Annotated in this window: 54 protein-coding genes (2 of these 54 only partly in view); 18 read left to right on the forward strand and 36 right to left on the reverse strand. The window is 55.6% G+C overall.

The window, feature by feature from the left end; all coding sequences use genetic code 11:
* Window positions 1-2,047, forward strand: the 3' portion of a protein-coding gene (locus tag ACXUPB_RS15095; RefSeq protein WP_472953192.1) for a circularly permuted type 2 ATP-grasp protein. It extends 359 nt beyond the left edge of the window; 2,047 of the gene's 2,406 nt are visible here — the last part of the coding sequence; the start codon falls outside the window, past its left edge; it ends in the stop codon at window positions 2,045-2,047.
* Window positions 2,044-2,910: a transglutaminase family protein gene (locus ACXUPB_RS15100; RefSeq protein WP_472953193.1), complete on the forward strand. Its 867-nt coding sequence runs from the start codon at window positions 2,044-2,046 to the stop codon at window positions 2,908-2,910. Before ACXUPB_RS15095 ends, ACXUPB_RS15100 begins: the two co-directional genes overlap by 4 nt.
* Before the next feature lie 31 nt (window positions 2,911-2,941).
* Here the strand turns inward: ACXUPB_RS15100 and ACXUPB_RS15105 are convergent, their stop codons facing one another.
* Complete coding sequence (locus ACXUPB_RS15105) at window positions 2,942-3,649, reverse strand: DUF3581 family protein (protein WP_472953195.1); 708 nt, start codon at window positions 3,647-3,649, stop codon at window positions 2,942-2,944.
* A 109-nt stretch (window positions 3,650-3,758) separates the two neighbouring features.
* On the opposite strand from ACXUPB_RS15105, the gene ACXUPB_RS15110 reads away from it, so the two are divergent.
* A complete protein-coding gene (locus tag ACXUPB_RS15110) occupies window positions 3,759-6,746 on the forward strand; it encodes a translocation/assembly module TamB domain-containing protein (RefSeq protein WP_472953197.1) in 2,988 nt (995 codons plus the stop codon).
* A gap of 16 nt (window positions 6,747-6,762) precedes the next feature.
* Here the strand turns inward: ACXUPB_RS15110 and ACXUPB_RS15115 are convergent, their stop codons facing one another.
* A complete protein-coding gene (locus tag ACXUPB_RS15115) occupies window positions 6,763-7,479 on the reverse strand; it encodes a trimeric intracellular cation channel family protein (RefSeq protein ID WP_472953198.1) in 717 nt (238 codons plus the stop codon).
* Between the two features lie 150 nt (window positions 7,480-7,629).
* On the opposite strand from ACXUPB_RS15115, the gene ACXUPB_RS15120 reads away from it, so the two are divergent.
* Entirely contained in the window at window positions 7,630-8,124 is a 495-nt protein-coding gene (locus ACXUPB_RS15120) for an NfeD family protein (RefSeq protein ID WP_179916192.1), read from the forward strand.
* Window positions 8,125-8,126: 2 nt separating this feature from the next.
* Window positions 8,127-9,179, forward strand: a complete 1,053-nt coding sequence (locus tag ACXUPB_RS15125; protein ID WP_472953201.1) for an SPFH domain-containing protein — start codon at window positions 8,127-8,129, stop codon at window positions 9,177-9,179.
* Between the two features lie 194 nt (window positions 9,180-9,373).
* Here the strand turns inward: ACXUPB_RS15125 and ACXUPB_RS15130 are convergent, their stop codons facing one another.
* The 5 genes from ACXUPB_RS15130 to ACXUPB_RS15150 all read right to left on the reverse strand — a co-directional run bounded on the left by ACXUPB_RS15130 (window position 9,374) and on the right by ACXUPB_RS15150 (window position 14,265).
* Window positions 9,374-10,696 (reverse strand): DUF2252 domain-containing protein, encoded by a 1,323-nt coding sequence (locus ACXUPB_RS15130; RefSeq protein WP_472953203.1) that lies wholly within the window; start codon window positions 10,694-10,696, stop codon window positions 9,374-9,376.
* A 123-nt stretch (window positions 10,697-10,819) separates the two neighbouring features.
* Window positions 10,820-12,310, reverse strand: a complete 1,491-nt coding sequence (locus ACXUPB_RS15135) for a sodium:solute symporter family protein (RefSeq protein WP_335596465.1) — start codon at window positions 12,308-12,310, stop codon at window positions 10,820-10,822.
* Window positions 12,303-12,530 (reverse strand): hypothetical protein, encoded by a 228-nt coding sequence (locus ACXUPB_RS15140; protein WP_335596464.1) that lies wholly within the window; start codon window positions 12,528-12,530, stop codon window positions 12,303-12,305. The genes ACXUPB_RS15135 and ACXUPB_RS15140 overlap by 8 nt, the downstream gene beginning before the upstream one ends.
* Window positions 12,531-12,772: 242 nt before the next feature.
* Window positions 12,773-13,450 carry a 5,6-dimethylbenzimidazole synthase gene (bluB, locus tag ACXUPB_RS15145; RefSeq protein WP_335596463.1) on the reverse strand — a complete coding sequence of 226 codons (678 nt, stop codon included), beginning with the start codon at window positions 13,448-13,450 and terminating at the stop codon, window positions 12,773-12,775.
* A 59-nt stretch (window positions 13,451-13,509) separates the two neighbouring features.
* Window positions 13,510-14,265: an NAD(P)H-dependent oxidoreductase gene (locus ACXUPB_RS15150; protein ID WP_472953207.1), complete on the reverse strand. Its 756-nt coding sequence runs from the start codon at window positions 14,263-14,265 to the stop codon at window positions 13,510-13,512.
* 87 nt (window positions 14,266-14,352) lie between these two features.
* Between ACXUPB_RS15150 and ACXUPB_RS15155 the strand changes: the two genes are divergently transcribed.
* A complete protein-coding gene (locus ACXUPB_RS15155) occupies window positions 14,353-15,225 on the forward strand; it encodes a LysR family transcriptional regulator (RefSeq protein WP_472953209.1) in 873 nt (290 codons plus the stop codon).
* Between the two features lie 61 nt (window positions 15,226-15,286).
* On the opposite strand, the gene ACXUPB_RS15160 is transcribed toward ACXUPB_RS15155, so the two are convergent.
* Window positions 15,287-15,775, reverse strand: coding sequence for a MarR family winged helix-turn-helix transcriptional regulator (locus ACXUPB_RS15160; RefSeq protein ID WP_472953211.1), 489 nt, complete (start codon window positions 15,773-15,775; stop codon window positions 15,287-15,289).
* An 84-nt stretch (window positions 15,776-15,859) separates the two neighbouring features.
* Between ACXUPB_RS15160 and ACXUPB_RS15165 the strand changes: the two genes are divergently transcribed.
* The 5 genes from ACXUPB_RS15165 (at window position 15,860) to arcC (ending at window position 21,959) form a co-directional block, all read left to right on the forward strand.
* A complete protein-coding gene (locus ACXUPB_RS15165) occupies window positions 15,860-16,798 on the forward strand; it encodes an EamA family transporter (RefSeq protein WP_472953214.1) in 939 nt (312 codons plus the stop codon).
* A 522-nt stretch (window positions 16,799-17,320) separates the two neighbouring features.
* Window positions 17,321-18,766 (forward strand): YfcC family protein, encoded by a 1,446-nt coding sequence (locus ACXUPB_RS15170; protein WP_472953216.1) that lies wholly within the window; start codon window positions 17,321-17,323, stop codon window positions 18,764-18,766.
* 22 nt (window positions 18,767-18,788) lie between these two features.
* On the forward strand, window positions 18,789-20,018 hold the full coding sequence (locus ACXUPB_RS15175) for an arginine deiminase (RefSeq protein ID WP_035559937.1): 1,230 nt from the start codon (window positions 18,789-18,791) through the stop codon (window positions 20,016-20,018).
* A gap of 18 nt (window positions 20,019-20,036) precedes the next feature.
* The gene (gene argF / locus ACXUPB_RS15180) at window positions 20,037-21,038 is read left to right on the forward strand and encodes an ornithine carbamoyltransferase (RefSeq protein WP_472953217.1); all 1,002 of its coding nucleotides are present in this window, start codon (window positions 20,037-20,039) and stop codon (window positions 21,036-21,038) included.
* Window positions 21,039-21,053: 15 nt separating this feature from the next.
* Window positions 21,054-21,959 carry a carbamate kinase gene (arcC, locus tag ACXUPB_RS15185; protein ID WP_472953218.1) on the forward strand — a complete coding sequence of 302 codons (906 nt, stop codon included), beginning with the start codon at window positions 21,054-21,056 and terminating at the stop codon, window positions 21,957-21,959.
* A gap of 157 nt (window positions 21,960-22,116) precedes the next feature.
* Here arcC and astB read toward each other — a convergent pair whose 3' ends face one another.
* Genes astB through ACXUPB_RS15210 form a run of 5 tightly spaced genes read right to left on the reverse strand, consistent with a single transcriptional unit; the run spans window position 22,117 to window position 28,367 of the window.
* Window positions 22,117-23,484, reverse strand: coding sequence for an N-succinylarginine dihydrolase (astB, locus tag ACXUPB_RS15190; RefSeq protein ID WP_472953220.1), 1,368 nt, complete (start codon window positions 23,482-23,484; stop codon window positions 22,117-22,119).
* Window positions 23,481-24,953: a succinylglutamate-semialdehyde dehydrogenase gene (gene astD, locus ACXUPB_RS15195; protein ID WP_472953223.1), complete on the reverse strand. Its 1,473-nt coding sequence runs from the start codon at window positions 24,951-24,953 to the stop codon at window positions 23,481-23,483. The genes astB and astD overlap by 4 nt, the downstream gene beginning before the upstream one ends.
* Window positions 24,954-25,006: 53 nt before the next feature.
* The gene (gene astA, locus ACXUPB_RS15200; protein ID WP_472953225.1) at window positions 25,007-26,038 is read right to left on the reverse strand and encodes an arginine N-succinyltransferase; all 1,032 of its coding nucleotides are present in this window, start codon (window positions 26,036-26,038) and stop codon (window positions 25,007-25,009) included.
* Window positions 26,038-27,102, reverse strand: a complete 1,065-nt coding sequence (locus ACXUPB_RS15205) for an arginine N-succinyltransferase (RefSeq protein ID WP_472953228.1) — start codon at window positions 27,100-27,102, stop codon at window positions 26,038-26,040. Before ACXUPB_RS15205 ends, astA begins: the two co-directional genes overlap by 1 nt.
* Before the next feature lie 50 nt (window positions 27,103-27,152).
* Window positions 27,153-28,367 carry an aspartate aminotransferase family protein gene (locus ACXUPB_RS15210; RefSeq protein ID WP_472953230.1) on the reverse strand — a complete coding sequence of 405 codons (1,215 nt, stop codon included), beginning with the start codon at window positions 28,365-28,367 and terminating at the stop codon, window positions 27,153-27,155.
* A gap of 229 nt (window positions 28,368-28,596) precedes the next feature.
* Here ACXUPB_RS15210 and ACXUPB_RS15215 point away from each other — a divergent pair, with 229 nt between their 5' ends.
* Entirely contained in the window at window positions 28,597-29,310 is a 714-nt protein-coding gene (locus ACXUPB_RS15215) for an SDR family NAD(P)-dependent oxidoreductase (RefSeq protein WP_472953231.1), read from the forward strand.
* A 119-nt stretch (window positions 29,311-29,429) separates the two neighbouring features.
* Here ACXUPB_RS15215 and ACXUPB_RS15220 read toward each other — a convergent pair whose 3' ends face one another.
* The 5 genes from ACXUPB_RS15220 to fabV form a co-directional block, all read right to left on the reverse strand.
* Window positions 29,430-30,407 carry a GlxA family transcriptional regulator gene (locus ACXUPB_RS15220; RefSeq protein WP_472953233.1) on the reverse strand — a complete coding sequence of 326 codons (978 nt, stop codon included), beginning with the start codon at window positions 30,405-30,407 and terminating at the stop codon, window positions 29,430-29,432.
* 197 nt (window positions 30,408-30,604) lie between these two features.
* A complete protein-coding gene (locus tag ACXUPB_RS15225) occupies window positions 30,605-31,426 on the reverse strand; it encodes a PRC-barrel domain-containing protein (protein ID WP_472953236.1) in 822 nt (273 codons plus the stop codon).
* A gap of 186 nt (window positions 31,427-31,612) precedes the next feature.
* A complete protein-coding gene (locus ACXUPB_RS15230) occupies window positions 31,613-31,867 on the reverse strand; it encodes a hypothetical protein (RefSeq protein ID WP_335596448.1) in 255 nt (84 codons plus the stop codon).
* A gap of 192 nt (window positions 31,868-32,059) precedes the next feature.
* Window positions 32,060-32,275 carry a hypothetical protein gene (locus ACXUPB_RS15235; protein ID WP_176301885.1) on the reverse strand — a complete coding sequence of 72 codons (216 nt, stop codon included), beginning with the start codon at window positions 32,273-32,275 and terminating at the stop codon, window positions 32,060-32,062.
* 55 nt (window positions 32,276-32,330) lie between these two features.
* Window positions 32,331-33,542, reverse strand: a complete 1,212-nt coding sequence (gene fabV / locus ACXUPB_RS15240) for an enoyl-ACP reductase FabV (RefSeq protein WP_335596447.1) — start codon at window positions 33,540-33,542, stop codon at window positions 32,331-32,333.
* Window positions 33,543-33,713: 171 nt separating this feature from the next.
* Between fabV and ACXUPB_RS15245 the strand changes: the two genes are divergently transcribed.
* On the forward strand, window positions 33,714-34,100 hold the full coding sequence (locus ACXUPB_RS15245) for a DUF7079 family protein (protein WP_035559915.1): 387 nt from the start codon (window positions 33,714-33,716) through the stop codon (window positions 34,098-34,100).
* 44 nt (window positions 34,101-34,144) lie between these two features.
* Here ACXUPB_RS15245 and ACXUPB_RS15250 read toward each other — a convergent pair whose 3' ends face one another.
* Together ACXUPB_RS15250 and ACXUPB_RS15255 are read right to left on the reverse strand one after the other, a co-directional pair.
* Window positions 34,145-34,636, reverse strand: coding sequence for a glutathione peroxidase (locus ACXUPB_RS15250; RefSeq protein ID WP_472956757.1), 492 nt, complete (start codon window positions 34,634-34,636; stop codon window positions 34,145-34,147).
* Window positions 34,637-34,694: 58 nt separating this feature from the next.
* Window positions 34,695-35,312 carry a LysE family translocator gene (locus ACXUPB_RS15255; RefSeq protein WP_472953238.1) on the reverse strand — a complete coding sequence of 206 codons (618 nt, stop codon included), beginning with the start codon at window positions 35,310-35,312 and terminating at the stop codon, window positions 34,695-34,697.
* 246 nt (window positions 35,313-35,558) lie between these two features.
* Here ACXUPB_RS15255 and ACXUPB_RS15260 point away from each other — a divergent pair, with 246 nt between their 5' ends.
* A complete protein-coding gene (locus tag ACXUPB_RS15260; RefSeq protein WP_035559913.1) occupies window positions 35,559-36,293 on the forward strand; it encodes a YebC/PmpR family DNA-binding transcriptional regulator in 735 nt (244 codons plus the stop codon).
* On the opposite strand, the gene ACXUPB_RS15265 is transcribed toward ACXUPB_RS15260, so the two are convergent.
* Window positions 36,290-37,141, reverse strand: coding sequence for a mechanosensitive ion channel family protein (locus ACXUPB_RS15265; protein WP_035559911.1), 852 nt, complete (start codon window positions 37,139-37,141; stop codon window positions 36,290-36,292). The genes ACXUPB_RS15260 and ACXUPB_RS15265 overlap by 4 nt on opposite strands.
* A gap of 35 nt (window positions 37,142-37,176) precedes the next feature.
* The gene (locus tag ACXUPB_RS15270; protein ID WP_472953242.1) at window positions 37,177-38,325 is read right to left on the reverse strand and encodes a hypothetical protein; all 1,149 of its coding nucleotides are present in this window, start codon (window positions 38,323-38,325) and stop codon (window positions 37,177-37,179) included.
* A 162-nt stretch (window positions 38,326-38,487) separates the two neighbouring features.
* Between ACXUPB_RS15270 and ACXUPB_RS15275 the strand changes: the two genes are divergently transcribed.
* Window positions 38,488-38,754 (forward strand): hypothetical protein, encoded by a 267-nt coding sequence (locus ACXUPB_RS15275; protein ID WP_472953245.1) that lies wholly within the window; start codon window positions 38,488-38,490, stop codon window positions 38,752-38,754.
* Between the two features lie 48 nt (window positions 38,755-38,802).
* Here ACXUPB_RS15275 and ACXUPB_RS15280 read toward each other — a convergent pair whose 3' ends face one another.
* From ACXUPB_RS15280 to ybaK, 7 genes are all read right to left on the reverse strand, one after another.
* Window positions 38,803-39,354, reverse strand: coding sequence for an NUDIX hydrolase (locus ACXUPB_RS15280; RefSeq protein WP_472953246.1), 552 nt, complete (start codon window positions 39,352-39,354; stop codon window positions 38,803-38,805).
* A gap of 93 nt (window positions 39,355-39,447) precedes the next feature.
* Window positions 39,448-40,455: a zinc-dependent alcohol dehydrogenase family protein gene (locus tag ACXUPB_RS15285; RefSeq protein WP_472953249.1), complete on the reverse strand. Its 1,008-nt coding sequence runs from the start codon at window positions 40,453-40,455 to the stop codon at window positions 39,448-39,450.
* Between the two features lie 47 nt (window positions 40,456-40,502).
* On the reverse strand, window positions 40,503-42,395 hold the full coding sequence (locus ACXUPB_RS15290) for an ABC transporter ATP-binding protein (RefSeq protein ID WP_472953251.1): 1,893 nt from the start codon (window positions 42,393-42,395) through the stop codon (window positions 40,503-40,505).
* A 39-nt stretch (window positions 42,396-42,434) separates the two neighbouring features.
* On the reverse strand, window positions 42,435-43,466 hold the full coding sequence (locus ACXUPB_RS15295; RefSeq protein ID WP_472956758.1) for an AbrB family transcriptional regulator: 1,032 nt from the start codon (window positions 43,464-43,466) through the stop codon (window positions 42,435-42,437).
* 210 nt (window positions 43,467-43,676) lie between these two features.
* On the reverse strand, window positions 43,677-44,552 hold the full coding sequence (locus ACXUPB_RS15300) for a PA4780 family RIO1-like protein kinase (protein ID WP_472953253.1): 876 nt from the start codon (window positions 44,550-44,552) through the stop codon (window positions 43,677-43,679).
* A gap of 33 nt (window positions 44,553-44,585) precedes the next feature.
* Window positions 44,586-46,019, reverse strand: coding sequence for an ATP-dependent RNA helicase DbpA (gene dbpA / locus ACXUPB_RS15305; RefSeq protein WP_472956759.1), 1,434 nt, complete (start codon window positions 46,017-46,019; stop codon window positions 44,586-44,588).
* Window positions 46,020-46,117: 98 nt separating this feature from the next.
* Window positions 46,118-46,585, reverse strand: coding sequence for a Cys-tRNA(Pro) deacylase (gene ybaK, locus ACXUPB_RS15310; protein ID WP_472953256.1), 468 nt, complete (start codon window positions 46,583-46,585; stop codon window positions 46,118-46,120).
* Between the two features lie 221 nt (window positions 46,586-46,806).
* Between ybaK and ACXUPB_RS15315 the strand changes: the two genes are divergently transcribed.
* Window positions 46,807-46,992, forward strand: coding sequence for a DUF3008 family protein (locus ACXUPB_RS15315; protein ID WP_008958114.1), 186 nt, complete (start codon window positions 46,807-46,809; stop codon window positions 46,990-46,992).
* A gap of 74 nt (window positions 46,993-47,066) precedes the next feature.
* On the opposite strand, the gene ACXUPB_RS15320 is transcribed toward ACXUPB_RS15315, so the two are convergent.
* Both ACXUPB_RS15320 and ACXUPB_RS15325 read right to left on the reverse strand, forming a co-directional pair.
* Window positions 47,067-47,339, reverse strand: coding sequence for a hypothetical protein (locus ACXUPB_RS15320; protein ID WP_179916450.1), 273 nt, complete (start codon window positions 47,337-47,339; stop codon window positions 47,067-47,069).
* 100 nt (window positions 47,340-47,439) lie between these two features.
* Complete coding sequence (locus tag ACXUPB_RS15325; protein ID WP_472953259.1) at window positions 47,440-48,306, reverse strand: cation diffusion facilitator family transporter; 867 nt, start codon at window positions 48,304-48,306, stop codon at window positions 47,440-47,442.
* A 115-nt stretch (window positions 48,307-48,421) separates the two neighbouring features.
* Here ACXUPB_RS15325 and ACXUPB_RS15330 point away from each other — a divergent pair, with 115 nt between their 5' ends.
* Entirely contained in the window at window positions 48,422-49,291 is an 870-nt protein-coding gene (locus ACXUPB_RS15330; protein ID WP_472953262.1) for a LysR family transcriptional regulator, read from the forward strand.
* A 208-nt stretch (window positions 49,292-49,499) separates the two neighbouring features.
* Complete coding sequence (locus ACXUPB_RS15335) at window positions 49,500-50,909, forward strand: PhoH family protein (protein WP_335596439.1); 1,410 nt, start codon at window positions 49,500-49,502, stop codon at window positions 50,907-50,909.
* 71 nt (window positions 50,910-50,980) lie between these two features.
* Here ACXUPB_RS15335 and ACXUPB_RS15340 read toward each other — a convergent pair whose 3' ends face one another.
* From ACXUPB_RS15340 to ACXUPB_RS15360, 5 genes are all read right to left on the reverse strand, one after another.
* The gene (locus tag ACXUPB_RS15340; protein WP_179916446.1) at window positions 50,981-51,967 is read right to left on the reverse strand and encodes a YihY/virulence factor BrkB family protein; all 987 of its coding nucleotides are present in this window, start codon (window positions 51,965-51,967) and stop codon (window positions 50,981-50,983) included.
* Window positions 51,968-52,030: 63 nt separating this feature from the next.
* Window positions 52,031-53,803 carry a proton-conducting transporter transmembrane domain-containing protein gene (locus ACXUPB_RS15345; protein ID WP_472953266.1) on the reverse strand — a complete coding sequence of 591 codons (1,773 nt, stop codon included), beginning with the start codon at window positions 53,801-53,803 and terminating at the stop codon, window positions 52,031-52,033.
* Complete coding sequence (locus tag ACXUPB_RS15350) at window positions 53,800-55,305, reverse strand: complex I subunit 5 family protein (RefSeq protein WP_472953269.1); 1,506 nt, start codon at window positions 55,303-55,305, stop codon at window positions 53,800-53,802. Before ACXUPB_RS15350 ends, ACXUPB_RS15345 begins: the two co-directional genes overlap by 4 nt.
* Window positions 55,302-56,792, reverse strand: coding sequence for a complex I subunit 5 family protein (locus ACXUPB_RS15355; RefSeq protein WP_179916443.1), 1,491 nt, complete (start codon window positions 56,790-56,792; stop codon window positions 55,302-55,304). Before ACXUPB_RS15355 ends, ACXUPB_RS15350 begins: the two co-directional genes overlap by 4 nt.
* A protein-coding gene (locus ACXUPB_RS15360) for a hydrogenase subunit MbhD domain-containing protein (RefSeq protein WP_179916442.1) crosses the window boundary here: on the reverse strand, window positions 56,789-56,956 show its 3' portion. 513 nt of this gene lie beyond the right edge of the window; 168 of the gene's 681 nt are visible here — the last part of the coding sequence; its start codon lies beyond the right edge, outside the window; the stop codon is at window positions 56,789-56,791. The genes ACXUPB_RS15355 and ACXUPB_RS15360 overlap by 4 nt, the downstream gene beginning before the upstream one ends.

The raw sequence follows: 56,956 nt of genomic DNA on the forward strand, positions 1-56,956 counted from the left end.
CGCCCTGTATAACGATATATACGGGGCCAAAACACTCTTTGACCTAGGCCTGTTGCCGACTCAGGAACTGCTTGCGTCACCGCTTCTCTTGCTGCCCTGCCATCGTTCGCTACCCAACGACCGTGCGCCGATCGGTTTTCACGGTGTGGATGTTATTCAGGACACCCAAGGACAATGGCGGGTTATGTCCGACCGGCTGCAGGCACCGTCCGGTACGGGCTTTGCGCTTGAAAATCGCATATTGATGGCCCGCGCACTACCCGGCATGTACCGTAACGCGCCCTTAAAGCGGTTGGCGGGTTTCCTGGATTTGCATCACCGAACGCTCATCGCCATGGCCTACCAGCACCGCGATAACCCCACCCTGATTCTATTAACGCCGGGGCCGGCGAGCCCGCGCTATTTTGAGCACGCCTATTTGGCTAATTATCTCAATATCGCGTTGGTAGAAGGGCAGGATTTGGTGGTGCGCGATACGCAGGTTTGGCTGCGCACCCTGGGCGGCTTGCAACCGGTCGATGTGATCTTGCGCCATTGCGATGACGCTTACTGCGACCCGCTGGAGCTGCGCGGCGATTCGCAGCTCGGCGTGCCGGGGCTGTTACAAGCTATGCGTTCAGGCGGTGTGGCGTTATCGAACGCACTGGGCGTGGGCATTTTAGAAGCCCCGGTATTAGCTGACCACCTGCCAGCACTGTGCGAACACTTACTGGGTGAGACCCTGCTGCTACCCAACGCTGATGCCTCTACGCAACCGGCCAGCGCACCGATATTTGACAGCCACTTGCAGCGACTTGAACCCACTACGTTAAACCTGCGCTGCTTTGTGACCCACACTCCGGCTACCGTCAACCGCAACACGGCGGACGAATACCAAGTGATGCCCGGCGGTTTAGCCTGGGTCGGTGCGCCTGGCTCGCCCTCACTGAGCACCAGCATTGTCAAAGATGTGTGGGTCACCGCAGCCTCACCCCAGCCGCATGTCAGCCAGCTGCGCCAGGCCCGCGGCCCGGTGGTGGCGACGCGGGATGGGACGGATCTACCTAGCCGGGTGGCTGAAAGCCTGTTTTGGCTAGGCCGCTACGGTGAGCGATTAGACACCCGCGCCCGCTTGCTGCGTGAAGCACTGCTAAGGCTAATGGAGTACGACCAGGACGCGATTGCCGACCAGCTTTTGGATGAGCTGCTGCTAGCCCTGGATATCACCACACTCAGCAAAGACGACGAGCACCGCTTACAAGCGCCACTGATCGGTTTTGAACAGAAGCGTGCGGCACTATTGGCGCAGTTCGATGACGTGGAACCCCAAGCGCTGCAGCCACTATTCTCGCAATTAATGCGCAATGCACGCAGCGTGCGTGACCATTTAGGCGACGACTCCTGGCGGGTGGTGCACCAGTTGCGCCAACGCATGGCCACCTTTAACCCCAGCTTGGGAGCCAGCGCGGCGCGGCGCGCTTGTGAAGGGCTATCGGCCCAGCTGGCTGCGTTTTTCGGACTCTGCAACGAAACCATGCCGCACCACTATGGCTGGCGGTTCATGGACATTGGCCGCTTTCTGGATCGTGTACTGGGCTTGCTCTCGCTGCTCAAACTTACCCTTAATGCGCCGCATTCGCCGGGCTTGGCACTGTGGGAAGTCGTGCTTGCCACCACCGATAACTTTACCGCTTACCGGCGTCGCTACCGCAGCGAGCTACATCCAGCGGCGATTCTTGACCTACTGCTGTTCGACGAGACCAACCCTCGCTCGGTGGGTTATATGCTCAAGCGCCTTGAGCGTCAGATGGATCGCCTACCCGGCACTACATCCCCCTACCGTAACGCCGAACGCAGGCTGTTGATTCAGGCGAATGCAGCGCTCCATCTTGCCGATATTGATCGTTTGAGCCATTTAGCGGATACCCCCGAGGCGCAAGAGGCGCTAGAACAACTGCTGGACGCCCTGATTGAGCCCCTGAGTGCGCTTTCTGAAGCCATCAGTCAAAGTCATTTCAGCCATGTGGAACGACCTCGCCAACTAGTTAGTATGGAGCCCGAGGCATGAACTATACGTTGCGGCATACCACCCGCTACCATTACAGCGCGCCGGTAACGTTGTGCCATAGTGAAGCGCGGGTGCTTCCACGCAAAACGCCCCATCAGCAGTGTGGCGCTTCGAAATTACATATTAGCCCTGCGCCACAGGTACAAAAGGAGCGCTGCGATATATTCGGCAACCGGGTACTCTATTTCGCCATGGAAGAGGTTCATCAAACGCTGGATGTCACTGTGGTAACACCACTGAATACTCAACCGCTCACCGCCCTGCCAACTGTTTCACCAGCGTGGGAAAACGTTGCCCAGCTGCTTAGCCAGGACAACAGCTTTGACGTTCAACTCTACCGGTTGGATTCACCATTTATCCGTCGTAACGACGAGCTAGCCGCCTTTTCCCATAGCTGCTTCACCCCAGGCAGACCACTTATTGAGGCGGCGCTAGCGCTGAATGAGTTGATTTATAGCACCTTTGAATACGACCCCAGCTTCACCACGCTGGCGACACCGTTAAGCGAGGTGCTCGCCAACCGGCGTGGGGTTTGTCAGGACTTCGCTCACCTGGCGATTGGCGCACTGCGTTCGGTAGGGCTCGCCGCGCGCTACGTCAGCGGTTACCTGGAAACCCAGCCACCGCCCGGGCAGCCGCGGCTGATCGGCGCTGATGCCTCCCATGCGTGGCTGGCGACCTGGATTCCCGAATGGGGCTGGCTGGCACTTGACCCCACCAATGGCTCAGTGGCCGGTGAACAGCACCCCGTACTGGCTTGGGGGCGGGATTATGCAGATGTCGCGCCACTCAAAGGGGTTATGAACGGCGGCGGCGAGCATCGTCTTGAAGTTGAAGTCGATGTCATGCCACTGGCGAGCTAAAACATTAACAATTATTAATGCCTGATAGCCATCAGGCTGATTCGTAAGCAGCTTTAAGTCGATAAAACTCTTCTACAATAGCAGCCATTTCATCGGCGTCGTAATCGCATAGGCCGCTCACCACGAGCTTTTTGGAGCCCACACCCACCGCTTCACCAGCGGACTCGATCGAGAACTCCAAGCGGGCATCGGCACGCTTACCGTGAACCTCTAGCGAAGAGTGATTTAGCGTTAAGCCCGGTGAAAAGCCATCTAAACGCTTGAGTGAAAATCCCATGCTATCGTAGATCACCAGCGGGCGTTTAGGGTTAAACATAACCCCATGTTGCTCCATGAGTGGTTTGAGATAGTGTGGGAAATTCTTGCCTGAAAACGCCACATAACAGCGTGCAAAGGCTTCCACCACAGTGGGCTCATGGGTAATGTCACCGCTGCGCACCACCTGCAAGTAACCTTTACCGCTCTCATCGCAGACATGCAGTGTGCCGTCGTCTGCTTCACTGAATTTAAGCGGCGTATCAGCGCCCACCATGTTGGTGAAGCGAAATTCCATTTGCCGCGACAACCCAAACTTTGTGAGCACCAATACAAACAACAGATCACCGGGCACACAAAAGCGGCGTGCATCCGGATTATGAATAGGGTTGTAGTCACCCGCCACGCCTTTGGCGAAGCGACTGGCCTGCTCTGCGGAGATCACCACATACTCTCCGCGCTGCGTATAAAAATCCTTGAACATGGCGTTTGTTGCCTGCCTAGCGTTGAAATCGAAAACCCGTCACTGCCCAACGCCGCGCATAATGCCATAAAACACGCCCCAACAGGAGTAATCTGCCAGGGAAGCCACTATGCCAGACGCGAACACTCGTAAAAATCGCCTACCCCGCCTGCTTTTCAGGGTGTTGATTGGCTTACTGTTTATCATCCTGATCTGGGTAGCGGGCAGTTATTGGCTGCTTAATAGTCAGTGGCTACCCAAACGCATTTCCCAATTTGAAGGCATCGACATCCGCTGGGAGCAAGGCGCCAGCCGACACCCTGGGCGTTGGGAAGTCGAGGTGCTGTATCTCGCTCGTGAAGATGAAGCTTTACCCATCTCCATTGAGGCCGAACGCGCTACCCTTTCGCTCTCTTTGCTGGCCCTGCTACGCGGCGAACTGCATATTAACGCACTCGATGCTGAGGGCATTCGCCGCCTGACCGTCGGTGATATCGCGCTGGAAGCGGAAGGCCAGCTACACGTCGCAGAGACCACACTGAGTCGCGACACCCTGGCTATCCCTAATGTTTCGCTCGCCATTACTAATGGTCGTTTAGTTCGTCTGAGTGATCAAGCAACCTTAGTGCGCGATATTGATCTTACCGCTGATGCGACACTCGATACGATAACCCCCGTCAACGCCACCAGTGGCGAACTTAACCCCAACCTGCTGGCGGCGCTTTCGACACAGCTTCAGTTGAATGCACAAGCGGATGCCTGGGATGTCTTTATGCCCTATTTAGACGCCCTGCCCTGGCTAACCCTGGAGGGGCGTGGGGCACTCACCGGCGCACTTGAGCTAACCGCTGGTAAGTTACAGCCCGGTAGCGAATTAATACTGGAAGCGCCAGTGTTGCGCTTAGCGGTAGATGAGCAGCGTTTACGAGCCCCAAGCGACTCGCCCCGCTGGCTAATCGCTGACAACCCACCACCACGTCACACCGCCACCGGTAAAGGCCAGGTTCGCTTGGCAGTTGCGAACGACCAACTGCATTTTTCGACCCAGCTTGTCGATGTTGAGCTAGCTGAAGTAGAACCGGCTGAAGTAGAACTGGCTGAAATAGAACTGGACGAGCCGCGCCCTTATGCAAAGCACGCTGAGCTTCGCCTTGCGACCCAAATTCCCAATCAACGCCTGGATCAGCTTGACCTTCCCACAGCGGCTACCCTGGCATTACAGGGCGATATCATTCGTTTGGATATGCTGGACCGTTATCTTACTGCGTATGCTGACGAACAGGGCATCCGCCTTTCAGGTCATGGCCAAATGGATGCCTCAGCCAGCATTCGCGAGTCGCGCCTCTACGATGCTCAACTGAACATTCAAGCACCGGAGCTGGCAGCCGATACACGCGGCTTTATCGCCCAAGGCAGTGGCTCACTCAATGCCCGGTTAACGCCGCAAGAGATAATGGAAGCCACGCTCAACTTTAACGATGCCACGCTGCATCACCAAGAGCGCCTGCTGCTTGACGACGCTGATATCAACCTTATCGCCATAAGCCCTATTAATCCGCAAAAAGCGCCTGATGAAGCCTCTGCCACGCTCAGCTGGCAAGCGGCTCGCCTGCCCGATTTTAGCGTGTTACAGAGCTATTTAGTGGCCATTTTACCCACCCCTACACCTTTGCAGTTGCTTAGCGGCCAAGCCACGAGTCACGGCCAGCTCACCATGACGTCAGAGCAACTCAGCGGTGAGGTGCATTTAGCGGGAAACGGGCTAGCGACTCGCTGGCAGCATGGCGACCAGGCGGGCACGTTAACCAGTGATATGCAGCTATTCCTGCCGCTCCAGCAAGTAGCGATGGATGGTTCAGCGTTGAACATCAGCGGCACCCGGCTGAGCTGGCAAGTGGCCGCTATCGACCAACCTAGCGAGCGCCTAGAGAGCGTATTAGTGTTAACCGACGGACGTTTTCAGCGCCGCAATAGCGTGCTTAGTGGTCAGTTTGCACTTGAAGGTAGTGTGCAACGGCTAGGCTTTTTAAATGCGTTTTTGCCTGACGCCCATGGTTTGGCCATTGCTGGCGAAGGGCAGCTCTTTGCTCAGGGCGCCTTTCGCGATAACCGCCTGCTGGCACCGACTCGATTGCGGGTCAACGCCGACCAGTTAGAAGTCACTTTTTTAGACTATCTCGCCACAGGGCGTGGAGAGCTCACCGCCCAATTGGATAGCACCGAGCAGGCCCAGCTCTCGCTTGGCATTCCCCGCTTTGACTTAAAGCGACAAGACGATGACAGCCCACACGTACAGGGGCGCCACTTTGCCCTCACCACGCAAACCGAGCAGTTTAGCGAGGTGCTTGAATCGCCCCAACCCGAGCACTTCACCACGCGTATTGCGCTACCGATTACCGAGGTGCCCGACTTCACCCGTTACAACCGCTACCTGCCAGAAGGGGCGGGTATCACCTTGCTTGATGGGCAAGCCAGCCTAGCCAGCGAATGGCTGCTGGAGGGGTTGAACGCCCAGGGAGAAATAACGTTGCGCGCTTTTGGTGCCGAGCTGGCGCTACTGGATCAGCGCCTACGGGGCGATCTGCACTTGTATTTGCACCTCACCGACGGCGATCTGAATACACGCCGCTTTACTGCTAATGACTCTTTCCTACGCCTGGAAAACGTTAATCTTCAGAGTGAAAACGGCGCATCGGATGCGGGTTGGTGGGTGCAACTTTCAATGTTTGATGCGCAGTTAGCGTGGGAAGACCCTGTTCGCCTAGCCAGCCAACTACGCTTGGAGATGCGCGACACGGGATTACTCGCCCGGTTATTTCTCGCCCGCGCAAGGGATAGCGACTGGCTCGGGCGCCTGCTGAATGTTCACGATATCGAGGGCACTGCGCAACTAGAGATCAACGGGGAGCTTATTAGCCTTAGCGACTTGACGCTCACTGGTGGCCCGCTGCTGCTGCTTTCCGATATCGCTCTGGCAGACCGCAGTGCCAACGGCGCGCTCTATGCGCGCCTTGGAGTGGTTGGACTAGGCGTTGAGCTTGAAGATAGCGAACCAACCTTGCACGTTATTCAACCGCGCCGCTGGTTCGACCGCTGGCGGGAAGCCTATGCCAGGTAATACAAATAAACGTTGCCTAATGTTTTTTGCGCTCACGGCGAATCATCCTCACCCGCTCTTTGGCTTTTTGTGGCGTGGAGAGCGGTGGCGCCGCCTCATCGTGGGTTTTGGCGGGCACTGCGACCCAGGCAAACACCGGCAATGCCAGGTGCCAATGAATGGCCGCCAACCGAAGCCCAAGAGTGGCGCTTAGTGAGGCGGCAATCGCCAGCGTAAGCGGTGCCTCCAGCGCATGCAGTGCGACGTAAACGATGCCTCCCGCCATCGCGGCGGTGGCGTAGATCTCTTCGCGCAAGACCATGGGCACTCGTTGCGCCAGCACATCACGGATCATGCCGCCCGCCACGCCGGTCATCATGCCCATCAACACCGCCACCATGCCAGACGTGCCCAGCAGCAGTGCTTTATGGGCGCCAATAACGGTGAACAGCGCCAGCCCGAACGCATCGGCAATCGGCAAGAAGCCCCGCGAGAGACGGTGGATATAGTGAAACCCCACCAGCGAGACGCCTACGGTGGCTAAAATCACCCATAAATAGGTCGGGTCGGTCACCCAGAACACCGGCTTTACACCTAGCACTAAATCCCGCAGTGTGCCCCCACCGATGCTGGTCACCGCCGCCAGCACCAGCATGCCAATTGGGTCCATGCGCGACCTGCACGCCAACATCACACCCGACAGCGCGAACACGATGACACCCGCCATATCCAGCCAATAGACCACGCCTGACACGCTCTTCTCCTTAATGCTCGCTATCGATAAAGGCGCCAAGAATAACACTCTTCCCCAAAACACTGGCTCCGGCGCCATTACTCAGTTGGGATAAATACTCGGGATTAGGTTACGCTGGCCTATTAGATTAACTGTGGAGTTGGAGCGTTTATGGATTGGAACCCGGCTTACAGCTGGCTGGTACTCGCCCTACTATTAAGTCTGGCAGAGCTAACTTCGGGCGCGATGGTGCTGCTTGCACTGGGTATTGCCGCGGCGCTAACGGCGGCCGTTACGGCGTTAGGTTTAACGCTCCCCTGGCAACTGCTCAGTATGGCTATTTTTACCGGCGTACTGCTGCCGCTATGCATTATGGTCATTCGCCCGCGCTTCTCCCCCCGTGGCGTGGCCTACGGCACCACCGGCACGGGCGTCGAGAAAGGCAATCGCTACACTACTCTACGCCGGGATTTTGATGATGCCACTGGCATTAAAGTAAACGGCGATTTCTACCGCCTCCGCGTCGTTGAAAGCGGTGAAACCGAGCTACCCAGCGGTACGCTGGTGATATTTAAACGATTTGAAGGCACCACTGCGCTAGTCGCGTTACCTCAGCCTGACGACATAGCCCCTCAAGAAGACGATTCCCAACGCAAGGAGCCTTAACAATGGATTTACCTATTAGCCCAGGTTTATTAATAAGCCTTATTATTGTGGTGATCGCGGTACTGATCATTTCAAAAGGTCTGATCATTATTCGCCAATCGGAAGTCATGGTGGTGGAGCGCCTTGGTTCATTCCATCGCGTGTTAGAAAGTGGCATCAACATCATCATTCCGTTTATCGAACAACCTCGTGCGATCACCATGCTGCGTTACCGCAAAATGGGTGAGGATTACACCGCTATTACCAGCGACGAGACCCGTATTGATCGCCGCGAAACGGTGATGGATTTCCCTGGCCAGCCAGTCGTTACCACCGATAACGTCACTGTGCGCATTAACGGTGCCCTGTACTATCAGATCATTGACCCCAAGCGGGCGGTCTATGAAGTCGAGAACATGAGCCAGGCCGTCGAAGTTCTGGCGAAAACCACGCTGCGCTCAGTAGTCGGCAAAATGGAACTGGATAAGCTGTTTGAGTCCCGTGCGGAGGTGAACAACGAGATTCAGGCCGCCATGGAAGAGCCTGCTTCCAAGTGGGGGGTCAAAATTTCCCGTGTCGAAGTGCAGGATATTGCCATGCCCGAAGAGGTAGAAACCGCCATGCGCCTGCAGATGGCCGCCGAGCGTAAACGCCGCGCTACAGTTACCGAAGCAGAAGGTGAAAAATCAGCGGCAATTGCCATGGCCCAGGGTCAGCGTGAGTCTTCGATTCTTAACGCTCAAGGCGATAAAGAGTCCGCTATTCTGCGCGCTCAGGGTGAGCAGGAGTCCATCAAGCTAGTGCTCAGCGCCATCGGCGATAGCGAAGAGAATAAGCGCACGGTGGTGGGCTACCTGCTTGGCCAAAGCTACATCAAGGTACTACCCAACATGGCGAAGAATGGCGAGCGGGTATTCGTGCCTTATGAATCATCGGCATTGCTCGGCTCAATGGGCATGTTCCGTGAAATGGCGGGTTCCCCAGAAGACACGGTGGCTAACCACCTTAAAAACCGTAGCAGCAGCGATGGCGACTTCCGTAGTGGAATCGTCGGTGGCGCGGTCAGCGGCCACTAATTAGCGCCATCAAGAAACCGCAGGAATTACCTTAAGCCGGGCCCCGCGGGGCCCGGCTTTTTTGCTACGACTTGCCGACGAAGCACTTTATCTGATCAAGCACAGCGACCGTAACCGCTGTGTCGTATGGGCTGAATCGCATCACGCTCAGCAGTTCATGTTGACCCCAGCAGGCATTTCCATCGGTCTGACGACTAGGGTGAATCGGTCGCCAGAAAGTGATCAATAAACACTGCGTAATCCTGCTCAGTGCAGTCGGCGTATGCGACTGCTAGTGTTGAAACGACCTCGACAAACTGCGTTTCCCTTCCTTTCAGGCGTTGGCAAACGGACTTAGCAAAGCGTGTCGCGTCACCTCGATTAAGCGCCTGGGCACCGCGCAGGTGTTCACGGGCAAGAATTTCCCCCCACTGCTGCGCCAGCTTTTTATACGACTTACCACCAGAGAGCTTATGGGTCGGGATGTCTTTCTTGAACGGCGAGCGCTCGCGAACCGAAAACACCTTGCCGTTCATGGTTAGCCAGCCAAGATAAGCATCCGGGTGCTCGGCAATGGCATGGAATGCCGCAGCATGGCGGATACCTTCATTGGGAAATAGCTTTCGCCATGCCTGCTGCTGAGGCTTGTCCATCAGCCGGAACGCTTCTGGCGGCACCTGCTCTTTGATATCCAAAATGATATCGTCGTGCTCGTGCTCAACGCCTCCTTCAATCAATACGTAGTAACGCTCCACGCCCAGCGAGCCGGTACCTGCATCCAGACGTCGAGCCGTATCTTTCACACGAAAATGGTGGGGGTCACTCTCTTTAAAAGCGTGTTGCAGCGTTTGCTGGTACTCCTGCTCAATCAGACGGCGTAGCTGGCTGGCTACATCCGCCGGTAGATTAGCGAGCTTACCGGGCCGCTCGGCAAATTGACGGCCTTTCTGATCATCAAGCGTCGTCCACTTTTCGAGCATCCGCGCACGGCTCTGCTTATCCGCCACCTTGTTCATGAACGGCTTCAGCGGGCCCTTGGCGGTGTCGAGCGTTACGGCGTGAATGGGTTTACCATCGACGTGATCCGCCAGCGTTTGGTAATAGCCCTCTATTAGTTTTTTAAGGGCTTTATCAATCGCCTTGGCATCCAGCTCCGCGTTCTCGCGACCATCCAGTACCACGCTGATAGCCAGCCGCCAAACGTCGTACTGGTAATCGCCAATTAACGCATCGTCGAAGTCGTCCATGCCATAGCGCACCTGATCATCATGATGCCCATAAGCGCCAAAGTTATAGGCGTGAGCATCGCCTTGCAGCCACGTTTGGGTTTCCGGCCAACCGCCAAACAGGGCAAAGCGCCAATCGTGCCAAACGTCCTGCCAGAAAAGATGATTGCTTCCCCGATAAAACCGGTAAGGCGACGCAGCCATTTTGGCGTACTTGGCTTGGCGTGTGGCCGTGGCCAATGTCTTGTTCGCCTGATGGGTTGCCTCAATCACTTGCTGAGGGCGGTTATGTCCAGTCAGTGCATGGCTCATTGCGTTGCCTTTGTTAGTGCATTCATTCGCTGTGTTTGCCCGGTGCGTAAAAAGCGCTCGGAGCATAAAAGCGGTTATCTGCAAGGGTAAGCGATGAACATGAATAGATTAAGTCAGCGTTTACTATCCACCCTTGCGCCCTAAGCGTGTTAGCCCGCGTGGAGCCGCGATACGAAAGAAGCGCTCAACCACTTCTGCGTTGGCAGATGGCGTCATTAATGAGATCACAACAAATACCGGCAGATTGAACATTAGCCCCCAAAAACCCGCGTGAATACCCATCGGGTGTGGCCAAAGGATAGTAAATGCTGTGGTAATCAAAAAGCCCACCACGATACCGGCCATCACGCCCAGGCGAGACGCTTGCGGCCAGAAGAACATCCCGATGAACGCAGGCATTACCTGGGAGGCAAAGCCCAGCCCCACCAGCAGAATCATCACCAGGCTACCGGGCTCGGCAATTGCCAGTGGCGCTATCACTAAGAACATGGTGGGTAGGATCAACAGTCGCGCCAACTTGCCGGTGACAGCGTCGGATAACTTCAACACGGGCTGAAGCACATCCTTGCTAAGCGACAACGACACCGAGTGAATAAAAGGTTCGCTGGAGGACATAGAGGCCGCCAGAGTGCCCGCTCCCAGCAACCCGACCAGCACCACAGGTAAATGCTGCATGGCGTATTCGAGTACCACAGTATCGGCGCGGGCGAGTTCAGGCAGCGAAAAAATGCCGATGAAGCCCACCACTACCATCGGCAAAATCACTATGTAATAAGTGGGCAGCCACGTCGCGCTAAGACGAATGGTGCGCGCGGAGGAAGCGCTCATCCACTGCGTCCAGACGGGTGGCATGAACGAGAACATCGACACGATGATCGAGGTCGTCCAGAAACTAAAGCTCATATCACCGCCTGCGCCTGGCAAGGTGAGAAACTCGCTATGCTCGGTCTGAATACGTTCGAACACCCCAGCAAAACTCAACCCGCCAGTGGCGCTATGTACGGCCCACAGGCCGACGGCCCAGGCAACGATTAGCATCAGCACGCCTTGAAAGGCATTGGTGCGGCCAATCGCCCGCTGCCCGCTGACGTAGAGATACACGGCAATGCAGGCCAACACCAGCACGACTCCCAACCAAATAGGTATCAAGCCGCCGCTCATCACAAACAAAATATAGGCAGCGCCGATAGTTTGAAGCACTGCATAGGCAACAGAGCCGATCGCCATAACGAGTGCCGCCAATGCCCCCAGCGCGGGGCTCTGGTAACGGTCAGATATAGCGCTTGCTTGGGTCACATGGCCGAACTGCTCGCCGAATTGCCACACCTTCGGGCCGAAGTACCAGGCGACCAACGCGAGATAGGCAAGGTAAATCGCTACATAAAATACCGCGACGCCTTTGGAATAAGCCCAACCGGGAGCTCCCATAAAGGTGTAAGCGCTCACGCTACCGGCGGCGATCAGCAGATAAAGCGTCACCGGCCCCATGCTGCGCCCAGCCACGCCCCACTCCTCCAGGCTGTTCATGGAACGGCCTGCCTTGGCACGTAGGCCAATCACCATCGCAATGACCACATACGTCAGCGTTATCAGTAATGGCCAAGGGCTATTCATGGTCGTTTCGCTCTACAATGCGATTACCAATCAGCATGACCACCACGCAGGCAAAAATAACCAGGTAGCTCCAGACCACCATCAAGGGGAGCCCCATCACCAGCGTTGCCCTATTAACCCAGCCGATTATCGGCCACGTTCCAGCTATTACCAGCGCCACAAAAGCGATTAATAATCCCCACCCCGCACGAGAAGTGGGCAGAACGATCAAACGTCGCACGCGTGTTCTCCTTTATTTAACCGAAAGATTACCGACCGGCAGCGCATGACAGCGTGTTCCTGGGTGAGACCTGGGTGTAAATGCCCCCAGGCTTTAAATATCCAAATCGCCACCAACGAAAGATTAGGGTCATCGGCAGTTAGCCGCTGAAGGGTAATATCGACCGGCACGTTTTACTCCAAGCATCATTTAGCAAAATCGCAGACAGTAGTGGTAAAGCAGTGATAGCGCTATAAAGCGTCTCACTTAGGAGCGGCTAGCGGATGTCCCCACTGGTCGCCATGCACCAGTTCGCTTAATGGCAGCCGATCGCGCCAGCCTTTGGCTTCAAGCTCCGGCTGGTCTAAAAACTCGCTCACATAGCCAAGGCAGAGATATGCCAGCGGATAGACATGTTCAGGCAAATTCAACGCCGCGCTTAGCTGCTCCTGATCGAGAATACTCACCCAGCCAACGCCAATACCTTCCGCACGCGCCGCCAGCCAAAGATTTTGCACTGCTAAGCAGGTACTAAACAGGTCGGTATCGACAATGCTGTTGCGCCCTAGCACATGCGGGCCGCCCCGACTTCGGTCACAGGTAATACAGAGATTGAGTGGGCTTTCCAGAATGCCTTGCAGTTTAAGGCTGCGGTAATGCTCCTTGCGCTCGCCTTCAAAGCGCTCGGCGGCCTTCCGGTTCTCCTGCTCGAACATCGCCAGCACGGTTTCCCTGACGTCACGACGTTCAATCACGATGAAATCCCAGGGCTGCATAAACCCTACTGACGGCGCATGGTGTGCAGCTTCTAAAAGACGGGCCAGCACATCAGGGGGAATCCGGTCGGGCAGAAATTGCGAGCGCACGTCGCGCCGTTCGTGTATGGCGCGGTAAAGCCCACGGCGCTCAGCATCGGTAAAACGGTGATTCGAGGGGGTCATGGCGCTTGTCGGACCTTTTGCTGATCTGATTTATAGACGAGTGAAGAGTCTACACGAGGTCAGCCCAGCCTCCATCGCAGTGGCTTTGTTTGGCGTAATACACCGTCCTCGTCCCAGTCGCCCCAGCCAGCAAAGGGGATGGCCAGTTCACTATTTAGGCTCTTCAGCCGAGATGCCCAGGCCGCTTTAGAAGCCTCCAGGTGGCCAATGAGGTCAGCTTCCGCTTGATAACGAATACCGCCGCCTTGAATGCCGTAGCTCACCTGGGGCGCCAGTACGTCAAAGCCAACGTAGTACAGTGATGAATGAATCGGCCAAAGCCAGTGAACCATGTTGCCTGCACGACCAAAGGGCTGAAATGTCATGTCAGGCGAGCCCGTGGTCACCGAGAGCATGGCCCTCTTGCCACGATAATAGCCTTTATCGTAACGCATGCAGCTTGTATAGCGCCCGCCATACACCAGCACCCGATCAAACCAGCCTTTCAAAATGGCAGGCTGGGCGTGCCACCATAAGGGAAACTGGAAGATCACCAAGTCAGCCCACTCCAACCGCGCCAACTCCCGCTGGACGTCCTGCGGCAATGTGTTTTCTTCGTGGTGAGCCCGCTGCTCATTGAGGGGATAGAAGTAGTCCGATGCCACAGCGCTATGCGGATAGTGTCCAGCGCGCTCCACTGGATCAAACTGCTCAGCATAGAGATCATCCACTTCCACTGTGTGACCCTCGCCTATCAGCTGTGCTACCGCTTCATCCACTAGGCCGCCATTGAATGACTTGCGCTCTGGATGCGCCAAGACGATCAATACATTCATTCTGCATTCCTCTGTCGATTGGTTCGACAACAGGCTAACCTGTTCATAAACGCATAGACATTGGCCATCAACGAGAATCAGGCTTGCATGAATGAACAGCATATAAGGTGGGACGACCTGCAAATTGTGCTAGCCATTGCCGAGGCGGGTTCACTATCCGGCGCCAGTCGAACGCTGCGTATCAGCCACGCCACTGTCTTCAGGCGTTTAAGCGAGATGGAGCATAGGCTGGGAGTTACCCTTTTTGAGCGCGGTCGCACGGGTTATACACCGACCCTGGCAGGGGATGACTTAGCGGCTTCAGCCAAACGCGTACAGGGTGAGATTAACGGCGCTGAGCGCCGAATTATTGGTCAGGATTTAACCCTCACCGGCAGCCTGCGAATCACCACCACTGATACCCTTTTCGCGGGGCTGCTCTCCCCGCTACTGGCTAGCTTTCGCCAGCGCTACCCGGAAATCACGCTGGAAGTGGTTATCTCCAATCAGCTGCAGAGTTTGTCGCGGCGGGAGGCCGATATCGCGATCCGCCCGACCCGTCAACCTCCCGAGACCCTGGTAGGCCGCAAAATAAGCGATATCACTCAAGCGATTTATGGTCAAAAGGCACTTTGGCAAAACGCCCCGCTGCCACTAGATCCAGAATCGCTGCCAACAGAAAACTGGATCGGCCCGGATGTTCATCTGGGCGACGCTACGCTTGAAAAGTGGATGATGGATAAAAGGGCTGCCTACCGGGTGGACAGTATGCTGGGCATGCAATCAGCGGTACGCCACGGGGCGGGGATTGCGGTACTGCCCTGCTACCTGGGCGATGCCGATGCAGCGCTACTCAGGCTAAGCGAGCCCATTGAAGCACTCACTACCCAACTCTGGCAGCTCACTCACCCGGATCTGCGCCATGTGGCTCGAGTCCGCGCGTTTATGGAGGCGATGACGGAGGGGGTGCGCGGACGGTAATCACAAGGCTTGGCGCCTGATCGGCGGATCAAGTGACTGCACGGCCCGGTGGCAAGCGCGATCACTCCTGCTCAAACCCCGATAGGAACTGCTTTAACAACGCATCCAGTTGCGTTCGTTGTTCTTCAGTCAGCCCGCTCACCAGTTGCGCTTGTGTCTCCACATGGGCAGCCACCGCTTCGTCGATCAAATCAAAGCCGCGTTGGGAAAGAGAGATCAGAAAACCACGACCGTCTTCTGGGTTTTTGACTCGCTCGATCAGTCCTGACTTTTCCAATTGATGGATACGGTGAGTCATGGTGCCTGAGGTCACCATGGTGGATGCCATCAAATCGCTCGGCGATAGCGCATAGGGCGCTCCCTCTCGGCGCAGCGTTGCCAGTACGTCAAAGCTCGCATCCGTCAGGCCATATTTCGCCCAGGTCTTCTCCATCGCGCGCATCAAGGTGTGGTTCAGCCGTTTGACCCGCCCGATAGTACCCATAGGGGCTACGTCGAGGTCGGGCCGCTCCTGCCGCCACTGTTTGAGTATGTGGTCTACATGATCCATAAACGTATTTTGCGCCTATATACCTTGACGTCAAGATTAATCCTACATACCTTGATATCAAGATATAATCCTTGAAGGCTGCTAATGACATTACCCAACAAACCCAAGCTATACTCCTCTAAAAGAACCTGGCTTGCCCCGCTGCTGTATCTGCTCGCCGGTGGCGCCTTGCTGGGACTGTCGACTAATTTGGCAAAGCTCGCGGGTGAAATGCAGCTATCAGCGCTCGCTTTTCTGTTTTGGTCCATTTTGGGAGCGGCCATTATTCTGCTAGCAGTTGCCGCCTACCGCCGCCACCTTCCGCCCGTCAATCTTCGCACTGTCGAGTATTATGCAGTCTCTGCACTGCTGGGCGTGGCGGGCGCCAATCTGCTCTTCTTCTCGGCGATCCCCCATGTCGGCGCCGGGTTTGTGGCGTTGATCATCACGCTGCCACCGCTGCTCACCTACGTCGGTGCTTTAACGTTAAAAATGGAGCGCTTTCAGCTCTTGCGGGCGGCTGGTGTCATGTCAGCCCTTGCAGGCGCCTTCACTCTGGCTTTCCATAAGCTATCCGCCCCTGATGCTGACTACCTGTGGATTCTTCTTGCCTTGATTGGCCCTGTGCTGCTGGCCATCGGTAACCTTTACCGAACCCTGCGCTGGCCAGTGGGGGTGTCCAGCGATGCGCTGGCGCCAGGGGTGCTGATAGCTGCCTCTATGCTTCTGCTGGGGGTGGGCCTACTGCCAGGCTTCTCACTTCACGTCCCCATGGATCGATCTCTGCCGATGTTCCTGATTGTCGTCCAGGCGGTGGTGTTCGCTGGCCAGTTTTTACTGCTATTTCTGCTACAGAAAAGCGGTGGCCCGGTATTTCTGAGTTTGTTGGGCTCCGTCGGCGCCGTGGTGGGTGTTCCGGTCGCCATATTGTTGCAAGGCGAAACCTCCCCCGAGGGCTTGCTGCCTGGCATCCTACTGATTGGTGCCGGTATTGCCTTGCTTAACATTGGTAAAGCGAAGCAGGTGCCTGATAAAGCAGTCTAAACGGTGGCCCTAAGCGATGAGGCAATGTGATGAGCATGGCAGGGCGCCACTGAGAGGGGGACAAGAACTGTTATACGATCCTATTTACTGCTACAGAATGCGACACTCCATGGGGTAAACGTAGCTGAAAAGCTCACTTGTAGCAGACCTGTTGCTGGGAAAAGATCACAGCGTTTATTTCAAGCCCCGAAATTCATCAAACCGATGTGCTGTAGCGAGATATAAAAACCACTAGTGAATAAATCACAGAACCAAACTTAGTCTGCTTCCAAAACAACGTAAAAGATAATAATAACTAAAGCTACGAAAAACTTACCAGCTCGTCTTTAGAACATACCAAAGCTCAAAATCTGCATTACCAATTACAGCAGCAAGCACGGCTCGACCAATTAAATTTTTCGCCATTTATTAGCTGCAGCTGCATGCACTGTTGCGTGATTGATCTAAATCAATTCAAGCCATTGTAATGAGACTACACTAAATATAGTTGATTGCTCCTTAACCATAGGTCGGAGACAGCGCATGTCAGATGAAAAGCTCACTTCATCAAAGCCTGAAGAGGATCTAGCGACACGGTTCCCTACAGCCTACTCAATTCTCTTCCTGCTAATTATTCTTGTAGCAGCGCTGACCTGGATCATTCCTGCCGGGCAATACGAACGTACGATGAACGAAGAGGTCGGACGCGAAATTGCAGTACCTGGAACCTATGTAACGGTTGATTCAAACCCTCAAGGTTTTGTGGACGTCATGCTGGCCCCCACGGCGGGTTTCTATGATCCCGACAGCTATGTTGCCAATGCCATCGACGTTGCCTTGTTTGTGCTGTTTTTGGGTGGCTTCTTAGGCGTTATCAATGCTACCGGCGCAATCGACACGGGGATACGTAACGTGATGCATCGGCTGAAAGGCCGAGAGATCTGGATGATCCCCATCCTGATGACGCTGTTTGCCCTTGGAGGCACCACCTACGGCATGGCAGAAGAGACTCTGGCCTTCTATGCCATTCTAATCCCCATCATCATCGCTGCTGGCTATGATGCGATCACAGGAGTCGCCGTGATTCTGATCGGCGCTGGTATTGGTGTGTTGGGCTCCACCATCAACCCCTTCGCTACTGTCATTGCCTCTAACGCAGCGGATATTCCTTTTACAGATGGAATTGTACTTCGGCTGGTGCTGCTGATTGGCGGGCTGGTGATTTGTTCAGTCTACGTGATGCGCTACGCCAAACGCATTAAGTTGGATCCTACTCGCTCCGTTGTGGCCAGACAACAGAATGCACACCGCAAACTCTTTCTACAGGGACACGACGAGCTGGAAAATTTTGATCTTTCAGGCACTCAGAAAATTACCCTTGTTATTTTTGCTCTGACCTTTATCGCGATGATTTGGGGCGTCTCGTCCCAAGGCTGGTGGATGGCTAGGATGGGCGCACTTTTCTTTGGTTCCGCCATTGTGATCGGCATCATCTCTCGGCTGGGCGAGAAAAAGCTGACCAGTAGTTTTGTCGACGGCGCCCGCGATCTGCTCGGCGTAGCCCTGGTCGTTGGTCTGGCCCGCGGTATCGTGGTGATCATGGAACAAGGCATGATTGCCGATACCATCTTGCATAGCGCCGAAAGTACATTAGGTGGATTGCCTGAACTAACCTTTATCAATTTGATATTCTGGATCGAGGTAGGAATGAGTTTCTTCGTACCCTCCTCATCCGGACTTGCCGTACTATCCATGCCTATTTTAGCGCCCTTGGGCGACTTTGCTGACGTGGGACGTGACTTGGTGGTAACTGCTTACCAATCAGCCAACGGCCTGGTTAATCTGATAAACCCGACCTTTGCCGTAGTGGTCGGTGGCCTAGCGATAGGCCGTATCTCTTATGACCGTTGGCTAGTATTTATCTGGCCTCTCCTTCTTATTTTGACTGTTTTTATCAGTGCAGTTATTAGCATTGGTGCATTTCTATAACCAAGGCAAAGGAGTATGCGACATGTCAGAACACACTTTGGGCGTTCACTCAGAAACTGGGACTTTACGGCAAGTTATCGTCTGCCGCCCTGGGCTAGCCCATAGAAGACTTACTCCCTCCAACTGCGATGCGTTATTGTTCGACGACGTCTTCTGGGTCAAGCAGGCACAGAAAGACCATGACGTATTCGCCGAGGTAATGCGTGAACGTGGTGTGGAGGTTCTGGACGTTAACGACCTGCTGGCGACAACGCTTGATATTCCCGAAGCACGTACCTGGGTTCTAGACCACCGGATTACCTGGAATCATATCGGGGTAGGCATGGTATCCGACCTTCGCGCATGGATGAACGAACTGCCGGGTAATACGCTGGCGAAATTTCTCATTGGTGGTTTGGAAGTAGGTGACCTGCCTTTCGACCCTGCAGGGCTGTTCGGTAACCATCTGGGGCCTCACGGCTTTGTGCTGCCGCCACTGCCCAACTTACTGTTCACCCGGGATAACAGCGCCTGGATTTATGGTGGTGTCACTCTGAACCCTATGTACTGGGCTGCACGCAAACCAGAGACGCTACTAATGAGCGCGATCTACCGGTTCCATCCGAAGTTTGCCGGCAAGGTGAACGTGCATTGGGGCGACCCGCTTGAAGATCATGCGCTGGCGACCCTGGAAGGAGGGGACATCATGCCGGTGGGTAATGGTGTCGTGCTGGTGGGAATGGGGGAACGATCCTCCCCGCAAGCCATTGGCCAGCTGGCCAAGACGCTTTTTGCTAACGGCACTGCAGAACGGATAATTGCCTGCCAGATTCCCAAGAGCCGTTCTGCCATGCACCTGGATACCGTGTTTACCTTCTGTGGCGGCAATGTAGTGACCACTTTCAAGGAAGTCGCAGATGAAATGGTTTGCTACGACCTGCGTCCGGGGGAAGGCAGCAAGCACCTGTCGTTCTTCCAGGACAGCCGCCCGCTGTTTGATGTTGTTGCCGATGTACTTGGTTACCCGTCCCTGGAAGTGGTCGCCACGGGTGGCGATACACCTGCCGAACGGGAGCGAGAACAATGGAACGATGGCAATAACGTGCTGGCACTGAGTCCGGGGGTCGTCATCGGTTATGACCGCAACGACGATACCAATGCTGCGCTGGAGGCAGCCGGCATAGAGGTACTGGCCATACCTGGAGCGGAGTTGGGCCGGGGCCGGGGCGGCGGGCGTTGCATGAGCTGCCCGACAATACGAGATACAGTCTGACAAGGAAGGAGCAGAACCATGGCTTTCAATCTCAAGAACCGGCACTTCCTGACCCTGAGGGACTTTACGCCCCGAGAGATCAGTTTTTTGCTCAAGCTTTCCACCGACCTGAAAACAGCCAAGTACGCTGGCACCGAAGTACCGCAGTTGCAGGGCAAGGACATAGCGCTAATCTTTGAAAAGAACTCCACCCGAACCCGGGTAGGCTTTGAGGTTGCAGCGTTTGATCAGGGCGCCCGAGTAACCTATCTGGGCCCGACGGGCACCCATATCGGCCACAAGGAGTCCGTCAAGGATACCGCCCGTGTGCTCGGCCGCGTTTACGATGCCATCGAATACCGGGGGTTCGGCCAGACGGTGGTTGAGGAGCTGGCACAGTATGCCGGCGTGCCGGTTTACAATGGGCTGACCAATGAATTCCACCCCACACAGATCCTCGCAGACTTCCTGACCATGCAGGAAAATGTGGAAAAGCCGCTGCGGGATGTTGCCTTTGTATTTATCGGGGACGCTGCGAATAACATGGGCGACAGCCTGCTGATCGGCGGTGCCATGATGGGAATGGATGTGCGCTTGTGTGCGCCCAAGGCCTGTTGGCCCAGCGAGGCTATTCAGAATGAAGCACAGACCATTGCCAGTGAGACCGGCGCACAAATCATGATCACGGAAGACATCGATGCTGCGGTGGCAGGCGTGGATTTTGTCTACACCGATGTGTGGGTGTCCATGGGTGAGCCGAAGGAAAAGTGGGCAGAGCGAATCAAACTGTTGCAGCCCTACCAGGTCAATGCTGCCCTGATGGAGAAAACCGGCAACCCCCGCGTAAGGTTCATGCATTGTCTGCCGGCCTTCCATAACACCGAGACCACCATAGGCAAGGAAATACAGGCCGAGTTCGGCATCGATGCCATGGAAGTCACCGACGATGTCTTTGAAAGTCCCGCCTCTATCGTATTTGATCAGGCGGAGAACCGAATGCACACCATCAAGGCGGTGCTCGTCGCCACTCTTGGAAACTGATTCAAGGAGCATGACATGCTTGTAGTAGCAGCTCTGGGAGGCAATGCCCTGTTGCGGCGAGGGGAGCCCCTGACCGCCGAGGCCCAGCGCGCCAACGTGAAAATTGCCGCCGAATCATTGGCCGAAATCATCCGCGCTGGCCACCAGCTGGTAGTCACTCACGGCAATGGCCCCCAGGTAGGCTTACTGGCGCTTCAGGGCGCCGCCTATAAGCCGGACGAAGCTTATCCGCTGGATGTACTGGGCGCTGAAACAGAAGGTATGATCGGCTACATCATCGAGCAGGAACTGGAAAACGCCCTGGACCATAACAGACCTGTGGCCACCCTACTTACCCAGGTTCTGGTCGACAAGAATGACCCCGCCTTCAGCAATCCCACCAAGTTTGTCGGGCCAGTTTACGAAAGGGAAGAAGCCGAGACCAAAGCCGAAGCCGCCGGTTGGCACATCGCTCAGGATGGTGACAAGTGGCGGCGGGTAGTGCCTTCGCCCAAGCCCTTGGAGATACCCGACATGAGGGTGCTCCAGCTGCTGCTGGAACAGGGCGTTGTGGTGATCTGCGCCGGAGGCGGTGGCATCCCCATTCTTCGCCGAGAGAACGGCAGCATGATCGGCATCGAAGCCGTGATCGATAAAGACGCCGCCAGCGCACTTCTGGCCAGCCAGCTGGGCGCAGATGCCTTGCTCCTTCTCACTGACGTGGACGCCATCTACCGTGACTTCGGTAAGGACACCGCTGCACCTATCCATAAATTAACGCTGGATGAAGCTCGCAAGCTGGACCTGCCGGCTGGTTCTATGGGGCCAAAAATGGACGCCGCGTGCAATTTCGCTGAAAGCGGAGGCATCAGTGGTATCGGCCGTCTAGAGGATGCACTAGATATTCTTAACCTACGGACGGGCACTTGTGTTGCTAGCTAACGCTTTTTACTGCTTATTGCAGACTTAATGAGGACGTGTACCTACCGAAGGACGCCTTCATCAGTTGTCACAGCCTCCCCCTTATAAAACCAATAGAGGTAAGCCACCAAGTCTGATGGCTCTTTTGATTCTCTCTTTACTCTGTTTATTCAATCCCCTACCCCAACTGGAACGGGTAGACCGAACCAATCTGCAGTAACTGCGTCAGTTCATCCAGAGCAACCAGTGACTCTTCCGCCAGCTGTGGATCGGCGAGATCGTCCGGGGCCAGGCGATCGCGGTAGTGGCGCTCCACCCACGCGGTCAGATCGGTATACAGTGCCTCGTTGAGCAGTACTCGGCCAGTGAGCGCGGCACGCTCGGCTTCCGTTAGCACCACACGCAAGCGCAGGCAGGCGGGGCCGCCACCGTTGCGCATGCTCTGCTTGACGTCTTTGACGATCACTTCGCCGATGGGGTTATTGCCCGCCAGGATCAGATCCTGGATCGTCCGCCAGACCGCTTCCCGCTCCTGACATTCGCCGGGTACCACCAGCGTCATGGTGCCGTCCGGGTTGGAGAGCAGTTGGGAGTTGAAGAGATACGATGCGACCGCGTCTTCCATGCTCACCGCCTCGACCGGCACGCGCACGGGAATCAGCGGCGTGTGCATTTTGGCACGCAACTCATCGAGCGTGCCCTCTTCGTCCAGAAAGGCCATTTCGTGGTAGAGCAGCACGGGCCCGTTGCCCACTGCAATGACATCGTTATGGAACACGCCAGCATCGATGGCATCCGGGTGCTGCTGGGCGAAGACGGTTTGCGCTTCCGTAAGCCCGTGCTGGCGGGCTACCGACTGGCTGGCTTCCAGAGTCTGCCGGGCGGGATAGCGCTGGGGTTCACGCTCGCCGCTACGCACGTCACCAAATGCCTGGCGACCATAGACAAACAGGTGAACCCCGGGTTCACCATATTCGCCGCAAAGGCGGGTGTGATTGGCCGCCCCTTCATCGGAAAAGGCCGGCGTTGCAGGCAGCACCGGGTGGTGAGCAAAACACTGCTCATCGCGAAAAATAGCTTGCAGCACACGTCCGGTGGTTTGCGGCTCCAGGTAGCGGTGAAAGCTCGACTGCAGATTGGCTGGCGTGAAGTGCACCCGGCCATCCGGTGCGTCGACGCTGGGAGTAATCGTGCCGGCGTTAGCGGTCCACATGCTGGACGCCGAACATACCGCCCGCAGTAGCTGCGGTGCCTCGACAGCGGCGCGGGCCAGCACCTCGCTATTACTGCCGCTGAAGCCCAGATCACGCAGCGCCCCGACATCAGGACGCTGCTGTGGGGGTAGCACGCCCTGGGCATAGCCCACGTCCATCAGCGACTTCATCTTTGCCAGCCCCTGAAGCGCGCCCTCCTTGGGACTGGAGAGCAGGCCACCGTGGCTCATCGAAGCGACGTTCCCGACTGCCAGCCCCGAGTAATTATGGGTAGGGCCGACCAAACCGTCGAAATTGACTTCCCTGATACGACTGAAGGCACTGCCGTTCATAGACTCACTCCTGGTGGCAGGGTTTCAGGCATCTCCAGGGTGTCGGCTTCCATGGAAGCAACCGGATAAGCGCAGTAGTCTGCTGCGTAATAGGCGCTGGGGCGGTGGTTGCCGCTGTCACCTACGCCGCCGAAGGGCGCATCGCCGGAAGCGCCGGTGGTCTGGCGGTTCCAGTTAACGATGCCTGCGCGAATGCGCAACAGGAAGTCGTCCCAATCGGCTTGCTCGCCGCCAATCAACCCGGCGGAGAGCCCATAGCGGGTGTTGTTGGCAAGCGAGAGTGCTTCATCCCAATCGCGATAGCGGTGGATTTTCAGCAGCGGTCCAAAGTGCTCCTCGTCAGGAACGTCCAGGCCCGTCACATCAATCAGCGCGGGGCTTAGCAGGCTGGTGTTCTCTTCCAGGCGCCGCATGCGGTTGATCACCGTACCGCCCATGGATTCCAGTTCCTCTTGCGCCTTGAGCAGGCCATCTGCAGCGGCCACGCTCACCAAACCGCCATAGAACGGAGCAGGGTTCTCTTCGAACTGGCCCGCCACATGCAGCTTGGTAATCGCCTCGGAAAGCGCATCAATTAGACGATCCCCTACTGCGCCTTCCGGCACCATCAATCGGCGAGCGCAGGTGCAGCGCTGGCCGCCAGATAAAAACGCCGACTGCAGAATGGTAAGCACCGCCGCACGCTCATCATCAATATCTTTCACTACCAGCGGATTATTGCCGCCCAGCTCAAGCGCCAGCACTTTATCCATTTGCCCAGCAAACTGCTGATGCAGCATGCCACCCACCTTGGCGCTGCCGGTAAACAGCAGGCCATCGATCCCGGGGTTGCCGGCCAGCGCCTGGCCCACGGCAACGCCGCCCTGCACTAGGTTAATCACCCCGGCAGGTAGCCCGGCTTCCAGCCAACACTGAAGGGTTAAGTCGGCGGTCAGCGGGGTCTGGTCGCTGGGTTTGAAGACGACGGTGTTACCCGCCAATAGCGCGGGCACCATGTGGCCGTTGGGCAGGTGGCCTGGGAAGTTATAGGGGCCGAACACCGCCATCACGCCGTGGGGGCGATGGCGCAATACCGCTTTTGCATTGCCAACGGCTTTTTCCCGCTCACCGGTACGCTCGTTATAGGCCTTGACCGATAGCGCGACCTTGCCCACCATCGCACCCGCTTCAGTGCGCGCTTCCCAGAGGGGTTTACCGGTTTCAGAAGCAATCGCCACGGCCAGCGCTTCCCCACGGGATTTCAGCACTTCGGCAAAACGCTCGACGAGGGCCTGGCGCTCGGCAAAGGGAGTACGCGCCCAGCCAGGAAAGGCGCTGCGGGCGGCCTTCACAGCGATCGCGACTTGATCCTCGCTGGCCGTGGCGGCCTGCCAGAGCAGCTGTCCGGAAACGGGATCGTGCTTGCTCAACGACGCGGCGTCGCCTGCTAGCCAGGCGCCATTGATAAGTTGCTGCTGTTGGGCGTGCATCGTTCTCTCCTTGCCGTGTAAATGCGGGCTTATGTACGTACAGGCTGTCGGGCTCAGGTTTCCAGCAGGCGAAGATAGTCACCGGTAGCGACACTCAAGCGGCTCGCTTCCTGCTCGTTAAGCACGATGGTGTTGTCGTCGGTGGGCGCGCGGCCTATCCAACTGGCAGTAAAGTTCAACATATGGGTGGTAGCCGCCAGCCAGCGGCTAACGCTCTCTTCACGGGCAGCGGCAGATACTTCCACCTGGCAAAGCCGTGAGTTGCGAATGGCGCGCACGTCATCAATGTAGGCTTCCACGGTGGGACCACCGTCGAAAATATCGATATAGCCTTCCCAGCGCAGCCCCTCTTTCTTCAACATTTCCAGTGCCGGGCGGGTATGGCGATGTACCTGGCCAATGCAGGCGCGCGCCTCTTCGGCCATAAAGGTGGTGTAGATTGGGAACTTGGGCATCAGCTCGCCGATAAAGCTCTTCTGCCCCAAGCCGGTGAGGCGGTCCGCTTCGCTGAAATCCATGGGAAAGAAGTGTTTGCCCAAGCTCTCCCAGAAAGGGCTGGTGTTGTTCTCGTCGAACACACCGCGCATTTCTGCCAACACTTTATTGGGGAATCGGTCACGAAACTGGGCGATAAACAGCCAGCGCGCCTTGGAAAGCAGCGCGCCGTTGCGCAAGTGGCGATTGGCTTCACCGCGATACTCCGGACGCAGGAACAGCGAGCACACTTCGGCATCACCGGTGTGGTCGGAGCTTAAAAACAGCGTGTCGATGGTGCGGTGCAGATCCAGCTGAACCGAGGAATGGGCCAAAGTGCCCAGCCGGTAGTTGTAGAACGGCACTTCTCGACCTACCTGGCCTTCAATGGCGCAGCAGCCCGCCAACTCGCCGCTTACTTCATCCTCTAGTACAAAGAAATAAAGCCGGTCATCCGCCGGGGTGCGCTCTTCAAAGGCACTGGCAGCCGCTTCAATCTTTCCGGCTAGAAACTCACGGTTATCCGGCAGCGAGGTAAAACCAACGCCGGCCTGCTGCGCAAGCGCCTGCAGCCCATCCAAATCATCACGGGCAATGGGTCGAATGCGCATTACATTTCTCCTTCATCGAGCGCGTCTACCACGGTGGGGAGTGTTAGCGGCGCGGCAAGCACCGCCCGCCCTTCCGTAACGCCCAACCGCTCGGCGTGCTCCGCGGAGAGCATCAACTGGCCCGTGGGCGACAACGCATAACGCGCAACAATACAGCGGAAATCACCCAGCTTCTGGTTGGCAATCATCGCCGGTTCGGCATCAGGCAAAACGTGTTCGGGGCGAATGCGCACCGGGTGCCAGGCGGCACTGCGAAAGGTCTCCAACCGCTCGCGCTCAGCTTTGACTATCGGCCCGGCATCGAAAATATCCACATGGCGAGAACGCACGAAACCCTCCGCCAGCATCTCTTCCAGCGCCTCTTCATGGGCCGGGTGTTCCCGGCCAATCGCCGCCCGAGCCTGAGGCGTTAACAGCGGCAAATAGAGCGGGAACTGGGGCATGACTTCGGCGATAAAGCTTTTCGAGCGCACCCCGGCAATATGATTCATATCCTGGAAGCTGCGGGCGAAAAAGTGCCGCCCTACGCTCTCCCAGAACGGCGACTCATTGCGGGCATCCAGGTAGCCGGGAAACGCCACCGCCAGAATACGCGAAAAGCGCTCGGGATACTGGGCGATAAACATCAGCCGCGCCCGGCGCAGCAGACTCTCCGCGCTGGTGCCCTTATAACGCGGGTTCAGCGAAAAGGCGCACAGCAGGGTGGCGTCCGAAACTTCATGGGAAAGCGCCAGTGTCTGAACTTCACGACGCACATTCAGCTGCTGCGAGGCGTGGATCAACGTTTCCTGCCGATAGGTGTAGTAAGCCTCATTGGCGCCTGCCTGGGCACGGATAGTGGCCGTTCCCAACACTTCCTCACGACTATCGTCAGCGAGCACAAAGGTATAGTGCTCGTTCTCAGGAAACTCGACCTCGCCATTGAAAGCCTCCTGAGAGCGCGTAATGCGCTCCTGAAGCCGCTCACGATTAGCAGGCAAGTTGGTAAGCTTAGGTACTGCATGCTCGGCTAATTGCTCCAGCGCCGTGAGATCAGACGCTTTAACGGGTCGAACTACCAGCATCCTCGACGCTCCCTCTTCAGTTAACACAACTGACGCAGCCTTTTGCTCTCTCATCCTGCCGCAACTAACCGCTCAATCGCACGCTCTAAGCGCGCCATACCCTCGGCGATGTCTGCTTCAGGGATGACCAGAGAAGGCGCCATGCGCAATACGTTCGGGCCGGCAACCAGCGCCATCAAGCCCTCTTCTATAGCCAGCGGCAGAATGTCCTTGGCACGCCCCTCATAGGCATCCGACATCTGGGCGCCCATCAGCAGGCCCATACCACGGATCTCCTTGAACACCCCGTGTTTGCGGTTGATGGTTTCCAGATGCTCGCGGAACAGGTCGTGGCGTTTTTTCACCCCTTCCAGCACTTCAGGGGTATCGATAAACTCGACGGCCGCCAGCGCCACGGCAGAGGCCAGCGCATTGCCGCCGTAGGTGGAGCCGTGAGTACCAACGACCAGCGACTTAGCGACGTCATCGGTGGCCAGCATGGCACCAATGGGGAAACCGCCGCCCAGCGACTTGGCGCTGGTCAGGATATCCGGCGTAATGCCGTAGTTCTTGTACGCATAGAGCTCGCCGCTACGACCCACGCCGGTTTGCACCTCGTCAAAAATCAACAGCGCGTTATGTTCGTCACACAGATCGCGCAGGCCCTGAAGAAATGCTGGTGTTGCGGGCACGATGCCGCCTTCGCCCTGCATGGGCTCAACCATGATCGCGCAGGTGTCGTCGCTCATCAGCGCACGAACGCTTTCCAGGTCATTGTAGTTGGCGTGATGAATACCACCCGGCACTGGGCCGAAGCCCTGGGAATATTTTGGCTGGCCGCCCACGCTGACGGTAAAGAAGGTACGACCGTGAAAAGATTGATAAAACGAGATGATCTTGTCTTTCTGTTCGCCATGGTTATCGACGGCCCAGCGGCGGGCCAGCTTTAGCGCGGCTTCATTGGCTTCACCGCCGGAAGAGCATAAAAACACTTTATCGGCAAAGGTGCGTTCAACCAGCGTTTTAGCCAGGTTCAACGCGGGCTCGTTGGTAAACACGTTAGAGAGATGCCACAGCTTTTCGCCCTGCTCTTTCAGCGCATTAACGAGCACCGGGTGACAGTGGCCCAGTGAGTTGACGGCGATGCCACCGGCGAAATCGATATATTCGCGCCCCTGCTGATCCCACAAGCGGCTACCTTCGCCGCGCACGGGAATAACCTGCTGCGGTGAGTAGTTGGGCGTCATATAGTGGTCGTAATCTTGACGGCTTGGGGTATGGCTCATGGCGCGTTATCTCCAATGGAGGGAAGGAATGAAAACAGTATAAGGGGCCAACACGGTCAACCGCTTTCAGCAATGGGACGGCAAATTATGAATAGCGACGCCCATTGAGTCGCGTTAACGTCTTGAAGAACGCTATAAGACCTCCATACTTATTGGCAAGCGATAAAGTCATGCTTGGATAGCGAGGTATCGCGACGTACTGACACTCAGGAAGAGAGGAGTACACCTTATGCAAATTGATCTAAGCGGTAAGCACGCCATCATTACCGGCTCGACGGCGGGTATCGGTTTTGCGATTGCCCAAGGGCTTGCCAACGCTGGCGCCAAGGTTGTCGTCACAGGCCGTTCGCAGGCACGTGTGGATGAGGCAATAGCCAGCATTAAACAGGATGCCCCGAATGCCCAGGTAGAAGGCGTGGCCGCCGATCTCGGTACTGCTGAAGGCTGCCAAACACTGATCCAGCAGCAACCCAGCGCAGATATACTGATCAATAATGTGGGAATTTTCGGTCCACAGGACTTCTTCGAGGTTGATGACGCGACCTGGCAACAATTTTTCGACATCAATATCATGAGTGCCGTGCGCCTTTCTCGCCATTATGCCCAAGGCATGCGCGACCGCAACTGGGGCCGCATCCAGTTTATCTCCAGCGAATCGGGCATCAACATCCCCACCGAGATGGTGCATTACGGCATGACCAAATCGGCGCTCTTATCGGTTTCGCGCGGGCTGGCCAAAGTGCTCAGCGGCACGCAGGTAACTGTCAACGCTATCTTGCCTGGGCCAACGCGCTCTGAAGGCGTGCTTAAGATGATTGCTGAAATGGCAGAGAAAGAAGGCACTTCTCAACAGGAGATGGAAGCGCGCTTTGTCAAAGAGAACCGGCCCTCTTCCATCATCCAGCGCCTCGCCACGCCACGCCTGAGGAAGTGGCCAGCATGAGCGTCTATGCCGCGTCGCCGCAAGCAAGTGCTACCTCAGGCGCGGCCCTGCGGGTAGAAGGCGGTATTGTCGATACGTTAACCTGAGCTCTCTAATCTTATCTTTCTAATCATACCTTTCTAATTTAGGCGCTCTTCTCTTGGCGTCATGCCAAAATGATTTCGGTAGGCGGTGGAAAAATGCGCGCCGGAGGAAAAACCGGTAGCAAAAGCGATATCGCCTACCGGCCGGTCACTCTCACGCAGTTGCTTGCGCGCTTCCTGCAGGCGTAAATCGAGGTAGTACCGGCTAGGTACCGCCTGTAGATACTTCTTAAACAGTCGCTCCAGCTGGCGCCGGGAAATCCCCAGGTGCTCGGCCAGTTCAAGAGTCGAGAGCGGCTCCTCGATATTGGCTTCCATTAGCGTAACGGCATCCACTAAGCTTTGCGGCGCGTGGCCCAAGCGAGTGCGTAACGGCACATGCTGGCGTTCATCCGCCAGCCGAATGCGATCGCACACGAACTGTTCTGAGACCTGCTCTGCCAAGCGTGCGCCGTGGTGCTGACCTATCAGGGTCAGCATCAGATCCATCGCCGCCGTGCCACCGGCGCAGGTTAGCCGGTCGCGGTCAATTTCGAACAGCTGCTGGGAGAGGGTGACTTGCGGATAGGCCTGCGCAAACGCCTCAAAGCGCTGCCATGGCAGCGTGGCACGATAGCCTTCCAGCAACCCACAGCGGGCCAGCACTTCCGTCCCTCCGGCCAAACCGCCAAGCGCCACACCGCGCCCCTGGTGGCCGCGCAACCACTCGTTAAGCTTTGCTGGCAATGTATAGGGAAGCGGCGTGGGCGCGCATATCAGTAACAAATCAAGCGGCCCCAGTGCGGTACCCAGCTCATGCTGTGCAATCAGGGAAAGCTGTGCACCGCTGCGCACCGGTTCGTCGCTGAGGCTTAGCGTAACGGTGTGATAAAGCATCTGGCCGCTTAACTGGTTCGCCATTTGCAGCGGCTCCAGCGCGCTGGCGTGGGTCAACAGCGAGAACCCCGGCAGTAGCATAAACGCGACCCGCCGACGGGCTATCGCTGCTTTTGATGCTAAGTGATTGGACTGCATAATTATTGAAGAAACTGCATGAGAACCGCCAACGGCTTGGATAAATAACCATCTTACCCAATTGCGCAAATGAAGGCAGCGCTTGTTACTCATACATAAAAAAAGATGTCGCCGCGTTAATAGCGTTAGCGCAGCTACCAAAAAGGGCAAGGCGTATCCGCCTTGCCCTCTTCATTAGTCACTAACGATTGACTGTATCAAACAGCACCTCTGTTAGTGTTGCTGCGTTCCTGTTGCTGCGCCTCAGATAGCGTCATGTTGCCATCCACTTCGCTGTACTCATCTTCTTGGTAATTATTAGATGAAGCTTCGATTTCATCTTCGCCATAGTTTGTGTTGACAACGAGCTGATCATTTTCAAGCTGCATGTCATTGATAGGCAGCGCAATGTCCGTTGCGCCAAAACCCCAAATACCACCTACCGAAACGATAGCAAACAAATCGCCAGACTCATCGTGCTTTGCAATATGCTGTACTCCACCGATCTCTTCGTCCTCCTGATTCATCACTGTCATCCCTTCCAGGTCGCTGACCTGACGTGACATCAGTGAGTTGGACTGGTCATTTTGATCGGCCTGATCAGTTTGGTTTTGAGCAGCTTGGTCACTCTGCTGATCATTCTGCTGGCGCTCTTGCTCGTCTTCATTGACATTGACCTGGGCGTCTTCCGCTTGCTCAACCGTCACCTCAGGCTCGCCAGTTTGCTCAACGGTGACATTAGGCTCGGCTTCTTCCACGGTCACATTGGGCTCAGGTTGCTCAATAGTAACTTTAGGTTGAGACTGCTCCACCGTGATATCAGGTTTCTCTTGCTCTACTTCTACTTCAGCAGGCTTTTGTTCAACATTGATGTCCCTAGTTTCGTCGTTGCTACGCTGCTCTTGCGCGTTTGTGTCTTGTTGCTGAGCCGTTTGATTGCTGCGATCAGTTTCATTCTGGTTCTCTTCCTGAGCAAGAACGCCAGCTGACAAGCCTGCGCAAACCGCACCGATGGCAATTGCTAATGCTGTCCGTTTCATACAATCTCTCCTTGTGTTGGTTTACACATAAGAAGCTAGTACACCGAAGTACACTAAATCAAAGCCAAAACGAATTTCTTATAAAAGATTAATAAATATTAACCACTTACCAACAACTATTATTGATTTAGGCAAAGTATTTACTACCACTTTTACTATTTAGCTTTTAGCTAATTAGCAATGCAATTACCCAGGAAAACGCTTACCAGCCTGTTCATCCGACGCATCATAATCTTGAGTATCATCAGGGTCGGAGCCAAGCTCCTCGGCTGTTTTGGCTTCAAAACGACGTGCAGCCTCAATGGCTTGAGGTTCAGTTTCGTGTTGTGAGATTTCCTGAGGCTCATTAGGATCAGTTACATCTATCACTCGCCAACCCGAAATAATAAGCTTATTGTCTCGCTTTTTACTGATAGGCTCTACGCGTGCTACTCGTGTCATATATCCTCCTGCTTGAAAGGTATTAACTTTTTATAACCTCTTCCTTTCTTAGCAGAGCTTTCGCCCTCTGACGAATTTATAGGCGAAATTTAACAACGGTTGAAAGTAATAAGCCTCCTTCTAACTATTAAGCGCTCTTGCCAAAAAAATTGCCGGGCGCTTGGCCCGGCAATACATCAGCATCGTGACTCGCTAGTTACCCCGATTAATGATGCCTAATACAATAATGCTCACCACAATCACACCAAGAATGATAATCACCAGCGGGAGTAACTTATACATCCCGCCGGGGCGCTTCTTGGCCTCAGGTTGAAGATGTGGCTTGGAAGATTCAAGATCCTCAGGCACCCGCTCACCAATGATGTGCTCTTTCTGTTCTTCCGGGGTTTTGCTTTCCTTAGTATCCATAAACACCTCCCGCGTTCCGGTCGAATTGGGCGGCGCTACCGCCCCAGTGAATGGCTTACAGATTCACGACATCAAACTTCACTTCTGGATTGACGTCGGCATCGTAATCTACGTCGTCACGCTCGAAACCAAACAGCTTCAAGAATTCGTGCTTATAACCAGCATAGTCGGTAATCTCGAACAAGTTCTCGGTGGTCACCTCTGGCCATAGATCCTGACAAGCTTGTTGAACGTCGTCACGTAGCTCCCAGTCATCCAAACGCAGACGCCCAGCTTCATCTGTCACTAGCTCGCCCCGCTGCCCTTGGGCTGAGTAGAGGTGCTCGCCGAATAGGCGGTTTAATTGATCAATAGTGCCTTCGTGCAGCCCCTGCTCTTTCATGATGCGATAGACCATGGCGATATACAGCGGCATCACCGGAATCGCCGCACTCGCCTGGGTAACGACCGATTTCAGTACAGCAACGTTGGCGCCGCCGCCGCTCGCTTTTAATTTGCTGTCGATAGCCGTGGCAGCACGGTCCAGATCTTCCTTGGCTTTACCCAATGCACCGTGCCAGTAAATCGGCCAGGTGATTTCGGTACCGATATAACTAAACGCCACGCTGCGTGCGCCTTTTGCCAACACACCGGCTTGGTCAAGGGCTTCCATCCACAGTTCCCAATCTTCGCCACCCATGACGGTAATGGTGTCGTCGATCTCTTGTTGGGTGGCAGGTTCTACTTCCGCTTCAATGATGGCATCTTTATTAGTGTCGATTGCGGTGGCACGGTAGGTTTCGCCAATCGGCTTCAGGCTGGAACGCTTCAGCTCGCCGCTGTCCGGCAGCTTACGCACGGGCGACGCCAGCGAGTAGACCACCAGATCGATTTCACCCATGTCTTGCTTGATCAATTCAATGGCTTTTTCCCGCGCTTCATGGGAGAACGCATCGCCGTTGATCGACTTGCTGTAAAGCCCTTCCTGCTTGGCAAACTTATCGAAAGCCGCACTGTTATACCAACCGGCAGTACCCGGCTTTTTATCGGTGGCGGGCTTTTCAAAGAAGACGCCTAGCGTATCGGCCCCATAGCCAAACGCCGCGGTAATACGGGCGGCCAAGCCATAGCCACTCGAAGCTCCTATCACCAATACTTTTTTCGGGCCAGCCTGCTTATCCAAACCACGGGCACGGGTCGCTTCAATCTGCTCGCGAACGTTCTGCTCACAGCCAATGGGGTGAGTGGTAGTACAAATAAAGCCGCGCACTTTGGGTTTAATAATCACATTGAACCTCGTTATAGGATTGATTTGGTTACCAACATCGCCCTGCCAAGGCAACATTGTGACTCAGTGGGGCTATTCTAGCTGTCTCCGTGCCGTGTGTCCGCCCTTGAGCTAAAGGCGCTTTCGCGTCACGATAGTTGCCTAAGCACCGACTTCTCTAATGAGGTGACCATGAATGCACAGCAGCTAGTAGATGAACGTGGTGACCTTTGGCTAGCGCTAGCCCCGCTGTGGCTGGATCGTGAACCCAGCGAACGCGATTACGCCCACATGGTAGAGGTCGTGCAGCGCTACGATATGACCCTCAATGAACTTGAGTGGATGTTTCGCTTGGAAATGGCCCCGGTGATGTCTCGCCACCAACTTTCAATCGCTAGCGAGTGGCGGCAATTTGACGATTATAAGCTGATGAAGCAGTTGGTTAATCACAACATGCGCTTGAAGGGCTGGCGACGCAAAAGCTGGGCGCTGTTTTCAGGGTTGACCACGATGATGGTTCGCCACCGCTGGAATGCGCTAATGAACCGCGTCGCTGTCACGCGGGGAGAACAGATTTAGGCCGACTTTTTCAGGCAGTCTCACTCTTGTTTTACAGATTAGCGTTATGGGTAGGCTTGATCCAGCGCTTGCTCTAACGCCAGACGCAGCGGGCGCCCATGGTCGCGGGGCCCAAAGCGCGCAATCACTTTGCCATCGCGGCCTATTAAGAATTTGGTGAAATTCCACTTAATCAATTGGGTCCCCATCACACCGGGCGCTTCACGCTTAAGCCAGCAAAACAGAGGATGGGCCTGGCTGCCATTGACGTTAACCTTCTCCATCAACGGAAAGCTTACCCCAAATTTCTGTTCCCCAAACTGGCAAAAGGCTTGCGCGCTCTCGGGTGACTGGCGGCCAAACTGGTTGCAGGGGAAACCAAGCACGGTAAAGCCCTGGTCCCGATAGCGCTGATAAAGTGCTTCCAGCTCGCTTAACTGGGGGGTGAAGCCACACTGGCTGGCAACGTTGACCACCAGCAGTACTTGGCCACGCAGCGCGCGTAGGTTGAATGGCAGCCCTTGGTGGGTATAGCAGTCTTGGTCGTAAATTGGCATCACTCGACCCCACAAAACCTCAAACGGCATAGCGATCACCATGCCACGACTCTACTTTTTACACCAGCGGCCCAGCGACCACTCTTAGCGCCAGCGCGATCAGCAGTACCCCGGTAATGCGGTTAATCCAGTGGGCACGGTGTTGCAGCCAAGGCAAAATGCGTGAGTGGGAAAGCAGCACAGCCACCAACACGTACCAACCACCATCAATAATCATCGCTGTTAGCACTATAATTGCTTTGGCCAGCGCACTCATGCCCGGCGTTACAAACTGACTTAGCAGGGCGACAAAAAATAGGATCAGCTTAGGGTTACCTAACGCGACGAGGACGCCCTCTTTGGCTGCTTGGCCCCGGTTAGTGGTCATCACTGTCGGCTGTAAGGCACCCGCTTGACCGGCCCGCAGTGCTTTAATTCCCAGCCATGCTAAGTAGGCGGCACCGCACCAAGTGATCAGTTGAAACAGCAGCGGAAAACCGGCAATTAATGCCCCCAACCCCCACACGGTCAATAGCGCGTAAAAACCTACGCCAAGGGCATGAAATATTGCGGCGGTCACGCCAGCCAAGCGGCCGCCGCCTAGTGTGTGGCGTAGCACCAGTGCCAAACTTGGCCCCGGCGACATAGCGCCCATGGCACAGATCGCGGCAAGTGATAGCCACAGTGTCAATGGCATGCGGTTGTCTCCTTGAGGGGTCGATATCACGATATAAGGCGTAAGCGCCAGTATACGCTAAGCCAAGTAACACTTCGGCCAGCTTCTTAAATAACGCTGTTAGCATGGTACGCTGTTGGGTAAAATTTGCTTTTTCGCTCTTTTGAACTCTTTTGAAGACACCCGTCCCGCTGCGCAATGCGCGGGGCATATAGAAAACTTAAGTCTAGAAAAATTAGGTCTAGAAAACATACATAGGACGGCAACATGGGTAGGGCTTTTCAGAACCGTAAGGAATCCATGGCCAAAACGGCCGATGCAAAGACCAAGGTCTACAGCAAATACGGGCGCGAAATTTACGTCTGCGCCAAAGCTGGTGGTACCGACCCGAACGGTAACTTAGCACTGCGCGGTTTAATGGAGCGGGCTAAAAAAGACCAAGTGCCCTCTCACGTCATTGATAAAGCGCTCGATAAAGCTAGCGGTGCCGGTGGGGAAGATTTCTCTGCCGCGCGCTACGAGGGCTTTGGCCCCGGCAATGTGATGGTAATTGTCGACTGTCTAACCGACAACCCTAACCGCACCTTTGGCGATGTGCGCGGCTGCTTTACCAAAACCAAGAGTAAAATCGGTACGCCCGGCAGCGTTAGCCATATGTTTGACCACTGCGCCATCTTCTCCTTCGCAGGAAGCGATGAAGACGCCGTGCTGGAAGCATTGATGGAAGCCGATGTCGATGTCACCGACATTGAACAGGAAGGCGAGCGTATTACCGTTTTCGCGCCGCATACCGACTATGCCAAAGCCAAGCAGGCGCTGCTGGATGCGTTTGGCGAGATTGACTTTGAGGTTGACGAGATTCAGTTTCTGCCGCAAACCACCACGCCGGTTGAAGGCGATGACGTGGTCATGTTTGAAAAATTCCTGGGCATGCTCAATGAGCTGGACGACGTGCAGAACGTCTATCACAGCGGTGAATTACCCGAAGAGAGTGATAGTTAATCATTACCTCTTGATGAAGCTGACCCTACCGCGTTGCGGGTATCCAGAGCCGCATCCGGTGGCAACATCGCTGACTGTACGCCCGCGGCACTCAGCACTTTTTTGCCGCGTAAGGTGAGATCGGTAATAAACAAAAATTGCTGGCGAGGGTCCACCGGGTAGGCGCGTATGCGGTAGTGGGTACCCCAGGGTTTCTCCTCAGCTACGACAATAATTGGTTTGTCGAACTTCAGATAGGCACTGGTTAGCGCCACATCGCGCAATGCTTTGCGTACCCAGCCTGCTTCGTGCTCCGGGTGAAGATAAAAGCTCGCCACGCACTGCAGGCTGGTACCGCCGTTGTTGGCGTTATAAACGGCGTGATCCCACAGCTTTAAATGCGGCACATAAACTAAATCATCGTCAGGGGTTTGGATGTCAACGGTGCGTAAGCCAACGTGTTTGACCTCGCCGTAGGTATCTTCAATTTGAACCCAGTCGCCGGGCCGATAAGGCAGTTCTACCGCTGAGACAACGCCCGCTATCAGGCTGCTGACGTAATCTTTCATGGCAAAGCCAATGGCTAAGCCCAACGCCCCCATCACGGTCACCATGTTGCGTAGCGACGGCTCTATAATCGTCGGTACGATGATGGCGAGCGCAGTCATCAATATCAGCAAGCGTGTCATCGGTACCAAGGCAAAAATACGAAAACGTACTTGGCCATGCATTCGATTGCCGATCCAGTTCAGCCCGCGTTGGCTGACAATAATCAGCACAATGGTTGCTAGCAGCACAACACCTAACGTAATCAGCGTTTGGCTATCGATATCGTTAAACAGTCGCGCGTACTTCTGTTGTTCTTCCATGGAATGCCCTCCGTGGGCCTATCGAGAAGGGCTGCTTAAAGAGGGTCGACCAGATAATTACGCGACTCCAATAACTGACGAACGCTCGCGTAGCTTAGCGGTGTAATCTGCCAGCGCCCTTCGCAACTTAAAATAATGCCTTTGCGCTGCAGGGCTAAACGGGCATTCAGTGCTTCATGGTGTGAGAACGGCAGCACATCTCCTAGAGCGTGGTCATCCAGACCGCCATGAAGCAGTAACGCATGCAGTACCAGTGTGGCGATATCCCCGGTGTCGGCGGAAAGCTCCGCCTCGGCTAGGGCATCCACTAACCATAGGGCCTCTTCATCCTCTGCTTTTGGCTCACGCAGCCGCTCGCGCCAGTAGTGCCATGCAAGTCCTATATGACCACGGCAGTGAGCCGCTAAGCGCTGCAGCTCTTTATTAGGCGCTTTACTCTTTTGCTCAGATGCTGAGTCGAACAACACCTGCTTACCGGTTCGCGTGCTGTAAACAGGCGGAGGTTGCCCCGAATGGGTCGCAATTTGCGCAAAATAGCGTGCCAGCTGCTCACCCTCCATCGATTGCAGGGTAAACACCGGCGCGCCATCAATTCCGATCACCTGCTGAAGATACGCATAGGCCCAGCTGTCACAGCCAATCACGCCCTGTCCCAGACGGCCGCTTAAAGCGCGCTCAAGAAACTCACGAATACCCTGAATCCCTTGGGTATGGCGTAAAAAGTGGCGCTCTAGGGCCGGCACTGCCCACTTTTGTTGATTGATGCAGCGCTCTACCCACTCAGTGCCCCCCTTGGCGAGTTCGTTAAGCGTGGGTGGCGGTAAACAGGCGACGTGATGCTCTTCCGCCCACTGCCTAACCACCGATGTATGGCCGCTATGAGGTGGGGTAATAAAAAAGATTACCGGTGCTTCGCAGCTTTCAAGCTGTTGCGCTAACGCCTTAGCTGCAAATGACCAATCGATGGGTGGCACTAAATGCGCCAGCCGAACCTCAGGTAGCGCGCGTAGCTCGCTCTCTTCTTTCACTTGCTGCTCGGCAGCGCTCTTGCCCACTAGCCATTTTGACGCCGAGCGTAATGAACGTCGCCACTGGCTGGCCTGGGTCTGCTCGGGGGTATGAAATTGATCAAGCTCAACGACTTCCCACAACGGTGTGTCGGCTGATGATGGCTGCTCCCCCATGTACCTATTCCTGTCGCTAGAAATACCAGCACTTTAGCACGGCATTCCTAAAGGCTAACCTCATAACCGAACTTATGGTCTAAAGTAAAGTCTTTATAGACAGTAGTTAGCGCACATAACGGACTATTGCGAGAGCAATGGCAAAAGCTAAAGGAGAAAGCAATGAGTGTTGTCCACGTTAGCGAAGCAGAACTCCACGCCAAGCTTGAGAAGTGTATTGCCGGTGAGCGGCTACTGATTGAGCATGAGGGCAATCGCTTTAGCGCCAGAATCCAACACGTTGGGCTAATGGGCGTGAAAGTGATACCTGAAACCGAGATTAAGAACAGCCATCGAACACCGGGTGACGTTGAAGGCGTGACGGTGCCCTACGATGAGATACTGGAGCTTGAAGTGAAGGGCGTGGTCTACAGCCGCTTGCCAGACTAGTCATCACTGACTGAACCGATTACTTTTTTTAATCCAGTTGGTTCTTCCCTACGCAGGCACTTGTGGGCTTTCCATGAGTGCCATAGCAACGCGCTCAAGCACCAAGGTTTCCCGGTGAATAGAGATACCCATTTTGCTCGGGCGACGCTGAATTACACCACGATTGTGAGCAAGCGCCTCGTCAAGACTGACCCATGCGGCTGACATACCGTTAGCCACTTCGTAATCTTCGAAGCGTGTCTCACCTAACGTCTGGCCGATTTCACAGCTGAACCAGTGGGAAGTCTGGTACATCACGTCCCAATCCGCCTTAAAGGTAGGCGCGTATTCGGTCACATAGCCGAAGTGGGAAACGATTTCGATCTGGTTTGCACCTGTCTCTTCATGAAGTTCACGGTGTAGACCAGCCTCAGGACTTTCCCCCAGATCAATCCCGCCGCCGGGAAAGCTAAAATCGTCGTAGCGTTCGGTATATAGCAGCAATATCTTATCGTCACGAGTGACGATGGCTCTGGCCGCCTCACGCTTTAATACCCTTAGACGCTCGACATCCAGCGGCTGGGCTAACGATTCATGCACTAAGTGGGCTAAACGCTGCATAGGTACCTTGGTAAGTTAAATGATCGCTTACGAAAAAGCGGCCATTCTACGCGAATGGCCGCTTAACGTCAGGCTGCTGACTGAATGATTAGCTTACATGGTCAGGCAAATCTTGCCGAAGTGCTGGCCAGACTCCTGATGACGGAAAGCGTCGGCAATCTCGGCAAGCGGAAATTCACGGTCAATGACCGGGTGCATATCAAGACTTTCAAGGGCACGAATCATCTCGATCTGCTGACGGCGACTGCCCACAATCAAGCCCTTCAAGTTCGCCTGCTTGGCCATTAACTTGGCCGTCGGCAACTCACCCTCACGCCCTGTGAGGATACCAATCAAGGCGATATGCCCACCGATTTTGATCGCATCAAAGGATTGCGGCAACGTACCTGGCCCGCCCACTTCGACGATATGATCAACGCCTTCGCCGTTGGTCAGCTCTTTCACCCGCTTACCCCAATCAGGCGTCTCTTTATAGTTAATGGTGTGCTCGGCGCCCATCTCACGCAGCCGCGCCAGCTTCTCATTAGAAGATGAGGTCGCAATGACACGTGCCCCCATCAAGCGGGCAAACTGCAGGGCAAAAATGGATACCCCGCCCGTGCCCAGTACCAGCACACTGTCGCCCGCTTTAATGCCACCATCGACGACCAGCGCCCGCCAAGCGGTTAAGCCAGCGGTGGTTAAGGTAGCGGATTCCGCATGGCTATAGCCCTTGGGCTGATGGGTAAACCACTCAACCGGGCGTACAACCTGCTCCCGAGCGTAGCCGTCCACGCCATCGCCCGGCGTGGTGCGAAAATCACCTACTCTGGCCGGGCCTTCCAGCCAGTGCGGAAAGAAGGTTGAAACCACGTGGTCGCCCACCGCGAATTCACTGACACCTTCGCCGACGGCTTCGACAACGCCCGCGCCGTCTGACATGGGAATACGCCCATCGTCGGTGGGAATCATCCCTGCAACCACGGCGTAATCGTGAAAATTCAGTGAGCTGGCGTGTAGGCGTACTCGGATTTCGCCAGGGCCCGGTTCACCAGGCGCTTCCATGTCGACAACGTCCAGCTTGTCTAAACCGCCGGGCTGATTCAGCTTGATCGCTTTCATCGTTACCTCAGTATGTACAGTTCGAATATGTACATTGATGTATGTATCTACCGTTGGTTGGGGCCGTTGCCATCGATATCAAGGCCCAGGAAGCCACCTGACTGGCGCTGCCAAAGGCTGGCATAAATGCCGTTGTGTGCAAGCAGCTCCTGATGCGTGCCACTTTCCACCATACGCCCTTCATCCACCACAATTAACCGGTCGAGCATGGCAATAGTCGACAGCCGATGCGCGATAGCAATCACCGTTTTGCCTTCCATCAGCGTATCCAGCTGTTCCTGGATGGCGGCCTCCACTTCCGAGTCCAGCGCCGAGGTGGCCTCATCCAGAACCAGAATCGGGGCATTTTTGAGCAGCACCCGGGCGATCGCGATCCGCTGGCGCTGCCCGCCGGAAAGCTTCACTCCGCGCTCGCCCACATGGGCATCCAGGCCGCGACGCCCTTTCGGGTCGACCAGATCATTGATAAAGGTATCTGCATGGGCGCGGCACACCGCGTTCCAAACGTCTTCGTCACTGGCGTGGGGGCTGCCGTAACGGATGTTGTCACGCAGCGAGCGGTGCAGCAGCGAGGTGTCTTGGGTGACCATGCCAATCTGGTGGCGCAAGGAGGTTTGAGTCACCTCGGCAATGTTTTGCCCATCGATCAATATCTGCCCACCTTGCAAGTCATAAAAACGCAGCAGCAGATTGGCCAGGGTGGATTTACCCGCCCCGGAACGGCCGATCAGGCCGATTTTCTCGCCGGGCTTGATGGTCAGGCTGAGTCCATCAAAGACGTTTTTACTCTCCCCTTTCGCCTGGGCATATTGAAAGCGCAGCGCGTCAAATACAATTTCGCCACGGGGAACCTGAAGTGCTTTCGCATTGGGCGCATCGTTGATCGTGGGCTTCTGAGCGATGGTGTTCATTCCATCTTGAACCGTGCCGATATTTTCAAACAGCCCGGCGACTTCCCACAAGATCCAGTCGGACATAAAGCGGATACGCATGACCAGCGCGATGGCAATCGCCAAAACGCCCAGGGAAATCGCCTCCGTGTACCAAGCGCTGATCGCCATGGCCGCAGTGCCCACCAACAGCGCCGTGTTGAGCAGCGTCAACCCCACGCTCATGATCGTCACCAAGCGCATCTGGCGGTGAACGGTGACCATAAAACCTTCCATCGCGTCTTTGGCGTAGCGCTGCTCGCGCTCGGTATCGGCAAACAGCTTGATGGTTTGGATATTGCTGTAGCTGTCCACCACGCGGCCGGTCATCTGGGCACGGGCGTCCGCCTGGTCCATAGAGACATCACGCAGACGCGGTACGAAGTAGCGCATGATCGCCAGGTAGCCCACTAGCCATAGGCCCAGCGGAATAAGCAGCAACAGATCCGCCCGGCCCAGCAGGTAGGCCGCGCCGGTAAAATAGACGATGGCGTAGACCAATAAATCCATCACCTTGGTGACGGTCTCGCGGATCGCCAGCGCCGTTTGGATCACTTTTTGCGACACACGCCCGGCAAATTCATCCTGATAAAATGCCAGGCTCTGGCTCAGCATATGGCGGTGGGATAGCCAGCGGCCGATCATCGGGTAGTTGCCGAAAATACTCTGATGGGTAACCAGTGACTGCATCAGCACCAACAGCGGCAAGCCGATCAGTAGCAATAGCCCCAGGCCAGCAAGCCACAGACCGTTTTCCGCCCAAAAGCCTGCGCGTTCAACGTTGCCTAGCCAATCGACTAACTGCCCCATGTAACTGAAAAAAACCACTTCAGCCGCCGATACCAGCGCCGTGAACAGCGTCATTAGCAGCAACAGCGGCAGCATCGGACGGGAGAAGTGCACAATAAACGGCATTAAGCCCTTAGGCGGCGTTTTAACCTCGCCTTCGGGGTAAGGGTTAACTCGCGTTTCGAAATAACGAAATAGCGGCTGTAAAACACGCGATAGCATGATGTTTCCTTGCGTCACTGGCGTTGGTGTTAATGGACGTTATGGCGTGGAGGAGGAGTGGCGCAGTAACCAGCGCGCCCAGAACGGAGCAATAATCATCAGCGTGACCATACGCAACAGGTGATGAAAGGCGACAAACACCGGATCAATGTTGAGCGCAACCGCAAGAATCGCCATTTCGCCAATACCGCCGGGGGCAAGCGCCAATAGCGCCACATCGCGCCCGACGCCCAACAGCTGGTGGATTAGCTCGGCAAACAGCGCCAGTACCAGCAGTGCTAACAGCGTCGCCACGCCAGACTGCCATAAATAGCGGCCAAAAAGCTTGCGCGTCATGCCTTGAAAGCGCGAACCAATGGCACTGCCCAACACCCATAGCATCAGGTTCATCCCCCATCCTGGCAGAGCGAGACTAGCCATATCACTACCGGATAATAAAGCCGCGACTAGCAGTGGTGCCAGCAATGCGGGGCTGGGAATTCGCAGCCAGCGGCCTAGCGGCAATATTAGCGGGATCATCAATAGCATCCAGCCATGTTCTAAGCCACTGTGAATAGGGCCAATGCTGTCGCCACCGTCCTCGTAGGCCCAGAACAGCGGCGGAAGAAATAGAATCACTAAAATGACCCGCAGCGACTGCGCGACCGCAATGCGCTGAGGGTCGCCGCCGCACTTTTCGCCCAACAGGATCATCGCCGTCATGGCACCAGGAGAGGCACCAAACCAAGCACTGACCGGGTCAAATCCACAGCGCCGATACCAGGCTGCGGCGACGGCGGTGGAAGCGGCTACCCCTAGCAGTAATAGCGCAGCGGAAACAGGCCAATCCAACACCCGGTGCGCTAACTGTGGGGTCACCTGGCTGCCCAGCACCATGCCCATCACCGCTAGAAACACGTTACGCAGCGGTTCAGGTACCGCGACCTTCACGCCTTGTGAAGACGCCAGCAGATTGGCAATCAAGGGGCCTAGCATCCAGGCGAGGGGTAATCCGGTGAGTTGAAACAGCGTGCCGCCGACGGCGCCAACGGCTAACGATATTGATAGCGCTTTTGCACTCCCTGCAGACACTCCCGTTACGCTGCCCCTCACACGTACTCCTCACCTTAGCCATGTTTTCACTGGCAGCCCTGTCAAGAAGCGAGCGGCCAACAACCGTTAACAAGCTAAGGATATCGATTTACGTCAGCTATGGCTATTGACCGGGGCTGTTCTTCAAGGACTGTTCTTCAAGGACTGTTCTTCAAGGGCTATTGCTCAAGGGCTATCAACTGCGCTGATTCAGTAAGGCTGCGGAATCTCGCCGTCGTCATCATCGTCACGCATACGCGCCTGGCGGTCGGCTTCTTCCTCTTTGGCATCGTCGATGACTTCCATCAGCTCATCGACGTTAGCAATATGCGTATCGGCATCGAAGTGGCCGGTAAGCTTACTATCTGGGTGCAGCTCACCGGTTTCATACAGCGCCCACATCTCTCTGCCATATTCGGTATTCAGAAGCGCTGGCGCGTACTTACCGAAATAATCTCGCATGTTCTCGACATCGCGATAAAGCATGGCCGCTGCGCTGTTATTACTAGCCGCATCGACAGCCTGGGGTAAATCAATAATCACCGGGCCAGAAGCATCGACCAGCACATTAAATTCCGACAAATCGCCGTGAATCAAACCTGCGCACAGCATCCTAACCACGTCTTGAATGACTTTGGCGTAGTAGGTCTCAGCCTGCTCTGGCGTTAGCGTCACTTCGTCCAGGCGCGGCGCCACATTGCCTTCGGCATCGCTGATCATCTCCATCAGCAATACACCGTCGACAAAACCGTGGGGCTCGGGCACCCGTACGCCTGCAGAGGCAAGGCGATAAAGAGCATCGACTTCGGCGTTTAGCCATGCCTGCTCCTGCTCTTTTTGGCCATAACGGGTTTTTTTGGCCATTGCCCGGGAACGGCGACTGTTGCGCTCTTTACGCCCCTCTTGATACTGAACTGCTTGTTTAAAGCTGCGCTGCTTGGCCTCTTTAAACACTTTGGCACAGCGCACGTCTTCACCGCAGCGCACCACGTAGACCTGCGCTTCCTTGCCACTCATTAACTGCACCAATACCTCGTCGATCATGCCATCATCGACCAGGGGTTGTAATCGCTTAGGGATTTTCATGGTTAGCTGCGTCGGCTCCTCTTTGGTACGCGTTCAATAACGGATACGGCGAACACGGAAAGCACGCCCTTTTAATTTATCACGCTCGAGTTTGGCTTGAGCCTGCTGAATCACATCACGATCAACGGCCACATAAGCGCTACGCGCAAGCACTTTAATTTTACCCACTTGCTCGCCGCGCAACCCGCCTTCGCTGGTCAGCGCGCCAAGAATGTCACCGGGGCGCAGTTTATCTTTCTTACCACCGGCTAATTGTAATGTCGCCATCAGCGGCTCAAACGGCACTGAGTGCTGGGGTTTAGGCAAAGGTTCGGTGGCAATAGGTTGCTCCAGCAAGCCTTCTAGCCTCTCCAGCCGGTAACTCTCTTTAGGGGTCACTAGCGTACACGCAATACCGCTGGCCCCTGCGCGGCCCGTGCGCCCTACCCGATGCACATGGACATCAAGCTCGCGGGCAATCTGGTAATTGAACACGGCGTCCAGTTGGGCAATATCCAAGCCGCGGGCAGCCACGTCGGTGGCCACCAGAATAGAGGCACTCTGGTTAGCAAACAGAATCAGTATACGGTCGCGATCTTTCTGCTCTAAATCGCCATTGAGCGCCACGGCGCTAAACCCAACATCCGTTAGCTGCTCAGCCACTGCCTGGGTTTCGCGTTTGGTGTTGCAAAACACCACACTAGTGGCGGGCCGGTAGACCAGCAGTAGTTGACGCAGGGCGTCAAATCGAGCGTCTTCATCGGCGACGCTATAAAAGTGCTGTTGAATCGTCGTGGCATCATGCACTTCAGCGATTTTCACCATCACCGGCTCACGCATTACGCCGCGGGTCATCACCGTTAGGCCGCCCGATGACTGCTCATCGGGGAACGTCGCGCTGAACAGTAGCGTTTGGCGGTCAGTCGGGGTGTCAGCAATGATGTCATCGATGGTGGCCTGAAACCCCATATCCAGCATGCGGTCGGCTTCATCCAGTACCAGTATCGAGAGCGAATCGAGGATCAGCGACCCTTTGCGCAGATGCTCGTCAATACGCCCTGGTGTGCCCACAACAATGTGCGCGCCATGCTCTAAAGAGCCGAGCTGGGGCCCAAACGGTGCCCCCCCGCAAAGGGTGAGTATCTTTATATTCGCCATGCCACGAGCCAAACGACGCAGCTCTTCTGCCACCTGGTCAGCGAGCTCACGAGTGGGGCACAGTACTAAGCCTTGCACCGAAAAGCTCTCTACTTTCAATTTAGCCAGCAGCGCTAAGCCAAAGGCCGCCGTTTTACCTGAGCCGGTTTTCGCCTGCGCCAGCACATCGCGCCCGGCCAGCATAGGCGGCAGGCTTTCAGCTTGCACTGGCGACATTTCATGGTAGCCAAGGGACGCAAGGTTGCTCAGCAAAGCTTGTGGCAACGCTAACGAGGAGAAAGAGGAGTCAGACACGATATTACCTTGCTTGGGCCACACGTGGGTGGCCATCAGAAACACAGCGTGCGCCCCCTGGAGGGCAAGTGACGCACAAACGTAACGGCACCATACCAGAAAGTGCTTCGGCCTGCGTCGCCATCACACCGACATCACGTTGCCAGCGGTACAAAAGTGGCCTGGCTCAAGGTGGCTAGATCCCGTGGCGAGAGCTCAATCTCGAGCCCTCGGCGCCCGGCACTGACATAAATATTGGGAAAGCTTTCTGCGGAGTTATCGATAAACGTCGCCAGCCGCCTCTTTTGCCCCAGCGGGCTCACGCCTCCTAATACATAACCGGTAGTGCGTTCTACCTCGTCGGGTTGCGCCATCGCTGCTTTCTTCGCCCCGGCAGCCTTGGCTATCTGCTTCAAGCCTAACTGGCAATTCACCGGCACAATGCCCACTGCCAGCTGCTTACCGTCCAGCTTCACAACTAACGTTTTAAATACCTGTTCAACCGCTACGCCCAGCTTTTCCGCCGCTTCCAACCCATAGGAGTGCGCGGAGGCATCGTGCTCATACTCATGAAGCTGAAAGGCAAAGCCTGCGTGTTTTGCGCTATTAATAGCCGGTGTCATGTCGCTCTCTTGGTTAACAGCGTTGATGCTAAGAATTTTACTGTCAGGCGCATTTCGCCCTTTAGGTTAATAGCGCGACAGGTAAAAGAAAGTCAACCGATTAGAACTGGTGAAAGGTCTGATTGATGTTTCTGGAAAGCTGCGCCCCAGCGACTATGCTCAACAGTGCAGTGCTCAATAGTGCAGTCGGTAAAAGGAAGCTAACCGAAAGGAGTCCAGCAATGCCAGCTACCTCTAAAGCGCAACAGAAAGCAGCGGGTGCGGCCCTTTCCGCGAAGCGCGGAGAAACCAAGCCGAGTGAACTTTATGGCTCGTCTAAAGAGATGTATGACTCGATGAGCGAGGAGGAACTAGAAGAGTTCGCGAGTACAAAGCGTGAAGGTAAGCCGCAAAAGAAAGACGATTAATCAACCGCTTGCTGATCAACAAAAACGCCAGCTTAACGAAGCTGGCGTTTTTGTTGGCACTGCCTGATTAGCGGCTACTGCTTGCAAGGCACCACTTTACGCAGGGTGTCTTTTGCCCATAGCGTTTGGTCATCGGGCGTACGACCATGCTCGTTCCAGCGTTCTGCAGTTTCGAGGCAGAACGACCCGGTGTTTTCAACGCTCGCATCGCGATTGGCTGGGCGCTCTCCGCCAATCCGCATGACATCGGGATTGCTGGAGGTATAGCTTGGGGCAATGGTAGAACTCGCACAGCCAGCGACCATAGCGGTCAGCAGCAGTACGGGTAAACAGCGGCGCAATGGCATGTTTTTAGAACCCTCAACGTATCAATATTAGGCCGACACCTATTGTCGGTAGCGCTAAATAGCATTGCTTTAAACAGAACGTCAATATTTTTCGTTCATCTTAGCCAGCAACCAGCGTCAGGCTGGTCACCGGGCGCAGATTTAGCCGCTTACAACGCTGCTCGACACTATCGACAATCTCTTGGGCGTCGTTGAACTGCCGCTTGTCGAGCTGAATATCCACCATGAGAAAGCTGCCTACCTGGGCAAGCCTCACATCGTCGGCGGTGACATCAAAATCAGCGACATCTTCCACCACGTTCTGGCGCACACTGCTGCATGAGCCGCCAAACATAAGCTCACGTAATGCCCCCTTCACCATGCGAATAGGCATAGGCAAGAAATAGCCTGCAATGATCAGCACCATCACCGGGTCGGCAAAGCGCGCATAGCTGGCCCAGGGCGATTGGGTCAACACCCAAGTAAGCCCAAATCCGAGCATGACAGCAGCACTCAACCAGGTATCCATCTGCCACTGGCGCAACTCGGCGGCTAACAGCGAGGAGCGCGCCACCCGGGCGTAGCGCGCCAGCCACCACCAGGTTAATAAACAGCCTGTTACGTTGACCACGCCAAACATCAGCGCCAAATCCAGCGTCACCAAACGGCCACCCTCAAGCAGGCTCCACATGGCGGACACCAGCGACACGATACACACCATAGCGATCACTACGCCTTTGAGCAGCACCGCAAGAGGCTCCACCGTCAGCCGCCCAAAGGGGTAGTGATCATCTGCTGGTCTGCGCGCCTGCTTGAGGGCATATAGCGACAGCGATGCCAGCACTAAGCTTAATAGTGAATAGCCACTATCAAACAAGATCGTTATTGAACCACTGGCAAGCCCTAGCGCTAACCCGGTAAACGCAAACAGGCTAGCTGAAATGGCTGAAAATTTTAGCGCACGGCGCTCGGCAACAAAGGGGGTCACGCGGATAACTCCATAGCATTAGACGAATTGTGGGCCATAATAGTAGGGAGTGATGACAATCACGAATCGCTCAGCGCCAAGTTAAATGGCGCTCAATGAATCCAGCGGAACGATTATGCGTGCGGAACAGGTTCAAGCCTTTATTGATGTCACCGAGCATGGCTCTTTTGCCGCCGCGGCGCGGCATACTGGCCTCAAGCGGAGCACTCTAAGTGCCGCCGTTAACGCACTAGAGGACAGTCTAGGTGTGGCGTTATTTGAGCGCTCTGGCAATAGTCTAACTCTCACCGCGGTAGGCGATAGCGTGCTACCCGACTGCTACCGTTTACTGACCAGCGCCAGCCGGATCAAGAAGCACTGTCACCAACATTTGCAGGGCGTTGAAAGCCAACTCTGCATTGCCCGCGATGACGCTTTGCCTGAAGTGTTTTGGCGCCAGGTGATGCATGACTTAAAACAGCAATTCCCGCTCACCGCGATTTCGGTGTATTTGGTGCCTCCCCAGGAGCATACCCAGTTTGTGCAGCGCCAAACGGTGGATATTGCCTTCGGCCTGTATACCGCCGAAGGCATTGACGCCAACGCAGCCAATCTTGCTCCGGTCAGTATGCGTTTAGTGGCCGCGCCTAAACACCCGCTCAGTCGCTTGCCTAGCGTAAACCGCGACGACTTAGCCCAGTACACCCAAGTGTGTTTGACCCACGTACAGGATGACAAGCTGATCAGCGAAGCGCTATTTTCAGGTAACTACCTGGGGTTGACCATGTTTGAAGTGATTCGCGACGCGGTTATCAACGCTACCGGTTGGGCACTGCTGCCTTACCCACTGGTAAAAGGCGCCCTGGAGGCTGGCACCCTGGGCACACTAAATCATGATCTCGCGCTAGATAGCCACTACTACCGCTATGTGGAGAGCGATAATCGCGGCGTGGTTGCCACTGCCTTATTGACGAAGGTGGCGCACTTCTTAGCCTCCCAGAACTGATACACAGAACTAGTACACAGAACCGGCTGACATATCGTTGAAATCTTTTTTGTGGCGAAAAACACCAAAGCCTTCCACGCTATTAAAAATAGCTAAATAAGGAGCCGCCAGGACACGCCACGTGAGGGAGACACAGGCAAGTGTCATCTAGGCGTAATACGCACCTGCCAGTGTCGAAGTTGCCGTCAACCAAGGAGTGATTCCAACGATGGTACGACTCGATAAGAAAGCCACTCGGCTATATGTGTTGGACACCAATGTCCTCATTCATGACCCCACCGCGCTTTATCACTTTGATGAGCACGATGTCGTTATCCCCATGACAGTGCTGGAGGAACTTGATAAGCACAAAAACGGTGTTCGTGAAATCGCTCGCACGGCTCGCCAAATCAGCCGTACGCTCTCTGACCTTACTAGCCAAGTCACTTTTGACGAGATTCAACGCGGCATTCCCATTCCTCGAATCAGCGGCGAAACAGGACGCCTGCACTTCTTATGCTATAACGACTTAAAGCTCTTTGACTCACTCGATGATAGCCCCGATAACCGCATTCTGGCGGAGACCTGCCGCCTACGTGAAGAGCGCCCTGACGCCTCCGTCATCCTAATCACCAAAGATATTAATCTTCGTGTTAAAGCCGCCGCATTGAAGGTACCGGTCGAGGATTACCTTAACGACCGTGCTTTCTCCGACAGCGACGCCATGATCGAGGGTGCCCAGGTCTACGCTTCAGCGGGCCATGATGGCGCGTCACTCTGGGAAACGCTGAATGTTGACGTGACCGTTGAGCGTGTTGGTCACCACACGTTCTATCAGCTCACTGGCAATATGCCCCGCCAATGGCACGTTGGCATGCTGGTCTCGGATAGCGAAAACGGCGCTGAGTTTGAGGCGATCATTCGTGAAATGGGGCCATCCACGGCTCGTCTTCAACTACTGACTAACTACCGTCACCACGCAGGTGTCTGGGGCGTCCACGCTCACGACAGCCGGCAAAATTTCACCTTAAACCTTCTGATGGACCCCGATATTGATCTAGTGACCATTGCGGGTAATGCCGGTACGGGTAAAACCTTTATGACTCTGGCCGCCGCCTTTCAGCAGACGCTGGATGCCAAGCTGTTTGAACGCATTGTGTTTACCCGCGCGCCGATCCCCATGGGCGAAGACATTGGCTTTCTACCCGGCACAGAGGAGGAGAAGATGTCGCCGTGGATGGGGGCCTTCCACGACAATATGGACAACCTGTTACGCAATGAGGAGGGGGAATCAAGCTGGGACAACGGCGCCACAAGGCAGTTGATTGGCTCGCGGGTACAAATACGCTCACCGAGCTTTATGCGCGGGCGCACCTTAAACGACACTTTCTTAATCATTGACGAGGCACAAAACTTCACTCCCAAACAGCTCAAATCGCTAGTTACCCGGGCGGGACGCAATACTAAAATTGTCTGCTTGGGCAACGTCGGGCAAATCGATACGCCGTATCTGACGGCTAACACCTGCGGCATGGCGGCGGTGGTGGAACGCTTCCGCGATTGGCCCCACGCAGGGCACATCACACTGAAAAGCGTTGAGCGCTCACGCTTGGCACTGGCGGCAGAAGAGCTGCTTTAACCCAACTGCCTCCCGCCGCTGGTATGGGGCGGGAGGCAAGGTGCCATCAACAAGCCTTATGGTTACGTTGATTACTCACTATCGGCGTCTCTATCTACGTCCTTCCACGGCCGAGGAGTACCAATAGTATCCGCGGCAAATGCCTCGCGCTCGCCTAGCGGGCGCGCCTCGCCAATCGTGGTGTCGTTGTAAGTTTGACGCTCCATTTCGCAGTTCACTTCCGCACCGAACAGCACCACAAAGGCGGAAAGCCAAAACCATAGCATCAGCGCCACTACCGCCCCTAACGACCCATAAAGCTCGCTAAAGGTAGAGAAATAGCGCACATAAAGCGAAAGACCGCCGGAGCCTAACAGCCACATCACCGTCGCCAGCAGCGTGCCATAACTTAGCCAGCTCCACTGCGCGGACCGTCGATAAGGTGCGTAGCGGTACAGCAGCGCGACAAGAAAACTCATAATCACTAGCAGTGCAGGCCAACGCAGCCACTGCAAAATTTTGTTTAACGGCGGGTCGATCGCCAGGCTATTGACCACCGCGGGCACAATCGCAATAAAACCTAGTGAAATCAGGGTCATAATAATCAGGCCAAAGGTCAGCGATACCAGCACAGTGCTACGGTGCAAAAGGCTGCGCTTTTCGGTTTCGCCATACACTACGTTAAGCCCGATCACCAATACTCCTACCCCCTTGGAGGCAATGAACATCGCAATCAGCAGCCCCACCAGAGCACCCAGAAAGTTACCTGACTCCGCGCTTTCCACCACCTGCTGCGCCTGTTGATCAATAAGCTCGGCAGCATCCGGCGGCATAAAGCGGCTGATCTCATAGAGCTGTTGGCCTGCCTCGTAGGGGTCAAATAGCAATCCCCAGAGTGAGATCACCGCCGCGATGGTCGGAAACAGCGCCAATAAGGCATAGAAAGCCACCCCAGCGGCCAGCATGGTAATACGATTACGGCGAGCGGCTCGTACCACCCGCCAAGCAATATCATGCCAGCCACGCTGCGGTATATCGCCAGGCACAAGAGCGCGGCGGCCGCGCGCAAGTTTACCCACAGAGTGCTCCTAATAAGAGCCTGCTTGAGTACGTTCCAGACAACCTTTTTTCTAACAGACGTATCATCGCTGGCCTTCCCACATCAGTAGCGCCGCAAGTAGTACGGCAAGCATCATCATTAAACCGCTAGTATGGTGACGCAGCCAGGACTCTCCCGACAATAGCCGAGTTAAATGGCCCATCAACGTCTCTTCCGCTTTTTGAGCGGTTACCACGCTTGCCGATTTCAGCCGGCCGCAGCAGTGACCGAAAGCTCGGATCGGCACCAGCACCGAGCCAACGACAAAAGCATAGAACCACCATAGATCGCCCGCGGGAAGCGTTTTACCCGTCAACGGACGCGTTACTAACCAACCCACCGCGGCGAACAGTACCCCTACCGGAAATGGCCACATAATCCCCAGCCACTCTTTCAGCGGCGGCATCTCGATGCTGCCAGCAGGCAGGGGAAGCCAAAGCGGCGTCAACAGCGCGGCGATGACGGCCACTAACCAGGCGCCCCACTGCTCTCGGTTGCTGCCCCCTTGATGGCGCTGCTGCCACTGGCGCCAAAGCGCAGCGCTCACCAGTGCTGCCGTACCAACAGCAGCCCAACTAAGCAGTTTGATCAACGATTCATGATGCATTTCATAAAGCGGGGCTTTCACTCCCCATTTACTGACCAAGCCCGCGCCGATAGCGCCCGCCAGCGAGATACCCGGCAATGCCAGCAAGGCCCATATCAGCGGCTGCGGCCAGCGCGGCAGATGTTCACTGATGCTGGTCCCCATAAACAGCGAGCCTTTGGCAAGCGCATGATGAGCGGCAAACAGTACTAACCCTGGCCACAGCAGCGGCCAAACATCTGGCGCTACCAATCCCATGGCCACCAGTGCGGTCATCATGCCCATCTGGCTGATACTGGAATAGGCCAACACGGCTTTAGGGTGGCGCTGAAACACCCCATATACAGCAGCTGCAAAGGCGGCCGCAAGCCCTGCCACTAACATCCAATGACCAAACTGGGCTAAAGCGCCCGAAACCTGAGCGTGGCCTAGCGGCAGCACACTGATCCACCCCAGTAAGCCCGCCTTAATCATCACCCCACTCAGCACTGCGCTGGCAGGTGCTGGCGCTGCCGGATGCGCCAACGGCAACCATACGTGCAAGCCAATCACACCCGCTTTGACACCAAAGCCAAGGCACAGCAAAGCAGCCATCCACACGCCGTGCTCGGCGCTTACAATGCTTTCGCGCACCCCCTGCAGCATCAGCGTGTCGGCGGCTCCCGCCGACCATAAGAAACCGCCTAAAATTAGCCCTTCGCCCAGCACCGCTAATATCAAGTATGCCTTGGCGCCTAAGCGTGCCTCTTGTGTTCCGGTGTGCACTACCAGGGCGTAGGCGGCAAAAGTCATCACTGCAAAGCCTAAATAGAAACTGGCGATATCCTGGGCAATGATGAGCAGCACATTACCCAGTAATGTTAACGGCCATAGCAGCGCCAGCCGCAGCAGGCGTCGCTGTGCGTCTTGATCCCCTCGCTGTGCTTGCGCCTGCTCCGCTGCAAAATATCCCCTCGCGTGTACCGCTGCCAAACTCCAGAGCAGTGCGGTGAACGCTAGCCATGGGCGGCTCAGCGAGTTTAATTCCCACTCCCCACCTAGCATCCAGGCATCCATTGTCCACTGCGCTTCCCCTACATAAGCTAATAACAGCGCTGGCCAAGCGGCGCTTAGCCATAGCACTGAAAAGTAGTCACGCTGTGCCTCGGGCGTGCGGTAGGCGAGCCACACCGCATGACCCATGACGCCAAAGGGCCACAGCAGTGCCAGCGCAAGCAGTAGCGTCATCATGGCAGGTACTCCCCGTTTGCTACCCGGGCTGCCCAATCCAAGGGACTATACGGGAGCCCTGCAAACAGCCCGGCCCCAAGGCTTATCAGCGCACTAAACACCATGGGCCACAGCAACCAGCCATGGGTTTCTAAACGCCCTAAGCGCTGCTCATGAGGCCAACTGCCTTTGCCGTGGGAGGGCCCGGGGCGAAACCAGAGACGATGCAAAATCGGTAAAAAATACATGGCATTGAGCGTGCTGCTAGCCACCAACACAGCGACCACCCAATACATTTCAGCCTGTATCGCGCCAACACCGAGATACCATTTGGTAATAAATCCAGCGACGGGTGGAAGTCCAATCATGCCTAACGCGCCGATGGTAAACGCAATACTGGTCAACGGCATGCGTTTACCGGCACCGTCCATTTCATCAATGCGATGAATGCCCAGCTCTTCAGCGTAGTTGCCCGCACAGAAGAATAACGTAACTTTCATCAAACCTTGGTGAAGCAAGTGCGCCAACGCCCCGACCGTACCAAAAGGGCCAAATATGCCTATTCCCAGAATGACGTAGGAGACTTGGCTGACCGTAGAAAATGCCAGGAGTGGCTTCAGCTCTTGTTGGGCAATGGCCCTGAGCGAGCCATAAATAATCGTAATAGACGCCGCCACCGCTAGCCCGGTAATAACGCCCAGCTCCACGCTAAGCTCAATCCCATACAGATCGTAAACGACCCGTAGAATCCCGAAAGCACCTGCCTTCACCACCGCGACCGCGTGCAGTAGCGCACTGACCGGGGCGGGTGCCACCATCGCCCTAGGCAGCCAGCCATGCAGCGGCACCATGGCAGCCTTAACCGCCAGCCCACTGACTAGCAGGATAAATATTAGCGTTAGCAGGCCACGATGATCGTTTAAGTAGTCGCCCAAGCCCTCTTCAGAAGAGAACGATTGATCACCCGTTAAGTTATTCAGCAGTACCGCGCCCAGTAGCAATACCACACCTGCGCTTAGCGTGTAGCGCAAATAGACGCGTCCCGCATTGAGGGCTTGCTCCGTCCCTCGGTGAACCACCAGTGGATAAGTGGAGAGCGTCAACATTTCGTAGAAAATCAAAAAGGTAAATAGATTATCAGCCAGCGCAATGCCGATAGTGCTCGCCACGCAAAGACTAAAAAAGCCAAAGAAGCGCTTTCGATTGGCAGAGCCTTCCAAGTAACCAATGGCGTAAATCGTGGTACAGAGCCAAAGCAGTGACGATAACCCCGCAAACATCACGCCCAAGGCATCGATCCGCAGCACAAAATCAAGGCCGCCTATCACCTGGAAACTAAAAATGTCTTCATGACCGGCGGCCACTCGCCTGACCATCAGGGTGACCAAAATAATCTTCACCACCGCCGCGCCAATGTTAATTGTCGTGCGTAGCCGCCTGGCCTCTTCTGGTAAGGCGAAAATAGTCACGGCCACCAGCAGGGAGGTGGCCAAAGCGGTTAACGGTAACCATGCGGCGTTCATGGGCTGCCTCCGTGCATCAATTCCAGCGGGAAATGCGCCAATAGCCCCAGGGCGAACGCAATCAGAGCCAGCGTTAGTGCGATCAGATCCATGCCCGGCGCCAAGGGTTGATAACGATGGCGAGGGGCGGTCTCATCAAAGGAGTAGCGAAACATGCGAAACACATAGGCCGCCGTCAGCAGCGTACCGGTTAATAGGGCCGCTACCGCCCACCACTGCTGGGTGATGATCATGGCCTGAAGCAGCATCCATTTAGCGGTGAAGCCAGAACTGGGCGGTAGGCCCATCAAGGTAATCGAAGCAATGCCAAACACGAGTAACGAAAGTGGCAAACGGCGGCTGGTCCCTGCCAAACCTTTAAGGGTGTGCTCCCCAGTGGCCAATATCAGATTGCCAGCCGCCATAAACATGGCCGCTTTGGCAAAGGCGTGCCCCACCAGTTGCAGCCAAAAACCTTCCCACGCCAAGGCACGCGGTAACGGCGCAATATCCGGTCCCAGTAACAGCGGAAAAGCCACCATCAGATAGCCCAACTGCGCGACGGTTGAGGAAGCCACCAAGGTTTTAAGCGAGTCGGTACGCCACGCCAGTAGCCCACCCCATACAATCGCCAGCAAGCCTAACCAGGCAATGACGCGAGGGGCATAGAACGTATCAGGAAGAAGGATGCTCCATAGCTGTAGCAGCATGAACAGGGAGGCTTTGATGACCAGCCCGGCATGCAGCGCGCTCACCGGCGTCCAAGCATTTTCGTGAACGGGGGTCAGCCAAGCGTGCAAGGGAAACAGCGCCGCTTTCAAAGCCAACCCAGCACCTATGAGCGCAGCGGCGAACCAAGCCACCGGGCCCGGCTCTATCACCTTAGCCAAGCCCTGCAGATCCAAACGCCCCCAGTGGCCCAGAATCAGTGCGATTCCCAGTAGATACGTTAGCGACCCGACTAACGCCAACAGTAAATAGCGCATACCCGCCAGCAACGCAGGCGCCTTTCCGGACAGCATTAGCATGCCTACCGCGGCTAGGCCCATTAATTCCAACGCTATATACAGAGTGAGTAAGTCGGTGGCTAACCAAATTAATGACAGCGCGCTCAGCACCACGCCCATCAATGGCCACAGCCAACGTGCCAGCGGCCCGGTTTCGCTTAGACGCAAATAGCCAGGCGTGTAGAGCGCTGCGGCAACGCCGATACACTGAGTTGTCAGCAGTAACAGTACGCTCAACCCGTTTAAGCGCAGCGACAGGATAAGACCGGCGATTTCCCACTGCCAACTCAGCAATCCCGACTGGTCAAAGGCAGATAGCAGCATCACCCCAGACGCCAATACGGGCAGGCTAGCCAGCGCTACGGGAAAGGCACGCTTGGGTGGAAATAAAGCCCCCAGCACTCCCAGCAGTAGCGGAAAAACAAGCGCTACCAATAGCGCCCAGTGGGTAGTAGCAAGCGGCGCAAACGTGCTATCGAAAAGACCAAAGCGCCAAATCATGTCGTGCTCTCTTTGGGCTCGCCGTCACGCCCCAGCGCCTCGACTCCCTCTAGGTGCATTAACTGTCGGATGAGTAAGGCCCCGAGCATCGAACCCAACCAAGCAACCAGCAGCCCCACACTTATTAACGCTTGGGCAGCTGCTGAGCTGCCTGCCACACCAGA

The organism is Vreelandella sp. DA03-1M (assembly GCF_055725665.1).

Bases quoted from the DNA above. Each gene is read 5' to 3' on its own strand.
- ACXUPB_RS15100 (WP_472953193.1), top strand. From the start codon at position 2,044: ATGAACTATACGTTGCGGCATACCACCCGCTACCATTACAGCGCGCCG.
- ACXUPB_RS15105 (WP_472953195.1), bottom strand. From the start codon at position 3,649: ATGTTCAAGGATTTTTATACGCAGCGCGGAGAGTATGTGGTGATCTCC.
- ACXUPB_RS15110 (WP_472953197.1), top strand. From the start codon at position 3,759: ATGCCAGACGCGAACACTCGTAAAAATCGCCTACCCCGCCTGCTTTTC.
- ACXUPB_RS15120 (WP_179916192.1), top strand. From the start codon at position 7,630: ATGGATTGGAACCCGGCTTACAGCTGGCTGGTACTCGCCCTACTATTA.
- ACXUPB_RS15125 (WP_472953201.1), top strand. From the start codon at position 8,127: ATGGATTTACCTATTAGCCCAGGTTTATTAATAAGCCTTATTATTGTG.
- ACXUPB_RS15130 (WP_472953203.1), bottom strand. From the start codon at position 10,696: ATGAGCCATGCACTGACTGGACATAACCGCCCTCAGCAAGTGATTGAG.
- ACXUPB_RS15135 (WP_335596465.1), bottom strand. From the start codon at position 12,310: ATGAATAGCCCTTGGCCATTACTGATAACGCTGACGTATGTGGTCATT.
- bluB (WP_335596463.1), bottom strand. From the start codon at position 13,450: ATGACCCCCTCGAATCACCGTTTTACCGATGCTGAGCGCCGTGGGCTT.
- ACXUPB_RS15150 (WP_472953207.1), bottom strand. From the start codon at position 14,265: ATGAATGTATTGATCGTCTTGGCGCATCCAGAGCGCAAGTCATTCAAT.
- ACXUPB_RS15155 (WP_472953209.1), top strand. From the start codon at position 14,353: ATGAATGAACAGCATATAAGGTGGGACGACCTGCAAATTGTGCTAGCC.
- ACXUPB_RS15160 (WP_472953211.1), bottom strand. From the start codon at position 15,775: ATGGATCATGTAGACCACATACTCAAACAGTGGCGGCAGGAGCGGCCC.
- ACXUPB_RS15165 (WP_472953214.1), top strand. From the start codon at position 15,860: ATGACATTACCCAACAAACCCAAGCTATACTCCTCTAAAAGAACCTGG.
- ACXUPB_RS15170 (WP_472953216.1), top strand. From the start codon at position 17,321: ATGTCAGATGAAAAGCTCACTTCATCAAAGCCTGAAGAGGATCTAGCG.
- ACXUPB_RS15175 (WP_035559937.1), top strand. From the start codon at position 18,789: ATGTCAGAACACACTTTGGGCGTTCACTCAGAAACTGGGACTTTACGG.
- argF (WP_472953217.1), top strand. From the start codon at position 20,037: ATGGCTTTCAATCTCAAGAACCGGCACTTCCTGACCCTGAGGGACTTT.
- arcC (WP_472953218.1), top strand. From the start codon at position 21,054: ATGCTTGTAGTAGCAGCTCTGGGAGGCAATGCCCTGTTGCGGCGAGGG.
- astB (WP_472953220.1), bottom strand. From the start codon at position 23,484: ATGAACGGCAGTGCCTTCAGTCGTATCAGGGAAGTCAATTTCGACGGT.
- astD (WP_472953223.1), bottom strand. From the start codon at position 24,953: ATGCACGCCCAACAGCAGCAACTTATCAATGGCGCCTGGCTAGCAGGC.
- astA (WP_472953225.1), bottom strand. From the start codon at position 26,038: ATGCGCATTCGACCCATTGCCCGTGATGATTTGGATGGGCTGCAGGCG.
- ACXUPB_RS15205 (WP_472953228.1), bottom strand. From the start codon at position 27,102: ATGCTGGTAGTTCGACCCGTTAAAGCGTCTGATCTCACGGCGCTGGAG.
- ACXUPB_RS15210 (WP_472953230.1), bottom strand. From the start codon at position 28,367: ATGAGCCATACCCCAAGCCGTCAAGATTACGACCACTATATGACGCCC.
- ACXUPB_RS15215 (WP_472953231.1), top strand. From the start codon at position 28,597: ATGCAAATTGATCTAAGCGGTAAGCACGCCATCATTACCGGCTCGACG.
- ACXUPB_RS15220 (WP_472953233.1), bottom strand. From the start codon at position 30,407: ATGCAGTCCAATCACTTAGCATCAAAAGCAGCGATAGCCCGTCGGCGG.
- ACXUPB_RS15225 (WP_472953236.1), bottom strand. From the start codon at position 31,426: ATGAAACGGACAGCATTAGCAATTGCCATCGGTGCGGTTTGCGCAGGC.
- ACXUPB_RS15230 (WP_335596448.1), bottom strand. From the start codon at position 31,867: ATGACACGAGTAGCACGCGTAGAGCCTATCAGTAAAAAGCGAGACAAT.
- ACXUPB_RS15235 (WP_176301885.1), bottom strand. From the start codon at position 32,275: ATGGATACTAAGGAAAGCAAAACCCCGGAAGAACAGAAAGAGCACATC.
- ACXUPB_RS15245 (WP_035559915.1), top strand. From the start codon at position 33,714: ATGAATGCACAGCAGCTAGTAGATGAACGTGGTGACCTTTGGCTAGCG.
- ACXUPB_RS15250 (WP_472956757.1), bottom strand. From the start codon at position 34,636: ATGCCAATTTACGACCAAGACTGCTATACCCACCAAGGGCTGCCATTC.
- ACXUPB_RS15255 (WP_472953238.1), bottom strand. From the start codon at position 35,312: ATGCCATTGACACTGTGGCTATCACTTGCCGCGATCTGTGCCATGGGC.
- ACXUPB_RS15260 (WP_035559913.1), top strand. From the start codon at position 35,559: ATGGGTAGGGCTTTTCAGAACCGTAAGGAATCCATGGCCAAAACGGCC.
- ACXUPB_RS15265 (WP_035559911.1), bottom strand. From the start codon at position 37,141: ATGGAAGAACAACAGAAGTACGCGCGACTGTTTAACGATATCGATAGC.
- ACXUPB_RS15270 (WP_472953242.1), bottom strand. From the start codon at position 38,325: ATGGGGGAGCAGCCATCATCAGCCGACACACCGTTGTGGGAAGTCGTT.
- ACXUPB_RS15275 (WP_472953245.1), top strand. From the start codon at position 38,488: ATGAGTGTTGTCCACGTTAGCGAAGCAGAACTCCACGCCAAGCTTGAG.
- ACXUPB_RS15280 (WP_472953246.1), bottom strand. From the start codon at position 39,354: ATGCAGCGTTTAGCCCACTTAGTGCATGAATCGTTAGCCCAGCCGCTG.
- ACXUPB_RS15285 (WP_472953249.1), bottom strand. From the start codon at position 40,455: ATGAAAGCGATCAAGCTGAATCAGCCCGGCGGTTTAGACAAGCTGGAC.
- ACXUPB_RS15290 (WP_472953251.1), bottom strand. From the start codon at position 42,395: ATGCTATCGCGTGTTTTACAGCCGCTATTTCGTTATTTCGAAACGCGA.
- ACXUPB_RS15300 (WP_472953253.1), bottom strand. From the start codon at position 44,552: ATGAAAATCCCTAAGCGATTACAACCCCTGGTCGATGATGGCATGATC.
- dbpA (WP_472956759.1), bottom strand. From the start codon at position 46,019: ATGGCCACCCACGTGTGGCCCAAGCAAGGTAATATCGTGTCTGACTCC.
- ybaK (WP_472953256.1), bottom strand. From the start codon at position 46,585: ATGACACCGGCTATTAATAGCGCAAAACACGCAGGCTTTGCCTTTCAG.
- ACXUPB_RS15315 (WP_008958114.1), top strand. From the start codon at position 46,807: ATGCCAGCTACCTCTAAAGCGCAACAGAAAGCAGCGGGTGCGGCCCTT.
- ACXUPB_RS15320 (WP_179916450.1), bottom strand. From the start codon at position 47,339: ATGCCATTGCGCCGCTGTTTACCCGTACTGCTGCTGACCGCTATGGTC.
- ACXUPB_RS15330 (WP_472953262.1), top strand. From the start codon at position 48,422: ATGCGTGCGGAACAGGTTCAAGCCTTTATTGATGTCACCGAGCATGGC.
- ACXUPB_RS15335 (WP_335596439.1), top strand. From the start codon at position 49,500: ATGGTACGACTCGATAAGAAAGCCACTCGGCTATATGTGTTGGACACC.
- ACXUPB_RS15345 (WP_472953266.1), bottom strand. From the start codon at position 53,803: ATGATGACGCTACTGCTTGCGCTGGCACTGCTGTGGCCCTTTGGCGTC.
- ACXUPB_RS15350 (WP_472953269.1), bottom strand. From the start codon at position 55,305: ATGAACGCCGCATGGTTACCGTTAACCGCTTTGGCCACCTCCCTGCTG.
- ACXUPB_RS15355 (WP_179916443.1), bottom strand. From the start codon at position 56,792: ATGATTTGGCGCTTTGGTCTTTTCGATAGCACGTTTGCGCCGCTTGCT.